Below are 57671 nucleotides of genomic sequence, written 5' to 3'. Positions count from 1 at the left end.
CTTATTACCTGTCTTTTCAAATGCCCAATTAGAAGAAAAAACATTTGTTACTCATTCAGGTCAGGTTATTCAAACTTCTGGTGAGATATTAGATCCAGTTTATTCTGTTTCAACAGTAGATTTTGATCCTGATGCGTTTTTGCGAAATTTTGAATATGGACGAGTATCAGAATCTGAAAGCGGTCAAACTATCAGAGAATATACGATAATTGCTGAAGATGATAAAATTCAAGAAATATCTCCCGGTGTGTTTTATAATGTTTGGACTTTTAATGGAACTGTTCCTGGTCCTACCATTCGTGCAACAGAAGGTGATCTGGTAAGAATCCATTTTGTTAATAATGGATCCAAATCACATACAATGCATTTTCACGGAATTCATCAGGCCGAAATGGATGGTGTGTTTGAGATTGTTGGAGGTAACGGTGGACAATTTACTTATGAGTTTGTTGCTGGTCCAGCAGGTGTGCATCCATATCATTGCCATGTGATGCCATTAGAAGAACATATTGTTCATGGATTGTATGGTGTTTTTATTGTTGATCCTAAAGAAGGGCGAGCACCAGCTGATGAGATGGTGATGGTTCTAAATGGTTTTGATACGGATTTTGATACAGAAAATAATTTTTATGCTGCAAACACTATTCCGTTCTATTATCAGCATCATCCAATTCAAATCAACACTGGCGAATTGATTAGAATCTATGTAGTGAATATGGTTGAGTTTGATCCGATAAACAATTTTCACCTACATGGAAATCTATACCAATACTATCCAACTGGCACTGATTTGGTGCCATCAACCTATACTGATATGATAACATTGTCTCAAACTGAGCGTGGAATCATGGAATTTCAATATGACTATCCAGGAAAATATCTCTTTCATGCCCACAAGGTAGAATTTTCTGAAAAAGGCTGGGTGGGATTGTTTATGGTAAAAGACTCTGTAAAATCACAGGGAGAACAATATGGAAACTAACAATACGACCTCAAGAGGCCGAGTTATTGCAAGTGGTGTGATTCCATTTGTTTTTGTAGTCTTGATGATTGCCTATATTTTTGGACCTGGTGCAGACTTGTTAGATCTTGGTATTCCTTTACCTGAAATAAATATGGAAAAAGTTGATTTTCAAAAATCTGAGATCCATGTAACTGTAAGAAACACTGGTCCCATTCCAGTACAAATTACTATGGCCGATGTCAATGACAGAATTCAACCTGCAGCAATAGAACCTGATGGATTTTTGGAACGATATGAAACTGCACTGGTGAGAATCCCTTTTGAATGGAATGAGGCAGAACCATATATTATTGGATTGACAATTGATGACGGTACAAGATTTGAAAAAGAGATAGAGGCAGCAGCTCCTGCATTAAAACCTGATTTAGAGTTTGTAGGATTTTTTGCAATTATTGGAACATATGTAGGGATTGTGCCTGTGATGATTGGTTTGCTTTGGTTGCCCTTTATCAAAAAAATCAGCAAAAACAAATATCATTTCTTTCTCGCATTGACGGCTGGCCTCTTGTTGTTTTTAGCAATAGATTCTGTTGAAGAAGCATTTGATATTACAGCAGAAAATTTAGGTGGTAGTTTTAACGGCGTTTTGCTTATTGCAACAACAACTGTGCTTTCTTTTTTGGGACTTTACTATGCTTCTGAAAAACTAACAAGTAAAGCTGATTCTCTAAAAATTTCCAAGCCTGTTGCAATTGGATTAATGATTGCAATTGGAATTGGATTGCATAATTTTGGTGAGGGTCTTGCAATAGGTGCTGCAGTCGGTTTGGGTTCCATTGCATTTAGCACATTTTTGATAGTTGGATTTGCATTGCACAATACTACTGAAGGATTAGCCATAGCAGCTCCGATGTCACGCGGTAAATTACAGGTAGGAAAACTAATTCTGTTGGGGTTGATTGCAGGTTCTCCTGCCATTTTTGGAGGCTGGATGGGAGGTTTTAGTTACTCTCCTTTATCTGCGGTCATTTTTCTGTCAATTGGCGCCGGGGCAATTTTTCAGGTCATTGTAGTTATTCTCAAATGGATACGTGAGGAAGGAGACGGGACTCTATCAAGTTCTGCAGCAGTCTCTGGATTTGCACTTGGAATGCTAATTATGTATTTGACAAGTATTTTGATCTAGTCATATGGGTTCGGGATGAATTGTAATTACTGCATTTTTTATTTCTGCTCTGATGATATGTTCTATCTTTGATGTTATGTCATGAACCTTCTCAATGGACAAGTCTCTATCAAAAGAACAATCAATATCGATTTTAAGAATATTCTCAAAATTTAACGAAACTATTCTCCCTATTTTTTTAATTTCTGGATATTTTTCTAGAATTCTACGAATCCTTGTTTCAGTTTCCTTGTCTTCTACGTTGAAATTTTTTGGTATAGTCAAAAATGGTTCTAAATGAATTGTAACATGTTCAACTTTGGGTATGCTTTTTTGAATGCTTTCTTCTACTGTCTCAGAAATTTTATGTGCTGAATACAGATTGATTTCTCTGTCTACCATTACATGCAAATTTGCAAATGTCTTTCCTTTTGACTTATGTGTGCTAACATTATGAACCCCTTTTACACCTGGTATGTTTTTTGCAATGTCGTGAATTTTTGCATCTAATGGTACATTTTTCCAATCTGGTTCAAAATGAATGGTTATTGATGCATTTGAAATTTTCTCTTTGATATTGGCTTCTACTTTGTCACTAATTTCATGAGCGTTTTCAAAACTTGCATCTCCTCTTAATGAAATTGTAATGTCTGCAAAAATCGTATCTCCTGATCTTCGCATTAGAATTGCATCTGCATCAATTACTCCTTCTGTACTTGTCACGATATCTCTAACCTTTTTGACAAGGTCTGGAGAAATTATGTCAGTAAGATCTTGTGCTGTCTTGTAAACGAGTTTTATGCTTAGAATTGCTAGGACAACTCCTAAAATTAATGCTGCAATAAAGTCACCACTGTAAAACCCGTACATTGCAAATACTATTCCTCCTATTGCCACTCCTGTAGACCCTAAATCCATGAAAGCATGGTAGAAATCTGCCTTGAGTGTACTTCCTCCGATTCTCTTAATTGATCTTCGCAGTAAAGCGATCCTAAAAATGTCAATCCCTATAGTGTATAATCCTCCAATTATCGCAAACATTCCAGGTAGTATGCTTGGCGGTGGACTTTGCAATCTCTGGATGGATTCGTAAATGAAAAATATTGCAATAAGAAAAATTGCTATTCCTCCAATTAACCCTCCGAGTGACTCTACTTTGCCATGTCCATAGGTATGTTCTTCATCTGGAGGTTTTATCGCCATTCTGGCAGCTAAAAGTAAAACTAATGTTACAACACTATCTAACAGTGCATGTATGCTGTCTGTGATTAGTCCTAAACTATTAGAGGTTATTCCAAACACAAATTCTACTATAAACGCAGAGAATATAGCTACAAGTGAAATCTGTAAAACCCGAGTTCTTTGAACAAACATTGCTCCTATGGGTTGTTTTAACATGTATTACAACTATTCTAAAGAGGAATCATACGACAAGATTATTTGTGATAATGCATGATTTTTATTGATTTGAAAATATTTCATGCTTTTTTGTTATTTTCACTATTTTCTTTAATTCCTGTCACCCATGCTGACGCAGCAAGCAATCCAAACCTCTTTGTTTCTGCTGAAAACCCGCAATTCAACAATCGCTTTTCTGGCTCTATGGTAGTTGAAGTTGTAATACGAGATTCAAATCTACAAGATACCGATGAGGGCAAAGGAGAACCTGATGTAACAATCAATGGAAAAACTCTCAGGATGGTTCAGGCAACTGATGGAAACTGGTATGCGTATTTTGCAAATGTCGACAAAGCCAAGATTGCTGATTCTACTGTGGGACTACCTGGCAAAGGTCTGGATTTTGGCGTTTTCTGTAGCAGAAACACTGCAACATCTGTTTTTGGAATATCTCTATCGGAAACTGATGGATTTTCCATTCCTCGTGATTCTGGAATTTCGGGATTCACAAATGGAAATACTGGATTTTCTCAATGTACTGGAAGTCTCTCAAGTGGAGCTAATCTAAACAATGTTGTCCGAAATGCAAAATCCATCAACACCAATCCAAACATTCCATCAGGACAAATTGGACTTGATTCTGATGCTTGGCCGTTAATCCAATTATTCTCCTTTGATGATGTTACAGTTCAATACAATCGTGGTGGAGGTATACAAAGTGTAGACTTGGAATATGATGAAAGTGACAATATCTCAATAAAAATTGATAGAGAACGATATCCTGAAAACTCTGAAGTGTTTCTTACTTTAACTGATTTTCAACTAAATCAAGATCCTACAGATGAGGATTCTTGGACATTTAACATCGATTCAAACTCTGCAACATTTTATCAAGCATTTGACAGCAACGGTGCAAATTCTGCAAATGGTGGAGCAGGCTTGGTAAACCTAAACTCCTTTTTGTCTAGTTTGGGATTTGAAGATAATGGAAAATTATTTCTGGATTTAGGTTCTATAATGAAATTAGATGTTAATTCTGAACAGCCAACAAATTCTATTACAAATGGTGTGAACTCTTTTTCACAAATAATTACACTCGTTGAAGATGGACCAAATTCCGGAATATTTGATTCTGCAGATGACAACGATGATTCAATTCTACAAATATTGGATAATGCCCCAAGAGGCCAAACAGGTAGAATAGAGTATGATAGAAAGTCTTTGTCTGTTCTAACCGGATTTTCTACTGCGTCAGTTTCAATAGGTGAACCACAATTGACAATTGTTTCTAGTACCCAACAGTTGAATCCTGGAACTAAATACAAATTGTCTCTGATTGATCCTGATCAAAACATCAATTCTGGCGCTAGGGATCATCTTGATGTTTTCCGTGATTCTGCGCTTCTTCCGAGCCTACAAATTGGAAATCCAATAACCTTACAAAATGCATTTGACTTCCAATTTTTTTCTCTTTCAGCAGATCCCTTGACCACAGGCGATGATGCAAATTCCTCATTACCTGATACCAATTCAGACATTTTGCATATTGACACTTCAAATGTTGCCAATGGTTCTTTTGAGAAAATATCCTTTAATCTTGGGCTTTCTGCCTCGGAATTAAACTCTGTTTTGATTGATCAATCCACTTCAGGAATTGATGGGACAAATTGGCTTAATTATGATTTTAGATCATTTGAGAAAGACTTTGGTCTGACTGATTTTTCAAATACTAGTATTCAACTCTCTTTTGGCTCATTAGGTTCGTCTCCTGTAACTCTTGTTGACGCTGGAGATTTGTCTTCGTCCCAAGGATTTTTTCAATTAGATGATGACGACATTCAGTCGATCTCAAGTAAAAGTGGAACTGTTTTTGTTGTCATTGATTTTGGTTCATCAGGAATTATTTCAAATGAGCCAAATAACCAACCGGTAGTTTTTGATTTCTTTTCTTTTGGAATAGAAGATGATGGTACAACTATCAATAATGCTATCTATAGATTTGAACTAGAAGAAACAAGTGACAACTCTTCAGAATTTACTGGTACAATTGAGTATGCAGTAACAAACCAATTAAACATTTTAGATTCTGATTTCATCCAAACAATTCGTCCAATTGATGATCAAGTAAAATTCATTGTAACTGATAGATTGATTGATGATGAAGGAATTTCAGTTTCATACTCTGATCTTGATCAAGTTGGCATTACAACTATAACATCAACAAAATCTGATATATTCACAAATTCTGGAACTGTATATGCAAGCTCATCTTCATTTAGATTTGGTCAACCAGTTACTCTGACCCTAAATGATCCTGATCTTAATTTGAAAAATGATGTAGTTGATATCTACTTTGTAATTGATGATCCGAACTCTCCATATGTTGATACTGTTGGAAAAGATGGAACTGTTCTACTTGAAGTGCTAATCAAAGACATACGATACAAAAGATGTACTGTAGATGGAGTAGAACATGGAGGTTTGGCCGATACTGGTTTTACCCTGGTTGAAACTTCTCCAAATTCTGGAGTTTTTACAGGCGTTTTCAAAATGCCATCTAAAATTTGTGACAAATCTGGAACAAAATTAATCTCAACTGCTGGAGGCAGTCTTGATGCAAAATATCATGACTCTCGTGACAGCTCTGGAAATTCTAACATCTTTAGCTTACTACGTAGCAAATCTACGACTTCTTTTTCATCAAATCCTGTTCTGAGTAGTACTAGTGTTCAAAAGCCTATCTCAGGAAATATTGAAGAGATCTTCTTGTCTGGAAGTTTGACAAATCATAAGAGAGGCGTTCCACTAACTATCACGCTTACAGGACCTGATGGAATAATTCAGGACTTTGCTGCAACACTTTCAAGCGGTGGGGGATACAGAACCGTTTTTTCAATAAATGAAAATTCGTTAACTGGAACTTACAAGATAATACTTTCTCATAGTGGTGTGAATGTTGGAACTGTTTCATTTGTTGTACATGACCCTCATATTCCAGATTGGGTAAAGAATAATGCAAGATGGTGGTCTTCTTCTACTGTGTCTGATAGTGAATTTGCTGAAAGTCTTGAACACTTGATTGATGAAGGAATAATTTCAATATCTCCTACTGAAAGAAACTCATCAACAGAAAGATCTATTCCAGATTGGGTAAAGAATAATGCAAGATGGTGGTCAGACAACAAAATCTCTGATAGTGATTTTATAAAATCAATTCAATACTTAGTCAAAAAAGGTATAATTCGAGTATAATCAGGTCAATTTTTCTTTCATTGAATACATAAATACTCTCAAACCAGATTCAAAATGAAAATGAGGCTCACGGGTTTTCTGGCATTATCTTTGTTAGCGATTTCTATATTCTCTTATGGATTTAGTGGAATGGCGTTTGCAGATTCTCATAACATTCCTCCAATTTCTGCTAAAACTGAACTTCCAAGCTATGAAAATGGTGATAGGGTCAAACTTACTGGAAGTATAAGAGATTATGATCCAGATTCTGGTACTGCATTAACATTTGTTATTAAATCACCCGACAACAACTTGGTTGCTGTTGGTCAATTAACTCCAAAATCTGACGGTACGTTTTCTAATTCGTTTGTAGCCGGTGGACCACTTTGGAAAATTAATGGTGATTATATCATTGAATTACATTATGGGCCTCAAGATGGTGAGGCAAAAATTGTTTATACTGGTGGAGAGTTTCAGGCACCTCCTCCTCAACCAGAACCAACCCCAAAACCAACACCTGAACCAAAACCAACACCTGAACCAGAACCAGAACCAGAACCAACACCTGAACCAGAACCAGAACCAGAACCAGAACCAGTTTGTGGCCCAGGAACCGAGTTAGTAAATGGAATGTGTCAAGTAATCAAGACTGAAGAACCAGAAGAAAAAGGTGGTGGGTGTTTGATTGCAACTGCAGCATTCGGTTCTGAATTGGCACCACAAATACAATTCCTAAGAGAAGTTAGGGATAACACGGTAATGAGTACTGCATCTGGTGCAGCATTCATGAGTGGATTCAACCAATTGTACTATTCATTTTCACCGACAATTGCTGATATGGAAAGAGAAAATCCAATGTTCCAAGAAGCAGTTAGAGCTTTCATCACTCCTATGATTTCAACCCTTTCAATAATGACTTTGGCAGATGATGGTTCTGAAGTTGAAGTACTTGGATTAGGATTATCTGTAATTGCATTGAACTTGGGAATGTATATTGCAGCACCTGCACTTATTGGATTCAAAGTACACAGACACTTTAAGACAAGAAACTAATCCTTTACATTCAAAACATTTAATGCCAAACAATCTTTTTTGATGTTTAATTGGTTTGCACGCCAACAACCTAGAAGGGATCATCAATTGATGTTCTCTCTAGAAAGTTGATTAGGTGTTTGCATGTTTGTTGAAAATCTCTTATTTGCAATAATTTCTTCTTTGTACTTGCTGACTTTTGAAATTGGAGAAATTGCTTTCTTTATTGTTGCTATGATTCTTGCTGTTGCAGTAATTGTCAAAGTCATAAAAAACAAAAAGTCAAAATCCAATAATCCGTGATAATTTTTGGTATTTTTTCACAAAAACCACTCTAACTTATTATACTGAAACAAATCACTATTTCTCATGCAAGTTGAATATGAGGAATTTGACACCATCGAAGACATCTTTCTATATATGGCCTCAGCTGCGCCTCCAATGAAAAATACTATGCCTATAAACTCCTACAAAGGATATGTCATGGCATTTATTCCCTTGAGTCCATCTACTGGCGATACATATCTGATGATTTATGCAAAAGGAACTCTTGAACCAGGAATTTATGAATTTGATGTGACCTCAAAATCATACAAAAAAGTTGAAGGAATTGAACGAGCAGATAAAAACTACTTTATTTCTTTGACTCCAAAAAGAAACACAATAGCTGACAAGGCTATTGAACATCTATAATTTCTTTGTTTGAATTTTTGGTGCAGACACTGATCTGCTTCTGGCATACTTGTCTATGATCTCATCGGGCGTTCTGCCGTTGAAAAGATCTTTGCATAATCCACGCAAGTATCTCATTATTGCCCAAGTACCTGCTTTCAAAATTCCATACATGAAAACTTTCATTGGTGGACCATATGTTTTGTTTCTCAGGATGATTGGGATGATATCGTTGATTACCCTGAGATTATTCTCCCAGCATTTCCAAAAGAGGGTAAACTGTGCCTCATTGAGATTTCCAAAATGCATTGAGTTTTTCTCACTAAAGTCTTGATACAATAATGGTGCAACTAAACCTCTAAAATTCATCTGTCTAAAGTCACTCATCATATCAATCGTATATTGAACATCATCTGGTGTTTCATCTGGCCAACCTATGATGATAGTTGCTGCAGGGAACCAATGATTTTCATTTAGAATTTTTGCACCTTCTCTTACAACACTGCCCCATTCTTCTGGTGCAAATGGTCTTGTCTTTACACCCAAATGTTTTTTGACCATCTTTGGTGCTACAGTTTCAATTCCTAAATTAGTTGCAAGCCATCTTCCAGTTTCATCTTGTTTGTTAATTTTTGAAATTTGTTGCATTAACACTGGATCAGCTGCTACTGCTGAAAATGTCATATGTGTTGTTCCAATAAAATTAGCTCCTAATCCTTTAAGGCTCTTCCAAAGGTCTGTAATTGCATCTCTGTTTGGTATGAAATCTCTGTTATCGCATCCGTAAAGTAGCATCTCATCTGAGTGCAACCAAACAGAATCGAATCCATAATCTAAGTTAATTTTTGCTTCTCTTTGAAGCCTGTCTACTGGTAAATCTTTCTTTGATCTTTTGTTGACATCGCAAAAGTCACATCCTCTACCACATCCTCTCATGGCCTCAATTAGTGAATTAATTGTAGGTCCTTCAATCTCTGGGATGTTTTGTATGTTTTTTACAAAACAATGCATTAATTCAGGGGCATCTCCTTTTTCTAAATCGTTAAACAAATCTAAAGCTAATTCATCTGCTTCGCCTACAACAACTGTGTCAATTCCATGAATCTTCATTCTGTCTGATTTTGCAAGCTCCCATGCCCCGTTGCCACCAACTACTACATGAAAATCATATTTTTTCTTTAACTGAATTATACTTGCACACATTTTTTTAAATTTCATAGCAACATAGGATAATTTTTCTGGTGACATTGTAGTTGTAACTGGGGCCATTCCTAGAGGATCCATAACATTAATTCCAACCACTTTGGTATCTGGACCAATTGATTTTTCTAACATTTCTGGATTTGCTACAAATACTTCATCTCGGTTGTATCCTTGTAATAGTGCACTTTCTACTCTTCTTAATCCAACTTGGGCTACTTTGACTTCTCCTGTAATTGGGTCTGTTTCTACTGCAGGACAAAACACTTTATCAAATACCCATTCTGGAAGAACCTCGTATGGCCCACAGGCAATAAATCCATAAAGAAAATTTCCTCTGTAATTTGTCATTAAACTACGATCTGCAGTCAATACAATACGTTTGCCCGACAATATTACCCATCTTCGTTTTACTATGGTATATATGATTTACGAGCACGAGTTGATTATTTTTCTTGTTATTGTAGCCACATTATGGTTTAGTTTTGTTAGATGCTCTATTTGCAATGTTTGCTGCCATTGCTCCAGCTCCTATACCGTTGTCTATGTTGACAACTGATAATCCCAATGCACAACTTTGTAGCATTGATGCAAGAGCACCAATTCCTTTTTCTCCATACCCATATCCTACTGATGCAGGTACGCCCACCACTGGGATATCTACTAAAGACGCAACCAAAGTAGGAAGAGCTGCTTCCATTCCTGCAACTACAACGATGCAGTCTACTTCTTCTTCTATCATTTTTTTCAAAATTGGAAAGACTCTTTGAATTCCTGCTACTCCTACATCAAAACTTGTAATGCATTTGCAATTCATTGCCTCGCACATTAAGCGAGCTTCCTCTGCCACGCCTATATCTGAGGTTCCTGCCGTAATTATTCCCACTTTACCGCCTTTGAATTTAATGGGTTTTTTGAACAACAACACCGTTGATGTCTTTTTTCCTGTCTTTAACTTGAATTTTGATTTTTTTACAAATGATACTACTTTTTGATAATCTTTTTTGTTAATCCTGGATATGACAACTGAATTTGTTTTGTCTATTGTTTTCTTTATGATCTTTTTTATTTCGTCTAATTCCTTATTTTCTGCAAAAATTACCTCTGGTATTCCTCTTCTGTTTTTTCTGTTAATGTCGATTTTTGCAATATCTCCAATCTCTTCAATTGAATAAAGTGATAATAGTTTTTTTGCATTTTTAGCTGTTATCTTTCCTGATTCTAGGGATTCAAGAATTTCATTAATTTCCATTAGATTGTAATCTGCTTAATGAATAAAAAAAGGCTTAGATTTCAATGCCTGATATTGCAGTCTTTACACTTTGAACTGCTGTATCAAACACTTTTTTCTCTTCATCGTTTAGATCCAGCTCTATGATTTTTTCAACACCGTTCTTTCCAATTACTGCTGGAACTCCTATTGTTACATCTGAATAGCCATACTCCCCGTCAAGATAAGTTGCAACTGGGATGACTTGCTTTCTGTCCCTTACTACTGATTCAATTATTGCAGATATTGCATTTCCTGGTGCATGAACTGTTGCACCTTTCAATTCAATAACTTTGGCTGCTACCTGCTTTGTATTTACTACAAGTTCGTCTAGTTTTTCTTTAGGCAAAAATGATGATAATGGAATTCCTGATACTGATGAAAATCTTGGTAATGGAAGCATATTTTCTCCATGCTCTCCAATCACAAGTGCTCTGATTGAATCACGAGAATGCCCTGTTGCTTCATGAATAAATTGTCTGAATCTTGATAAATCAAGCATTCCTCCCATTCCAAAAACCCTGCTTCTATCAAAACCTGATACTTTGTAGGTAATGTAGGCCATTGGGTCTAGAGGGTTTGTTACTGGTATAATCATGGAATCGTTTGCATATTTTTTGATATTTTCAACCACGCTTTTTACAATTGTTGCATTAATTTTCAAAAGGTCCATTCTTGTCATTCCTGGTTTTCTTCCAGATCCTGCAACAACAACAACAACGTCTGAGCCCTTCATATCTGCATAATCATTTGAGCCTTTTACTTCGACATCTATTCCTTGCTCTGATAACATGTGGTTGATATCCATTGCTTCTCCTTGTGGAAGCCCTTCTACAACATCTAATAGCAAAATTTGATCATCTAATCTCTTTAATGCAGAAAATAATGCTGCATCTCCGCCTACTTTTCCTGAGCCTATAATAGTAATCATGCTAATCGCTCTTAATTTTCAATAATTAAATCTAATGAAATTCATTTAATTTTAGACAGAATTTATATGCATTTTTGCTGATTTTCAGACTATGGTTATTGTCATAGATCCACAAATAGCTGGAATTTCTGGAGACATGATTCTCTCATCTTTGGTGGATATTGGCGCTGATAAAACAAAGATCATTAATGGAATAATGTCTTCTGAGAAATTTTTACCAAATTCAACTATATCTGAAATTGATTTTAAAAAAACTGAAAAACATGGAGTTCATTCCACCCAACTGGTTTTAAAAATTAATGAAAATGTACATGAAAGAAAGGGCGTTGAAATCAAAAAAGCAATATCTGACTCTGTAAATGATTTGGGCCTATCTGAACCTGCAAAAAAATTTGCAATATCTTGTATTGATACTCTGATAAATTCTGAATCTAAAATTCATGGCGTTTCAGCCGAATCAGTTCACTTTCATGAAGCCTCAAGTATGGATACTTTGATTGATATTGTTGGAACTGCAATTGCATCAGATGATTTAGGATTTTTTGATGAGACCATTGTATGTTTGCCTGTTTGCGTTGGTAGTGGTAGTGTTACGTTTTCTCATGGAACAATGTCAAATCCCGCTGGAGCTGTTCTTGAAATCTTAAAAAACTCTGGCTTGTTGATTCAGGGCGGGCAAGTAAAAGATGAACTCACAACCCCTACTGGTGCTTGCATATTGGCAAATCTCTCAAAAACCTGTATAGAGTATTATCCTCTCATGGAAATTCAATCAATTGGATATGGTGCAGGAACAAAGGATTTTGATTCCTTTTCAAACGTTTTAAAAATTGTTAGAGGGACTCAAAAAAACTCCACTGAAATGGACACAGTAAAAATTTTAGAAACTAATGTTGATGATGTTTCTGGAGAAATTTTAGGAAATCTGATTGAGACAATTATGAAAAAAGGAGCTAAAGACGTATCAATATATCATGGAATTACTAAAAAAGGAAGGCCAACTAACTTGGTATCTGTAATTTGTGATGATAATACGATGCATGATATTGTTGATACTTTAATTTCTGAAACTGGGACTCTGGGAATCCGTGTTTCTACTTCAAAACGATTTATCTTGCCTAGGGAGATAAACGAAACCCATGTTTCTCTTGAAGGTCAGTCCTTTTTGATAAAATACAAAACTGCATCATTTAAGGGAAAATCTGATTTTAAGATTGAATTTGAAGATTTGAAACATGTTTCCGAAAAATTAAACATGTCAATAAAGCAAGTAGAATCACTAATTAGAAAAGAAATTGAAAAGATTGAGGAATAAAATGTCTAAACTTGAGAATTTGATTAATTGGTTTAATGATAAAAACAAAGTCATTGTTGCACTGTCAGGCGGTGTTGACAGTGCATTAGTTGCTTATGCTGCTCATAAAAAATTAGGTGACTCTGCAATTGCTGTTACTGCTGATTACAAGACTCTGTCAAATGAAGAACTTGATTCTGCAAAACAGATTTGTTCTGAAATTGGAATATCTCATATTTTGATTGATTATGATGAATTAGAAAACCCAGAATTTATCAGAAATGATTCTAATCGTTGTTTCTACTGCAGGTTGGAATTGGGCTCACATTTGCTAGATGTTGCAAGAAATTATGGTGCTAATGTAATCGTTGATGGCACAAATATTGACGATTTGGGAGATTATAGGCCTGGACTGGAGGCATTGAAAAAAAATGGAATTAGAAATCCACTTGTAGAAACTGAATTTTCAAAAAAAGAAATCAGAGATTTTGCAAAATCAGTCGGACTGTCTGTTTTTGATAAGCCTTCTAACTCTTGCCTAGCATCTCGTATCCCTTGGGGTCAACAAATTACTGCAGAAAGACTTGCACGAATTGAATATGGTGAAAATGTTGTTAAACAAATGACCAAAGTTAGACAAGTTAGGGTTAGAGATATTGGTGGTTTGGCAAAAATTGAAGTAGAAAAAAATGATATTCCAATTTTCAATCCTGATATGATCAATCAAATTTTTGATAAACTTCGTCTTGTTGGTTTTTCAAGTATTGAAATTGACAAAGATGGATACAAACCTGGAAAAATAAACGTGATTGCAGATTGATCTATCTTGATAATGCCGCATCCACCCAACTTCATGACGAAGTTCTAACTTCTATGATGCCGTATCTGAAAGAACAGTATGGAAACCCTTCATCTATTCACCGATATGGTCGTTTGGCACGTAAAGCAATTGATAAGGCCAGAAAACAAATTGCAGAACTGATTAATGCTGAACCCTCAGAAATTTTTTTCACTTCTGGAGGTACGGAATCAAATAATACTGCATTACGTGGTATTGTTTTACAAAAACCTGGCTCTTCAATAGTTACTTCGTCTATTGAACATGATGCAATTTTAGAACCGTGTAAAAAATTAGAAGAAATAGGTTTTTCTGTAGAGTATTTGCCTGTCGACAAATACGGCCTGATTGATATTTTGGAATTAAAAAACAAAATTTCTGAAAACACCTCACTTGTATCTGTAATGTTTGGAAATAATGAAGTTGGAACAATTCAACCCATTCAAGAAATTGCATCTGTTTGTCATGAGAAAAACATTTTCTTTCACACTGATGCTGTCCAGGCAGTTGGAAAAATCCCCCTTGATGTCAAAAAACTAGGAATAGATTTACTGTCCATCTCATCTCACAAAATTAATGGTCCTAAGGGAATTGGTGCATTATTTGTCAAAAAAGGAATTGAAATAGATCCTGTGATTTTAGGTGGGGGTCAAGAACATGGCATGCGTTCTGGTACTGAAAATGTTGCAAACATTGTTGGGTTTGGTAAGGCATGCGAGATTGCAAAATCAAATCTTGAAGAAAATTTTTCCGTGATAACCAAACTCAGAGAACATTTGGTTTCAAAAGTTTTGAATGACATACCTCATTCTAGATTAAATGGTCATCCTGGACATAGATTGCCTGGTAATGCACATTTTACATTTTTTGGAGTTAATGGCGAAGATTTGATAATCAAATTAGACGAAAATGGAATTGCAGCCTCAACTGGCTCAGCTTGCTCTGTCCACACTCAAAAAGCATCACATGTTTTACAAGCAATGGGTTTTTCTCATGAAGAAATTACAGGTTCTTTGAGATTAACAATTGGTGTGTACAACACACAACATGAAATTGAACAAACCGTTGATGTGTTGAAAAATGTCGTTAAAGAATTGCGTTCTGTTTCTCCATTCAAGGAAAAATATTCTTTTAATTAGACTCTTACTTGAAACTTACTTCTAGAAATTGCAATTGTAGTTCCAATTCCTACCAAGAGAATCATCATCACAATTGTACCAAATTCCGGAACAACATATGTTCCAATAATTTCTATGTCTGAATCCAACTGCTCGAAATTAATTGTGATTATTCTGGAATCTGAGTTTGTAACTGATTCTTGGTATGGGACTTCGATTCCATCAATTAGTATTATGAAAAGGTCGTCTTTTCCATCTTGTTTTTCTGCACCGATAAATTCTCTGGGCAAGTCCAATGTTATCACTCCTTCATCTGCAGAATCTATTTGAACTATTAATGCAAAAATATCCGGATCAATTACCATGTTTTTAACAGAACCGCCTTTGATTGTATATTCTACATCAAATGTTCCTGAACTTCCTGCATCGACTTCGAAAATATTGGTCGTCTCAGGTACATCTGTTTTTGGAGCAAAATTAAATTCTGATTCTGCAATGTTTCCTTCCCCAAATGATGCTCTGATTAGATAGTCTCCTGCTTTGCTCCATAGAGGCCCTTCTGCAATAACTGTGTGGCTGTAAGTTCCATCCTGGGCTACTGTGATCTGAGCAATATCTATCATGTTTCCTTCAAAGAATATTTGTAATACAATGGGAGTTCCAGTTACTACTGTTTCTACTTGTCCTGATACTACTATTGTGTCTCCTTCATCATAGTTATTATCGTCTGTCTGAACTGTAATTGGATTAGTTTGACCAAAAACAGGTAAAAATGAAATTGAAAATAAAATTACTGCTATGTAAAAAATCTTATTCATACATCATCCTATCTTGGATGTTTGTATATTTCTTTTACTATCTAAAAATTGACTAATCTTCATTTACAACAATTTCAATACTTGCAGTTTGGAATCTATTTATCAAAACCGACAGTTCTCATACCTACACAAGGTTTGTTCCCTTTACTCCAACATTTGCAAGAACATGAAACAGCCTTTCCCGTTTCCAAGTCTTTAATGACTTTATGAAATACTCCTTCTCTGACTTTTGATTCAATTGTTACTGTTTCATACCTGTCATCTTGTTCCAATGTTTTCTGATAGTTTTTCTAATAGATTAAAGTTGATTTTTACGAGTTTGGAATCTTTTTAGACTGATTTTGACTAAATCTAAGGAAAACTTCCCTCATCTATCATTTCTTTGTACATTGTTTTTTCAAGTCGGGTTTCTGCTGCACTGCATTTGCTGCATAATCCCATATCTTCAGGATCTTCTTTCTTTTTCTTCTCACATTCTACACATTTGTGAATTCCTTTCTTGAATGCCATGATTAATTCAAGACTTGAATTCTGATATTTGAATCCTCTAGTTGGAGTGATAGAAAACACGTTAATGCTATTTCACTATGTGAAAATGAAAAAATGGAAAAAAGTTGTGAATTTAGTATCTTGGCATAATGCTAAGTCTTGATTTTGCAGATACTGCGATAATTGAGATGATCGCAACTGCTAAGATCATTACTGCTATTGTACCAAATTCTGGAACTACAAATGTACCAATTAACTCAATCTTTTCAGTGCCTGCTAGGAAACTTACTGTGACTTTGTTGCCATCAATAACTACATCATCCCATTCTTGGTCATCAACAAGTACCATAAAGACACCGTCGAGGACTTCTTTGGATGGAGATAATGTGATTGTTCCATCATTCATTGCACTAATTCTAACGATAATTGAATTATCGTCAGTGTTAACTTTTGCACCAGTGACCATTCCTCCAGTGATTGTGTAATTAACACATTTTCCATCTGCTACTGCAACGCTATTTGCACCACATTTTACAGATGTTGTTGGGGTAGTTGGTTTGTATGCTTGACCACCAGCTAATTCAACACGGACCTTGTCGCTTTTGTTTTCGCCGTATTGAGCTTTGATGGTATAGGTACCGTCGTATTTCCACATTGCACCAGCTGTGTTGAGTGTTGTTCCAAATGTTCCATCGCTACTTACTTGTAGTTGAGCAATTGTTACAACTGAATTTAATGGACTCACCACAGTAATTGTTACTGGGTAACCAGATGCTATATTTGCTACTTGGCCTGAAACTTCAATCATGCTATTGTGATCATATGATTCACTATCTGTCCAAATAGTGACTGGGAGCTCTTGACGCAAAACTTTGCTTGCTGTCATTGCAGATTCTCCCTCACAATCAGGACATGCTTGTGGTAAAGCATATGCTGATGACATGGTTAAAGTACCGACTGCAGTCAAAACGGCTAGTAGCACGAACGACGTACGGATGTTCATCTTGTTAGCGTTTTGAGCATGTCTCTATTTATGTATATTTAAAAAATGGGAAAAAAGTTGTGAATTTAGTATCTTGGCATAATGCTAAGTCTTGATTTTGCAGATACTGCGATAATTGAGATGATCGCAACTGCTAAGATCATTACTGCTATTGTACCAAATTCTGGAACTACGACTCCCTCTTTGATGTCAACTTGAATTGATTTTGTATAATCTTCTGATTCAAATTGTTTTGCTGTAACAGTATAGAATCCATCTTGTTTCCATAGCGGACCGCCTGTAACGATGGTCTTTGCAAAGTCACCATTAATGCTTGGTGATACTTGTGCAACAGAAACTTTGTTTCCGTTTGGTGCTGTTACTGTCAATGTGACATCTTGACTGACTCTGTCTGTGGTTCCAGTAATTACAATTTCTGTGGATCCGATCAATGCTTCTGCCTCGATTTCTAATCCTCTTTCTATTGTGTTGTTATTGACTGGTTTGAAAATTCCTGTCTCCATATTTGAATTGGTTACAGAAGTTTTTGCAGTCATTCCGTTTTTTACTTCAACATGAACAGACATTGTGTACAATGAGTTTGAACCAACACTTTGCATAGCTGTTATTTTGTAGAATCCATTTTCTGTCCATGTTGGACCTACTCTGAATTCTTTGGCAAAGTTACCATTTTCATCTGGTGAAACTTGGCCAATACCTACTACATTATTGCCACTTGGAGATGTTACTCTAAATGTTACATCTGTGACCTTTGATGCAGTTTGTCCACTTACTGATATTGTGTCTGAGCCTTTTGCTGCAGTGGCGGTAATTGTCATACCCATACTTTGAGCAAAAGCATCTTGCTGAATTGAAGTTACTGAAATTAATGACAGTGCCAAAAGGGCTAGTGCCATTGATGTTGTAGAACGTTTAAAATTCATCCTATCTCAACACCAGCTATCTTGGTATTTATGTATATTTAAAAAGAGAAAAAAGATGAAAATTTAGTATCTTGGCATAATGCTAAGTCTTGATTTTGCAGATACTGCAATTATTGATATAATTGCAACTGCTAAGATCATTACTGCGATTGTACCAAATTCTGGAACAACGAAGGTACCTATAATCTCGATCTCCTCAGCACCTGCTAGGAAGTTTATGGTTAATGTTCTGTCTTTTGAAGTTGTTTTTTCTTCAAAGTCTACTTCTTCCCCGTCAACTAAAACGAAGAATGTATCATCTTCACCATTAATTGTAGCATCCATAATAGATCTTGGGATTGTGAGGGTTAGCGTACCGTCATTTGTTGCTTCGATAGCGATGATGAGTGAATTTGCGTCTACATCAGGTGTTACACTAAGTAGTTTTCCACCTGTGATCTTGTATCCGATCATTTCATCAGAGCCCTCAATTGAAATCTGAGTTCCGGTAACTTTACCAGTACCAGTGCTTGGGATCATTGAAGAACCGCTAAAGCTAAATGTGGTTTCTGCTGTTCGAGATTGGTTTCCATACTGGACTGTAATCGTGTAGGTTCCTGCTGCTCTCATTAGTGAACCACCTGCAGTTAACTCAGTACTGAATTTTTTATCAGAACCAACTGTTAACTGATCAACAGTAACGATGTTACCGTTTGGTGCAGTTACAATGAGACTTAGAGCTTCACCACCAAGAAGTGCTTTGACTTCTCCTGTCACCAAGATTGTTTCACCCTCTTTGTAGGATGACTTGTCTGTGGCAACAACGATCGGGTCTTGTATTTGTCCAAATGCTGGTGCCATTCCAATACTTGCAATAATAATTGCAGATAAGGCAAACACCGATAGATGAGCTTTCATCAATTCTACGCCTAAATTTATACTATTTAAGGTTGTGAAAAAATTTGTTGACTAAAAAGAAAAAAACACAGATTTTTTGACGAATTTCAGATTAGATATATATTAACCTCACAGTGAATTTTTGACAGTTTGTGTGTATTCTATTCATCTACATCTTATGTTCTTCGAGGTGATCTCTAGATGGCAACCAAAAAGAATCAAGTTTTAGTTCCCGATCATGTTTACGTCCCAAAACATGAAATCATTTCAAAACAAGAAGCTGAGGAAGTTTTAAAAAAATATAATTGCAAACCAACTGAATTACCATTAATTTTCGTAAACGATCCTGCAATTCTGGGGCTTGGTGTAAAACCAGGTGATATGATAAAAATTACCAGAAAAAGCCCAACTGCCGGTGAGAGCTTTTACTATAGATACGTGGTGGAAGTCTAGATGGCAGATCCTTCAGTAAAGAGATGGCCTGTAATTCAGGATATTTTAAAACGTGAAGGAGTTGCAAGACAACATCTAAACTCTTTTGATGAATTTTTAGAAAGAGGACTACAAAGCATCATCAACGAAGTAGGACAAATTGAAATTGAAAATGCTGAATATCCGTACAAGATTCAACTAGGTAAAGTAAAACTACAACAACCAAGAATGATGGAACTTGACGGCTCCATTACTCACATCACTCCAGCAGAAGCTAGATTGAGAAATGTTTCATACTCTGCCCCAGTTATGATGGAGGCAAGTGTTGTAGAAGATGGAAAAATTTTGGAATCAAGATTTGTTCACATTGGTGATGTACCGGTCATGGCAAAATCAAATGCATGTATCTTACACAACTTTTCAACTCAAAAATTAGTTGAACATGGTGAGGATCCAAATGATCCTGGCGGTTACTTTATCATAAATGGTTCTGAAAGAGTAATTGTAGGACTAGAAGATCTTTCTTACAATAAAATTATTGTCGATAGAGAAACAGTTGGAGGAAATATTGTCTTTAAGGCAAAGGTGTATTCTTCAATTGTTGGTTACAGAGCAAAACTAGAACTTGTGATGAAAAACGATGGATTGATTGTTGCAAGGATTCCTGGTTCTCCAGTTGATATCCCAGTTGTGACTTTGATGAGAGCACTTGGATTAGAATCTGACAGAGAGATTGCAGCTGCAGTTTCGCTTGTTGATGAAATCCAAGATGAGCTTGAAGGCTCTTTTGAAAAAGCAGGTGATGTTCCAACATCTAAAGACGCAATTGTTTACATCAGTAAAAGAATTGCACCTGGAATGTTAGAGGAGTTCCAAATCAAACGTGCTGAGACGCTATTGGATTGGGGTCTATTGCCACACTTGGGCAAACACCCTGAAAACAGAAAAGAAAAGGCACAATTCCTTGGTGAGGCAGCATGTAAATTATTAGAATTAAAGCTTGGATGGATTGCACCTGATGACAAAGACCACTATGGAAACAAAGTCATCAAATTTGCAGGACAGATGCTTGCAGACTTGTTTAGAACTGCATTTAGAAATCTTGTAAGGGACATGAAATACCAGCTGGAAAGATCTGGTCAAAAAAGAGGAATAAATGCAGTAGCTGCTGCAATAAGGCCTGGTATTATTACTGATAAACTAAACAACGCAATTGCTACAGGAAACTGGGGCAGAGGAAGAGTTGGCGTTACCCAATTACTTGATAGAACAAACTATCTTTCAACAATCAGCCACCTTAGAAGAATACAATCTCCCCTTAGTAGAACTCAGCCAAACTTTGAGGCAAGAGATCTTCACGCAACTCACTTTGGTAGAATTTGCCCAAGCGAAACACCTGAAGGATCTAACTGTGGTCTTGTAAAGAACTTGGCATTATCTGGAATTATCTCTGTGAATGTTCCTTCTGAAGAAATTGTAGAAAAACTATACGACTTGGGAACTGTTCATTTCTTTGATGCAAAAGAAGATGTCAAAAAAGACGGAACCAGAATTTTCGTTGATGGAAAACTAATTGGGTATTACAAAGATGGTGAACAACTAGCCGAATCCCTAAGAGAGTTGAGAAGAAACTCAAAGATTCATCCGCATGTTGGAATCTCTTTCCACAAATCCGAAATTGAAGGTGCAACAAAGAGACTCTATGTCAACTGTAATGCAGGACGTGTATTAAGACCATTAATTATTATCAAAGATAACAAGCCATTACTTACACAAGATCTTTTAGATAAAATTTCAAAGAAACTGCTTTCCTGGAGCGACTTGCTTAGAATGGGAGTATTAGAAATGATTGATGCAAACGAAGAAGAAAACTGCTACATCACACTAGATGAGAAAGATGCAAAGAAACACACACACCTTGAAGTTTTCCCACCTGCAATCTTGGGTGCAGGAGCATCAATAATTCCGTATCCTGAACACAACCAGTCTCCAAGAAACACTTACGAATCTGCAATGGCAAAACAGAGCCTGGGATTCTCAACACCGATGATGAATACCAGTACCTATGTCAGACAGCACTTTATGCTATACCCTCAAACTCCAATCGTAAACACAAAGGCAATGAAACTGCTTGGACTAGAAGACAGGCCAGCAGGTCAGAACTGTGTTGTTGCAGTATTGCCTTTTGATGGTTATAACATTGAAGATGCAATTGTTCTAAGCAAGGCATCAGTTGACAGAGGCCTTGGAAGAACGTTCTTCTTTAGAATCTATGACGCAGAAGCAAAACAATACCCAGGCGGAATGAGAGACAACTTTGAGATTCCAAACGCTGAAGACAACATCAGAGGCTACAAGGGTGAAAAGTCATACCGATTACTAGAAGAAGACGGTGTAGTTGCATCTGAAGCTCAAGTACATGGAGGAGACATCCTGATTGGAAAAACTAGTCCTCCAAGATTCATGGAAGAATATAGAGAGTTTGAATCATCTGGTCCTTATAGAAGAGATACATCAATTGGTGTAAGGCCTTCTGAAACTGGTGTTGTTGACACTGTAGTTATGACGCAATCAAATGAAGGTGGAAAGATGTACAAGATTAGAGTTAGAGATATGAGAATTCCAGAGATTGGTGACAAGTTTGCATCAAGACACGGACAGAAAGGTGTACTTGGAATTTTAGCAAAGAATGAAGACTTGCCATACACTGCAGATGGAATTTCTCCAGACGTTTTGATTAATCCACATGCTTTCCCATCTAGAATGACAGTTGGAATGATGATGGAATCAATCTGTGGCAAAGCTGCTTCATTTCGTGGAAGTCAGTTTGATGGCTCTGCATTTGTTGGAGAGAAGATGGAAGAAGTTAGGGCAGTAATGGATGCTGCAGGTTTCAAATATTCAGGTAAAGAAAAGATGTATGATGGACGAACTGGAAAATCATTCCCAGTCGAAGTCTTCATCGGAGTTGTATATTATCAAAAACTACACCACATGGTTGCTGACAAGATACACGCAAGAGCACGTGGTCAAGTTCAGATGTTGACAAAGCAACCAACGGAAGGAAGAGCAAGAGGTGGTGGTTTGAGATTCGGAGAAATGGAGAGAGACTGTTTGATTGCATACGGTGCATCTATGATCCTCAAAGACAGACTGCTAGATGAATCAGACAAATCAGATATCTTTGTCTGTGAGAGATGTGGTCTTGTAGCTTATCATGATGTTAAACAAAGAAAATATGTCTGCAGAGTATGTGGTGACAAGGCCAAAGTATCATCAGTATCTGTTGCATATGCATTCAAACTATTACTGCAAGAGATGCAAAGCCTCAACGTCGCACCTAGACTGTTAATCAAGGAGAAAGTATAATGTCGATTCAAGCTATCAAATCAATTGACGGAATCAGATTCTCTGTTTGGTCTCCAACTGAAATCAGAAAATATTCTGTTGCTGAAATCACAGCACCTGAGACATATGACGAGGACGGAATGCCAGTACAAGGAGGTCTTATGGATGGACGCCTTGGAACACTAGAGCCTGGACAAAAATGTCTCACTTGTGGAAACACAGCAGCCAGATGTCCTGGACACTTTGGCCACATTGAACTTGCAGAACCAGTGTTGCACATTGCATTTATTGATAATATCTACAAATTATTACAATCAACATGCCGCTCTTGTGCTAGACTCAAAGTTCCCCAAGAGGACCTTGATGAGTTTAGAAAAATCAAAGAAAAACATGCAGCATACACTGTAATTTCTCAAAAGAGAATTCCAGAGCAAATCATTGAAAAAGCAAAAAAGGCAAAAGAATGCCCACACTGTGGAAAGACCCAATACGAACTAATCTTTACAAAACCAACAATCTTTGTAGAAAAAACTGAAATCGGTGAACACAGATTATTACCAATTACAATTAGGGAAAGATTCTCACAAATCATTGATGATGATCTAAACTTGTTATCTTATGATCCTGTAACTGCAAGACCAGAGTGGTTTATTCTGCAGGCCCTGCCAGTACCACCAGTAACTGTTAGACCATCAATTATCTTAGAGACTGGAATCCGTTCAGAAGATGATCTTACACACAAAATGGTAGATATCATTAGGGTTAATCAAAGACTAAAGGAAAGCAAAGAAGCCGGAACTCCGCCTCTTATTGTACAGGACCTCGTTGACTTGCTACAATATCACACCACCACATACTTTGATAATGAAGTGTCTGGAATTCCACAAGCTCATCACCGTTCAGGACGTCCTCTCAAAACCTTAACTCAAAGACTCAAAGGAAAAGAAGGAAGATTCAGAGGTTCTTTATCTGGAAAGAGAGTTGACTTTTCAAGCAGAACTGTAATCTCGCCTGATCCAAACTTGGACCTATCTGAAGTAGGTGTCCCTGAAGCAGTTGCAATGAAACTAACAATTCCTGAAATCGTAACTGAATGGAACATTGAAAGAATGAGAAAACTTGTAATCAACGGCCCAAACCAATTCCCAGGTGTCAACTATATCGTCAGACCTGATGGCGTAAAAATTAGACTAGACTTTGTAGAGGACCGTTCTCTTATTGCTGAAACTTTGGAGATTGGTTATCTTGTTGAAAGACACTTGGCAGATGGTGATATTGTAATGTTCAACAGACAGCCATCACTGCACCAAATGTCTATTATGGCACATTATGTTCGCGTACTTCCAGGCAAAACCTTCAGACTGCACCCATCTGTATGTCCTCCATACAACGCAGACTTTGATGGTGATGAGATGAACTTACATGTCCCACAAAGCGAAGAAGCACGAGCCGAAGCAATCTTGTTGATGAGAGTTCAAGACCAATTGATCTCTCCAAGATATGGTGGCCCAATCATCGGTGCACTAAGAGACTTTGTAACTGGAGCATATCTTCTAACTAAAGATGATACTGTACTTTCTGTACAAGAATTCTCAAACCTTGCAATGCTTGGTGGTTATGCAGGAGAACTTCCAAAACCAGGAACCAAAACAAAAGACGGTCCTGCATACACTGGAAAACAACTATTCTCATTATTCTTACCAAAAGACTTCAACTATGTCATTACATCAAAATGGTCCAAGGGAACCCATGGACAACCAAAAGATGTTGTAATCAAAAACGGTGAGCTCATCAGCGGCGTAATTGACAAATCATCAATTGGTGCAGAAGAGCCAGAAAGCGTGTTGCACAGAATTGCAAAAGACTATGGCAACGCAGTTGGAAAGAACTTCCTAAACTCTATTCTCATTATGGTAAAACAATTCATCACTCACTACGGATTCAGCTATGGATATGCAGACCTTGAAGTTCCTGAAAAGGACAAACAAAAGATCCTAGATGACATTCAAGAGACATATGATGTGATCTCAGACCTTACTTCTCAATATGAAAAGGGAACCCTAAAACTCACAAGGGGTATGAAACCCGAAGAGGCTCTGGAGGCATACATTGTAAATGAACTGGGTAAAGCAAGAGACAAGGCAGGCTCTACTGCAGACCAATCCCTTGATCAAGCAAACGCCGGAAGAATCATGGCAACAACTGGAGCAAGAGGTTCGGCACTTAACATCGGTCAGATGGCAGGAGCACTAGGACAACAATCACGTCGTGGAAACAGATTGCATGCAGGTTACAATAATCGTGCATTGCCACACTTTCAGGAACACGACAGCAATCCTGATGCACATGGATTTGTAAAATCAAACTATAGGGAGGGACTCTCAGCACTTGAATTCTTCTTCCACGCAATGGGAGGTAGAGAGGGACTGGTAGACACTGCAGTTAGGACACAACAAAGTGGTTACATGCAGCGTAGACTCATCAATGCACTTGAACACATCAGACTGGAATATGATGGAACAGTAAGAGACCCACACGGTCACATCGTCCAATTCCTGTATGGTGAGGACGGAATAGATGTTGCAAAATCTGACCACGGTGAGGCATTTAACGTAGACAGACTAATCGAATCTCAAACAATTGTCGATTCTGGAAAGAAGGCAACAAAAGATGAGATTACTGACTTGGCAAAGAAGTACACAAAGACCTTCAATCCAAGACTCAAAGAGATTGTAACTGATGCACTACTTGACTCAAAACTAAGCAAGGATGGAGTAGAGGCAGTCTGTAAGAAGGGACTAACACTTTACAACAAGGCAAAGGTAGAGCCAGGACAAGCAGTTGGAATTATCACTGCACAGTCAATTGGTGAGCCAGGTACTCAGATGACACTAAGAACATTCCACTTTGCAGGAATCAAAGAAAGAAACGTAACCTTGGGTCTTCCAAGACTCATTGAGCTTGTAGATGCAAGAAAGAAACCAGTTACACCCACTATGGATATCTATCTTGATGAAGACTCTAAGAAATCAAGAGAAAAGGCAATTGAGGTTGCAAGAAATGTTTTGCAGACCAAAGTTAGCGCATTAATCTCAGACAGCGAGACTGATTACAATTCTGAAATTAAACTAATCCTGAGTCCAAACAGACTCAGAGAAAGAGGATGCACTATTGGAGAAGTAGAAGCAGCACTATCCTCTAACAAGAAATTCAAGATGGAAACCACTGGCGAGTTAATCACACTGAAACTAGTTGAGGAATCTGATGCCCCAACTGTAATTGCAATTAGAAACAAAGTGCTAAACACAACCGTAAAGGGCGTTCCAGAAATTGAACGTGTAACCCTGGTACAAAAAGACGATGAATGGGTTATTCAGACCACTGGTTCAAACATTGCAAAAGTTTTGGAAGTCCAGGGAATTGACAAGAAGAACGTCAGAACAAACAACGTCTTTGAGCTTGCAGGAACCCTTGGAATTGAGGCTGCAAGAAACGCATTGATTAATGAACTAAACAGCACACTAGAAGACCAAGGCCTTGAAGTTGACAATCGTTACATTATGTTAGTAGCTGACTTGATGTGCTCACGCGGATACATGCAACAAATCGGAAGACACGGTATTGCCGGAACCAAAGACAGTGTTCTTGCAAGAGCAGCATTTGAAATTACAGTCCCAACAATTGCACATGCTGCATTAGGTGGTGAAGTTGAACAACTAAAGGGTATCACTGAAAACGTTATTGTTGGAAGCAACATTCCAATTGGAAGTGGTACTGTTGACCTTTACATGCAAGTATCAAAGAAAAAAGCAGGAAGTTAGCTGAGTAAAAAATGGCCGATGAAATTTCCACACTTATGAGCAATAGCAAAGACAAGGTAATCTTGCTTCGATTAAGAAACAACAAAACAATACAAGGAAGCTTGCAAGACTTTGACATTCACATGAACCTTACACTAAAAGACGCTGAAGACGTTTCTGAAGAAAAACATGTCCCACTTGGAACCGTCTTGTTACGTGGGGACAATATCCTGGCAGTATCTCTACCAGACGAAGAATCTTAGATACAAGTTATTCTCAAACATTAAATCATAACAGCATCTATTTTCTTTGTGATAGAATATTTTCTGATTTTTTCATTGTTTCTTTTTCCTGCATATGCTGAGCCAATACCTGACTATGACAAGCCATACTCTCCAATCTTTACTGACAAGCCAGTGTACACATGGACTGACAAAATAAAGATGAAGATCATTGCCCCAAGCTGGAACACTGACAATCACTTGATTGACTCTATTGGAGGTGATAATGACAACCCAATCAAGGTCTCAACAAGGGAGCACTCCCTTAAGCCATATCGATTTACAGAAACTGATGTAAACTCTGGAATATTTTCTGCCGAAGTAATTCTTACTGGGTTTTTGCATGATGCAGACGGTGATGGTACCGTTGACACAAATCCAAGAACCAGTGGAAACGGGCCTACCAGTGGATTTTTGGAAGTTGGTAGGGATTCGGCAGTAACGATATCCTTTGAGTTTGCCGATGGCGTTATTGTAACAGAGTCTGTGCCTGTAAGATGGAATGTGGGGACAATAGAGTTTGCAGAAGACCATTTTTTGACAGACCAGACAGCACAAATCCGCATCATTGACCAGGACATGAACCTCAATCCTGAATCACTTGATCATTTGCCTCTCTTGGTATCATCTGATGCTGATGTTGCAGGACTAGAAGTTGATGCAATCGAAACATCTGAAAGCTCCGGTGTCTTTGCTGCAAATATTTTCTTTACACAAAACACTCCGTCTAGTGGAAACAGGTTGTTTGCAACTCCTGGTAATAACATTTATGCAAAATACAATGATCATACATTGCCAAAACCATACACAACATCAGATCATCAGGAAATTACTGATGTAGCAAAACTGGATTCTGCAGTTCCTGCCACTGAGAGAATAAACAATTCACAAATATTGTTCTCAGACTCTTTTGGAAACCAAATAAGTGAATTTTCAATAAACAAGCAGATGCAAATTGTTGGCTCTATCTCAAATGCGCAAGACTTTGCACAGGAATTTGTCTATATCTTTCAGGTAAGGGATTCGACAAACACTGTAGTTTCTGTGTCTTGGATACAGGGACAGGTATCGCCAAACCAAAGTCTTGATGTATCACAATCTTGGATTCCAAAGACAACAGGCGAGCATACTGTTGAGACATTTGTATGGTCTTCACTTTCAGAACCAACTGCACTGTCTCCAGTAAATGCAGCTGAGATCTTTGTGCAATAGTACAAATTCTCAGTGAGTATTAAATACAAAATTACGATTTTTTATTTGTGCTTGGATACAAAGTGGTAACACTGCTAGTGTTAACCGTAGTTTTTGCAACAACTGCCTCTGATGCATTTGCCGAATCTATCTTTGTCAAATTTGACAAAGGTGAATACCAGACAGGAGATGCGCTCAAAGTCACAGGACAGATATCTGATGTTGGAATGCCTGTCATTGCAATGAGCATCTATGATCCAAACGGAACAATTCTTTCAGCAAACAGTGTCGAAGTTGAACCTGATGGTCTCTTTACAAAGACCATATTCTTAGATTCTCCCTTTTATGAGGAATCAGGAGAGTACAAAATCAAGCTTGCCTATGGGCAAATCACGCAAAACGAGTACTTTGTAATAACAAACTCTGATGGAGTGCAAGTCATTGAGGAACCAGCGACTCCTGAAATTATCACGCTGACCACTGATAAACCGCAGTATACTGATGGTGATACCATCACAATTTTAGGTACAGTGTCTGTCATGGATTCGCCAACTGTGTTGATTGGCATCTATGACACATTTGGTTCTCCTGCCGGATTTTATTTTGGAAATGTAAACTCTGATTTGAGCTTCTCTACAAACTTTCTTGCAGTTGCAGGTGTGAACTTTAAGGTAGATGGGACTTATTCAATCAAGGCACACTATGCTGAATCATCAAAAGATGTTTCATTTGATTTTTTTAAAATTATTGAAGATCCCATTGAAGAAGAAATAATTTTTGATGAACCAGAAGTTCAAACAGACGAACCACAAAACGAACCAATTACTGAATCAGACACAACAAAATCAGACACAACAAAATCAGACACAACTACAACAGAACCAAAAACAACAGAACCAAAAACAACAGAACCAAAAACAACAGAACCAAAAACAACAGAACCAAAAACAACAAAGACAAATCTGATTGAAGATGATAAATTAATAGAATCACCAACAACAGAAACGCCAAAACAATCTACGCCAGAAAAAAAATCGATAATTCAAACTACGCCGCAAGAAAAACCAACTAAACAGAAAGAATCAAAAAATGAACAAATCAAAAAAGAAACTCCAATAAAGAAAACTGCAGAAAAAAAATCTAAAGAAAATGAAAACGAAGATAATCTGAGCGTTGAAGACATTGCACTTGGAATAATGTTAAACCAAATCAATCTAAAATGTGACACTAGCAAGTATGTTGACTCTATTTCATACTATGATGGAATGGGACCCGCATTGTATAGACTATGCAAATTTGATCAATCACTAGAATTCTTTAATCAATCTCTTATGGAAGACCCAGAAAACGTAGAGATTCTAGTAAACAAGGGTTCTGCCTTGAGAAAACTTGGATTTTATTCTGAGGCAATACTGTATTATGATCAAGCACTTGCTATTTCTCCAGATTATGTACCTGCAATTAACAACAAGGCAAATGCACTTGCAAACATGGGCAACCTGCAAGATGCAAAATCTCTCTATGGATTAGCACTTGAGAAAAATCAAAACTATGTTACTGCAAGAACAAATCTTTTACTAGTAAATGAGCAATTAAACCAAATTCAATCTGATACTGTTGATGAAATTCTAAGCGCTCAAAACATTGATCTTGAAGAAAAACCTTTGGCATTTGAAAAACCAATAACACCAAAAAAATCTCAAGTGGAAATAAAAAAAGAAACTCCAAACTTTTTTGATGAACTAACTATGGCATTTTCCTCTTTGTTTGGATTCAAATAGCATTCATATTTTTACGCACAAATTTTCCATAAACCTATAAAGCCCTGATGGAAAATTGACAGTAGGTAAAACATGAGTAAGATACTTGAAAAGCAATTGAAGGATGCCCATAAAGAGGGCGCTGTTACAATTGGCACTAAACAAGTATTGAGTTCTGTAAAAAACTCCAAACTAATTGTATTATCTCAATCTGTAAGTAAAGAAATGTTTGAGAAAATTGAATCAGATGCAAAAAAAGAAAAGATACCATTAGTCAACTTTCAAGGGACATCTATCGCACTTGGCAAGTTATGCGGTTTACAGTTCAGAATTTCCAGTATATCATTTACATCAATATCTGATGCAAACATCAAATCAATTCTCAAAGATACAGAAACTGAGGTAAAAGAATGATAATGTGTAAGACATCTAATGAAAGTTTAAATGAGACAAATTTTTTCGGAGATAAAAAGGAATTCTAATGACACAATCAATCAAACTAACTACTGATCAAATGCGAATGATGTCGCTTTTCCAAAATGTTACAGGGGCAACTGCTCGTGATTGTGTTGAAGATGAAAAACAAAACCGTGTAATCTTTGTTGTTAATACAGGTAAGATGGGTCTTGCAATTGGCAAGGGCGGTGCTCATATCAAATCATTACAAAACATTGTAAAGAAAAATGTCGAGCTGGTAGAGTTTGATGAGGATCCAGCAAAATTCTTGACAAATCTGCTAAATTCTAAACTAATTTCTGAAGTAAAAATAAATAATCGTGCAGACGGTTCAAAACAGGCAATAGTTATGGTCGATCCAAGAAAGAAAGGAATCGTAGTAGGACGTGAAGGAAGAAACGCTGAGAAAGCAAGAATGCTTGCAAAGCGATATTTTGATATTACCAGCGTACTGATTAACAGTCCTGAAAAACAAACAATGGAGTTGTAAGATATGACAAAATCACCACTTGGATTATTTGCAGGCAGAGTTTTAATCGCTAAAAGAAAGCGCCAAAGATGGGCAATCTCTACATACAAGCGAAGAGAACTCGGTATTGATAAAAAGGCAGATCCTCTTGGAGGAGCTCCCCAAGGCAGAGGCATTGTTTTAGAAAAAGTTGGTATTGCAGCAAAGCAGCCAAACTCTGCAGTTAGAAAATGTGTTCGTGTACAATTAATCAAAAACGGTAAAACAGTTACAGCATTCTTGCCAAGAGACGGTGCAATGAACTTTATTGATGAACACGACGAAGTTCACATTCAAGGTATGGGTGCAACTCAAGGTGGTGCAATGGGAGATATTCCTGGTGTACGATTCAAAGTATTCAAAGTAAACGGAACATCACTTCATGAACTAGTAATAGGAAAGAAAGAGAAACCAAGGAGATAGAAAAATGGCACAAACAAAGAACTTGTTATTATTTAGAAAATGGGACATGTCTGACATTGAAGTCAAAGACCCAGGACTCAAGACAGCGATTTCTTTGAGAAAACAAATTCTGCCTTACACTTTTGGTCGCTCTGCACTAAAGAGATTCAACAAAGCAGATGTTAACATTGTAGAGAGATTGGTAAACAAGACAATGCACTTTGGTAAAAAATATGCAAAGAACACCGGTAGAATGACTGGAAAGAAAGCCAGAGTTTTAAACAACGTAAAACTTGCATTTGATATTATTTCACTAAAGACTGGACAAAACCCAGTAGAGATTTTGGTTAGGGCAGTAGAAAACTCTGCACCAAATGAAGACACTACAAGAATTGTTTACGGTGGTACAGTTTACCACGTATCAGTTGACGTTGCCCCAATCCGAAGAGTTGACTTGGCCCTTAGATTCATCGCCGATGCAATCAAGGAGGCGACATTTTCCAATCCAAAACCAATTGAGGAACACATGGCCGAACAGCTAATCATGGCTGCCTCAAACGATCCAAACGCTCCTTCTGTTAAGAAGAAAAACGAGCTAGAAAGAATCGCACAAGCATCCAGATAGTCGTTTTAGAAATTTTAACCAGTAGCCCGAGGCAGATTCGAACTGCCGTCTCCGCCTATCCACTCTTGAGATCCAGAGGGCAGAATCCTTGATCTAAAATTATTATTTGACCGCTAGACTATCGGGCTACCAAGAAAAATTCTACAACCAAAGAATATAATCATTTGCTGAAAAATTATTTTATTCTGACTTCGTGAATTGCAGTAGCGTAATCGCATTCTGCTTTTAGTCTCATGTATGGAATAAGTCTAAAATGAATTGAGTAGATTTTGTCTTCTTTTAGTATGATTCCTTTTTGCAGCAGTGATGCCAAACCTCTTGATGTTTGAGTGATTGTTACGTTTTTTTCCTTGCATATTTGGTCTCTTTTTTTCTGGTATTGTTCTAGTGAGAATGCAACATCGTTTAATTCTAAAATCAGTGGCCATACAATCTCTTTCCAGACAAATCTTCTGTTTTGTGTAGCTGATGCATACTTGCCTTTTTCACTCAACATTAATAACATCTGCAAAATATGTTATAACTTAATAGTTGTCTCAGAAAGAAATTCAAGAATCATTAGACTTGTTGCAAAAGGATTGGGATATTGATCCTATTCTCAAAGACTTTATGCTTGGAAAAATTTCTGCAGTATCTGACTATCCACTAAAAGTAAAAGATGTGATATTTCATTTGCCGTATCTTACATCTGAGAAAAAATACGTCTTGTGGAAATGCTACTGGCCTGACTGCCACAACTGCTGTGACAGACAAGGAAGGCTTCCGTTAACATCTGATGATCTAATTACAATTGGCAAGGGGTTGAAATACCAAAAGCCATCTGATTTTGTAAAAAATGAAACACTAACTGTGACCTATCAGGAACCTGGACCGTCTGGACAAATGACCACAATGACTACGATTAATCTCAAAAGAAAAAAAGACGAGACAGAAGCCGATGACGGGACCCACATATCTTGCAGATTCTTAGATGAAGAGGGAGGCTGCTCCATGCACCCAGACAGGCCTGGCGTGTGCTATTTGTACCCGTTTTCTACGTGGCTTGAAAACAACGACGGCATTGCACGAGTCCATGCGACATACCAGTTTACAGGGGATTGCCCTGGATTTTATCTGGCCGATGACATTTCCCCAATGAAGCAGGAACTAAGGGACTATTCTAAAATCATCTACGAGTACAACATGGCATCAAGTAGAACAAACAGGGAGAACTTTAGCTCTACTAGTTTTGGATAGAAACATTCTGCCAAATTCTTAATTTCTAGTGATTTTGTAATGGAATAATGGAATATGAAATCGTAAAAAACCCAATGGGGCTAATTGAATTTACGCTAAACAAGGGCGAGTCTGTAACTGCCGAAGCTGCTGCAATGGTTTTCATCAAAGGCGATGTTGAGACAAACACTAGAATGAGAAAGAGCGGATTTCTAAAATCCCTCAAGGCAGCTGCCTTTGGAGGGGAATCATTTTTTGTAAATGAGTTTATCGCACATGAGGACAACTGCAAGCTAGGACTGACAGGAAACATGCTTGGTGACATTGAGGTGATTCACGTCGATGAGGAGTTTATCGTACAGTCTGGTTCCTTTGTTGGATCCTCTGGCGGACTGACACTTGATACAAAATGGCAGGGATTCACAAAAGGAATCTTTGGAAGCAACCTGTTCATGCTAAAGACGATGGGCACTGGTGATATGTTTGTCAACGCGTGGGGCGGTATCTTGCAAAAAAAACTAGAGGCAGGAGAAAAGATGATTCTTGATAACTATCAGCTAGTTGCCCTAAGCTCCACTGCTCAATACCGCGTGGCAAAACATGGCAGCTTCAAGACAACATTGTTTGGCGGGGAGGCGCTGGTAATTGAGATAACTGGACCTGGAACCGTATTTCTGCAGACAAAGAACTTCATGGAATTTGTTCGTGCAATAATTCCATACCTGCCAAAAAGAAACGGCTAGCTATGCCTTGGCTACTTTCATCAGGTCTGCCATCTTGATATCCATGCCAAACCTTGCCTCGTGTTTTTTCATGTAGCGAAATATTGCAATAAAGTCAGGCAGTGACTTGAAAAAACTGAAATCTTTTTTGATTTTTGCTCGAACAAAATTGAAAACCTTTGCATAGACCTTGTAGTGCTCTTCTACAGCCTTTTCATATGCCTTAAAGTCGTTCATGTTCTCAAGGAATATCTCAACGCACTGCATTGATGGGATGATTCCCTCTCCAAGCAATGCATAAACTGTGCCAATTGACTCGCCAACACCTACAACCTTTCCTGAATAGTACGGCTTGCACCTGTCTGGCGTTGCAAGTCTTATGGGGCGTCCCTTTGTCTGCAGCACCTTGCCTCCGTGTTTTTTTAAGAAATCATCAGTTGCCTTGATGTGGTTCTTGTTATAGTCTCCTGCTCCGATGTGGGCCCACTTTTCACCCAGCGGGAAATACCAAAAGTATCCTGACATTCCGGGAAACGGCTCTATGTAAAAGTCATCATATGGCAATCCGTTTTCATACTCTACCTTGTACTCGTATGTTGGCAGGTAGAAATCCTCCTTTAGTTTTGGCAAGTATGATCTGGAAAAACCTGTACAGTCAACTATCATGTCGTACTCTTTTTCCAGCTCCTCAAGTGGAGGGGCTTGACCATAGATTATTTTTGAGTCCTTGATGAAATCCTTGATTAGAGCTAGCTTGTCATATGTGCAAAGCCCGTGCAGTCCGATGTCAAACTTTACGTCATTGTTCATCTTGACATGCATTTGCTTTCCGTCATGAATTAGAAAATCATTAAAATCCCTGCCAGTCTTTTTGCAAAACTCTGTTAGTATTGGCTTTATTGTTCCCCATGCGCAGATAGAGTCGTGTCTTTCCTGTGGGTTTCTCTCATATCCTACAACTTCGTGTTCAGAATCCTTGAGTCTTGCCATAAGATAGGAACCTGCTACTCCCATTCCCATTACTGCTATCTTCAAGATGTTCTCTGGTTCCTAGAGGCGTAATAAATACACTATCTGGTGGTGCGGTATCTTTTTTGGCACTAGTAGAATTGTGTAGTTTTGGTTAAATACCAAATTGCCATAGTCAATATGAAAAGGTCAGTCTGTCGTCTGATTGCAAAACGCTTCAGGCCTTAAGACAATCGCTGTCACCAAGCAACAGTTGCGTTGTTGGTCTTAAGCGAGAGAACTGTCACCAAACATTCCACATGGAAGTTGGTCTTAAGTTCGAATCCTTTCTTTTTTTATTGGATTAAATTTGGTTGTTTGTCCTGTTTTTCCATGGATGTCTTTGAGGCAATTGAGACAAGACGCGCAATCAAAAAGTTTGATCCTACATACAAGATGAGTCCTGAAGACGTTACAAAACTCATGGAACATGTCATACTTGCACCGACAAGCTACAACCAGCAGAACTGGAGGTTTGTTACAGTAACTGATCAGAAAGTAAAAGAGAAGATCAGCGTTGCAGCACGCGGGCAGGCCCAGCCAAAGGACGGCTCGCTAGTTGTGATACTGTGTGGTGACATGGATGCATGGAAGACTGAGCCGTTGCGATACTGGAAGAACCATCCAGCCGAAAAGCAAGAGTATGTCAAGGCAGCACTTGAGAGAAAGTATGCAGACGACCCGCAGGCCCGACGCGATGAGGCAATCCGCTCTTGTGGCATGGCAGCCCAGACAATAATGCTGTCTGCCAGAGAAATGGGACTTGACTCTTGTCCGATGGTTGGATTTGAGTACGATGAGCTTGCTGAGATAATCAAGCTGCCAGAGAATCACCTGATTGTAATGATGGTAGTTGTCGGAAAAAAGGCAGAACCTGCACTAGAACGTGGCGGACAGCTGCCGCTATCTGAGGTTGTCTTTGAGAACTCGTTTTAGATTTGAAAAATCACTTGATAGTTTAATTATGATCTGTTTGTTTTGTACTTTGTGTACGATAGAATTCTAGTGCCGCATGCAGGTACTGCTGGAGGAGATGAGGCACTACGACATGCAATAGAGATTGCAAAAAGGTTCTCGTCTCAAATTTACATTTTGCACATAATTGAGCAAGTACACAGCCCCCCTACATGGAGCCTGGCCGAGTCAGAAAGAAATGTGTTGCTTGAGAGGATAAAAAATGTCAATGATTCCATAAAAGAAGAAGCTGAAAAAATGATAGAAAAAAAGGCATTACAGTGCAAGGAAAACAACATCGAGACTGCAATCAAAGTCGACATTGGCGATGCAGCTGAGATGATCTTGGATATGATAGAAAACGAAAAGATTGATCTTGTGATCATGGCAAAACGAAGAAAGCTAAAAGGGGTCAAAAAACTACTCAGTCTTGGAAGCGTGTCACGAAAAATCGTTGAAAATGTCACATGTCCTGTAGTCTTGCTTGACATCGAAAACCTGTAGACGTAGATTCCTGAATCAATAATCAATGTATTAATACAGATGCAGACCTCTCAAATCAGAAATGTTTGAAAACCAAGTTTTCTACTGTGAACTATCAAACAAGAAAAGAAAAGAGATGTTTGGTATTGACACTGCAAAGCAAAAGTCTGAGTAATCCCTTTTGTGACTGATTTTTCCTATTTGTTTTCATTTAAGCGATCAATTGTCATATTTTTGAATTAGAAGTTTTAATATCACAAAAAATCTGCATATCTGTATGGGCATAGATGATGCGATAAGGAAACTGGAGACCTCAAATGAGGGCCTCAAGGTAATCATTGAGCACATCGACGATAATCTGGCTGACTTGAAGCTAGACCCAAAGCTAAAGGACTTGGTAGATGACCTGGAGAATCTGTTTTACTCTTATCTTAAAACCTGGATTAAAAGCAACAATGATGTCTTGGAGATTCTGAAAAACTCTAACCACAAGGCCTAGACGCCAAATGACATTTTGTTATTTTTGCACTTTGGACACTCTGCTCCGTCAATTATAGTTCCGCACCTGTTGCATTTTCTGTCCATGCCAAGCACTGCCCTTGGGTTTGTCTTTGTGTACTTTACAATCAGTACTGTCACAATGATGATGCCAACTGCAATTGCAACAAGCAATAGTACCATGTATCATAATGTTCGCTCTATACATAAAAAGTAAGGCAATTCTAGTTTAGAATCGAAGATGCTGCATCTCTGATTCTGTCAACTAGCAAGTCCCCTAGTGCATAAAGCTGAGGCGATAGCGCCTCGTTGATTCCTGATGCCATGTCTGGAAATGCACTTGAAAACAATATTCCTACAATCACTCCAGCTGGCAAAACTATCATCCAGCTCATCAGCATAATTATTGGGATGATGGGATATAATAGATGCTACTCTTTGATACTATCCGTACTCTATCTTTTTTATCCTGACGTTGCTTCCTTTTTCTTCTAGGTAATGTCCGATAAAATTAGTCATCTGCTCTCCTATTCTAAACCCAAGTGCACCTTCCATCATTCCTGTCGTCTCTATTATGTGGGCCATCTCTTCGCTTATCTGGATGTTAAAAAAAGTCCATCCAAACTTTTCAAAGGGCTCTTCTATCTTGTATCCGTCAGTTACGTTGCAGTCTTTTTGCAGCTGCTCTAGTGCATCTCTTACAATTTGTATCTCCTTGTCGTACTTTCTTGTGCTTAGCTGAAATAATGGGTTCAAGGATCTTTAGTTGGGCATTTCCATCTAAAATACATTTTATTGACTGGTAATTTTTTTAACGTGCAGTAATCACTTGAATTCAAAATGAACCTTGCAGTAATTGGTGGAATAATTGGAGTCTGCGTGATTGCAGCAGTTGCAATATTTGCAACAGTTCCTCAAGACACATGGAAAGACAAGAGAACTGATTTTGCAGGAGTCGCACCACCTGATGAAAACAAGAAAAGAACTGACTGCCTTTCAAGGGGAGGGACATGGGAGTATGCCAGCTGTTCTATTGTACTAGATACTGAACCCCAAGTGCAAAGACACCAGTGCTCCGGTGCTGCAATGTGTCTGACTCAAAAGGTCACAAGAATAGTTGATGGTGATACCCTCTACACTGAAAATGCAAAGATTCGACTGTCCTTGGTTGATGCTCCTGAGGTTGATGAGGCTGGGTACTATCAGGCAAAGTCATTTACTGCAATGTCTTGTCCTGTTGGGAGCTTGGTTACAATAGACCAAGATGACTTGCAGCCAATTGATGTCTATGACAGGATGGTGGGCAAGGTGTACTGTGAGACTGGCATGATAAATGAGATGCTGCTGCAAAATGGACATGCAGAAATTTCCATGCAATACTGCCAGACAAGTGAGTTTTCTGGCGAGTCTTGGGCCCAAAACTATGGATGTACAAAACCTAGAACACCTGTGTCTGAACCTATCGCAAATACAATGCGAAATGATTGTGACCCGTCATATCCGGATGTATGCATTGCATCTTATCCGCCAGACTTGGATTGTGGGGAGATTCCACAAAGAAACTTTAAGGTTACAGGCTCTGATCCTCATCGGTTTGACGGTGATGGTGACGGGATTGGATGCGAGAAATAACTATGTATGGTAAATCATCACACTTGTTATTGTGATTGAAAGAATATTTCTTGCAAAAGATTTTGAGATTTGCAGAATACTAAACGGGATGTGGCAGGTATCTGGCACACATGGGCAGATTGACACAGAGACTGCAATCAATGAGATGGTAAACTATCACAATGCGGGATTCACTACATGGGACTTGGCTGACATTTACGGGCCAGCCGAATCTTTTATCGGGGAGTTTAGCAAGAGAGTCGACTCTTCTTTTGAGGCATTGACAAAGTTTGTCCCAAACCCCGGACCAATGAGCAGCTCCATTGTGACTCACTACATCGAGCAGTCACTGCAAAAGATGAACACTGACTGCCTTGACATGGTCCAGTTTCACTGGTGGGACTATAACGACCTGAGTTACCTTGATGCAATGCACCATCTCTCAAAACTGCAGCAAGAAAACAAGATCAAACACATTGGGCTGACAAACTTTGACACTGAGCGAGTACGGAACATGGTTGAGAGCGGATTTGAGATAACATCAAACCAAGTGCAGTACTCTATTTTGGATACACGTCCTGAAAAGTTGATGGCCCCGTATTTTGAAAAGCACGGGATGAAACTGCTGACATATGGCACGTTGCTTGGGGGATTTTTCTCTGAAAAGTACCTGGGTGCAGATGAGCCAACTAGGATGGACTTGGTTACTGCAAGCCTTCAGAAATACAAGAACATGATCGATGCATGGGGAGGATGGGGCCTGTTTCAGGAACTGCTGTCAGTATTGGATGGAATTGCAAAAAAGCATCACTGCAGCATTGCAAACATTGCGACTCGCTACATACTAGACAGGCCGCAAGTAGCAGGTGTGATAATTGGCGCAAGACTTGGAATCTCACAACACAGAGAAGATAACCTCAAGACCTTTGAGCTAAACCTGGATTCAGATGATGTTTCTGCAATCAATGCAGTAACTGCAAAAGCAAATGACCTCTTTGAGATAATTGGCGACTGCGGCGATGAATACCGATAGCCTCCCGGTGGTTTTATAACGGGTGGTATGATATCGTTTATCCACATGGAAGAGCTAGAGATAAAAAAGGATTTTTCAAACATTTACACCCGAGAATTTCCTACTGCGTACCTTGAGGAGATGAAGAGACTCCAGTATCGCATACCTGACAAGACAAAGCCCCTTTATCTTGCAATTGCAGACAAGCTTTGCGAAGACCTGCAAAGGCCGATTAACATACTTGACATTGGCAGCTCTTACGGGATAAACTCTGCACTGATGAAGTATGGCCTTGAGATGTACGAGCTTGATGACTTTTTCTTGAGAAAAAACCCTCCAACAAAAGATGACACAAAAGAGTTTTTTTCAAACCTTCCAATAAACGAAAACCTGGATTTTTACCAGATAGACATCTCAGAGCCTGCACTGAAATTCTCCGAAGATGTGGGCCTGTGCAAAAAGGGAATTTGCGTAAACCTTGATTCTACAGAACTTCCAATCAAAGAAGTGCCGCCATTTGACATGGTAATAGCAACTGGCTGCATTGGCTACATTGGCCACCATGCGTTTTCCAATCTGTTTGAGATGCTAAAGAAACAGGAATCAAACTCCGAGCCGTACTTTGCATTCTCTGTACTGAGAATATTTGACATGGAAAAGATTCAGAAAAACTTTGACTATTATGGATACTCTTTGGTCAAAAGCGACATAGAGCCAATCCGCCAGAGGAGATTCTCTGATGATAAAGAAAAGCAAAACACCCTGTCTTTGCTGCACGAGCGGGGAGTTGACACTGGCCTGTACGAAGACGACGGGTACTTTTATGCCGACTTTTATGTTGCCAGCCCAAAAAAGCTTGAATCGCAGCTGATCAATGTATCGAAGAGCTTGAAAAACCACGCAATACCTTGAATCTTTATTTTGCATGATCTCTTGTTTCTAGTTTGATGGACAGGGAAACTGAAGAGAAGATACAGTCAATTATTTTGGAGACGTTTCAGGACACAGAGTCTGAGTGGGTAAGTTATTTTCAGCACAAGGCAGACCAGATGCACTTGGACAAAAAGTCGTTTTTTGTAGGAATGATGTATCCCAAGATTGTGTCGCAGCTGGAATCGCACGGCATCCACATCAGGATAAAGTCAGACTCTTGGGGGGACCATGAAAACGAGAAGATAAACTCTATGCTTGGTGAGCTGTATGAGAAGTTTGTCTAGCCTGAATTTATGAAGACCTTGGAGTTTGATGTCGTTATCATTTCGGCCATGTGAATCGGAATGTCTTGTTTTTCAGCAATCTCTTTGATTTGATCTTTGTGTGATTCTCTTAGATGATCAACAAAGTCTTTCTCTTCTATATTATTTTGTTTAAAGCTACAATCTGGAAATACACAGTTGAAGTTCACTGGGTTTTGTTTTGTTGTTGGAGTAAAAAAATCTACTTTGGAATTAAATGGGAAAAAATGGTACAGGAATTTTTTCTCCAAAATTTTATAGTTCTATAATTTTTCATTATAGTTCTATAATTTTTCATTATAGTTCTATAATTTTTTCTCCAAAATTTTATAGTTCTATAACGATTTTCTTATATTTTTCCAAAAAAATACAACTTTGTGAGAAAAGGAAGACCTGAAATTCAAAAACAAAAAGAAATTAAAAAAAATATTGTTACATTATTTACTTTAGGCTATTCACCATCATACATTATTGATAAAACCAAGTATGACAAAAAGACCGTTTACAAATACATTCATGAGGCAATAGATGGTATTTCAAATGATAAAGATGCACTAGAAAAAACAAAACTTGCAATACACCAAACTGTTCTATCTTTTGATAAATTAATTGAAATGAATTTGGATTTACTTGCCCAAACAGATAAAGCAATTAAAACTGAAAATTCAAAGTCAAAAGTTAATTGAAAGAGCATTATGGGCTCAGGGAATTAGAAAACCTCTAGAAAATGGAGAAAAAAGACATGAGTTTAAGGCAGATCATGGATTTAGAAAATATTTCAAAACAATGACAGAAAAGCACATGAAATCACTTCATGTTGAGATGTTAATGGGTCATGCCACAGGGTTAGCAGACAATTATTACAGAATATCGGAAGATGAGATGTTATCAGAATATCTTAAAGCTGTTCCTGCATTGAGTGTATATAATATCCCTCCAGAATTTGAAAATGAACAGATTGAAAATATTCGAAATGAAATGATGAGATTAAAATTTGACATAGTAGGGTTGGTTGAGATTTTAAAAGATAAAAAACTGATTACAAATGAGATAATTAAAGAAAAATTCCCCGAAATGCAAAATCATGTAAAATTGGAAGATGGTTTTGTTATTGTTAAAAATACAAAATTTGGCGATGTGAAGTTTTAGAAGAAATGGTTCACAAAGTACTCATCGATGAACAGGCTTTAGGATGGATTAAAGACAATCAATCAAAAGTTGAAGAAGATTATGAGATAATTTACAAAGTTGGAACAGAACCAGCACCAAAACAAGGAAGTGGAGATAAGACAATAGGGAGATTTTGTGAAGAAAAGTGTTGTAATCTAATTACAGGAGATTATACGGCATACTTAGACATTTTAGAAAATTCAAGAATTCATGCAATACAGATTGAGAAATATTCTGCGGATAAGGCTGAAAGGAGAATGTATTTAAGACACTGTTCAGTCTTGGGTAGATTTACCTGACTTTTTCTGACTGTTCATTTAGGGACATTTGGTGTTAACTTAGGGAGATGGAATTATTCTATAATTTGATCCCATTTGTAACGTTTATGCCCAGTCTCTTTTTCATGTGGAAAAAACTTTGAATCTAAATCTTCTTTGGTTTTTCCTCTAAATTGAAAACTACATTGTACACATATTGCTTTATACATAAAATAATAAAAAAAGAAATGGTATTTAGGATTATTCTAGTAGTTTCATCCAGCAACTATCCTTACCATTGGATAGCCAACTGAACTCACTCAGTTTTAGAATGTCATTTATCTCTCGCCAGACTGATTTGTCAATCCATCCGTTAGGAATCACCTTGATACAGTCGCCCTCATTTGAGATTGAGACTTTCTTGATTCGTTTTCCTAACTGGGTTGCAAAGTTTTTCTGTTCTGTGCTTTGTGAGATTAGTTCCCTGATTTTGTCCTCTCCCAAGTCAAGGTCAATACCTGAGGCTTGTGCAGGAGTGATGTTGTCTGGCAGTCCTGTATGTGGTCTTACAAAGTTGTGATAGACTCTATATGCCTCGCAAAACTCTTCTGCTGACTTGTCATTTCCCAGTCCACGTCTAGCCTTTAGTTTCTCTCTTATCTCGTTATGATATCTCTCAATTGGTCTGTTTTGGAATCCGTCAGAAAGTGATTTTGTCTTGATGTGGGCTGTGACCCTTGCATCAAGTTCATGTCTGATTGCCTTCTCATAGGAATGAAGGGAGTCTGTGATTACATAGTTTGGTTTTACTGATGTGGTTTTCTTTCCCTTTCTGATGATGTTTTTTGCATCAATGATTTCTCGCTTTTTTGAGACTTCTGTTGCAAGGACAAATCTAGTATGTGGATCAATTATAGTCCATAACCAGTCATAGAATCCCTTGCCATGCTTTTCAGTATTTTTGACATTTAGCATCATCTCATCTAATGACCAAACATCGCTAGTTTGTGGCATGATGGAATCAACATGTTCTCGGATTATTCCCATGTATTTTTTGAACCAGTTGTAGATTGCAGTATGACTAATCACTTGATCGTGTGTCATTTGGATATGTCTTGAAATATTTCTAAAAGACATTCCAGACATGTAGAGGTTTATTGATTCAGTAATGATTTTTGGATCAGAACTTACTTTGGAAAATCCATTTTCACCTAAGACAAACTTGTAGGAACATTGCTTGCATGCATATCTTTGTCTCTTTATTCCATTATTCACTTTTCGTAATCCATTTTTGACTATGGAAGTTGAATAGCATTTGGGGCATATCTTTGGTCTTTCTATTCTCTCAATCTTGTTTTCATCATTTATGGAATTCTGTAGTATCTGTACACTGATTATGTGCTTACAATGTTTGTCATCTTTTCGGGTTAATCTATATGTGAAGTCAGGACATTCGCATGTCCAAATATCTGCATTAGATAGTTTTCTAACAATGTATTCTCTGTTACTGGATTGTGACATAACCACATAGTTATTTTTTGTAATTTTTCTAACTGATTGAGTAGAGAAGATTTGAATTGCTTTCTCTTTTCGTAATTCTGTCATAATTACTATATAGGTAATTTAGGTAATAAACATTACTTTTACTATTCTTACTATTTATTCTAATTAGGTAATGTTTAATAGATCGACTACATAGTAATATAGGTAATTATGATGAAATCAGTAATGCCTTCACTTTCTAAAGTTGCTAGAGCATCAACAAATTCTAAATCAGTTAGGGCTACAATACCAGAAGATATTGCAGAACAATTGGAAGTAGATGTAGGTGATTTACTAGTGTGGAAAATTGAAGAACAAAAAGGGAAAAAACGAGCAATCATAGAAAAGTGGGAAAGTTAGTATGCTAACCAATCTATCCGTAAGGAAAGATCGCTGTATTTTAAAAGGGACATCTCAACATGATATTGGTAATGTATCTGTGAGTGAAGAACTAAATACAAAATATCCTGATGGACATGGATTACGCATAGGTAATTATGAATACTATCTATTAGGAAACACCACTCTAAAACAATTAAAAAAAAATAAAATCATTCCAAATAAAGATTACAAAAAATATGAAACCCGTAAACCTGATGGTTTATTGGTTGATAGGAGAAACAAAAAGAAAATCAAAACTATTTGCATATTGGAACACAAGGACGATGGTAAATTTAAGACGGAAGCAGATAAAAAAAATGCTATCGAAGAATGTAATGATGTATGTCAGATACTAAATGCTGAAATAGGCATTGCAACGGATAATAATTCTTACATCTGGTTTAACCCCAAACAAAAAAACAAAATAACCGAATATGAGGATAGAACAACCAAAGCAAAAAGAAGTTATTCCATAATCATAGATACAACAGACAAACCATTCACAAACAAATTTGCTATTAATCAAAAGACAGATGAATTAGATGTCAAAAAATTAACATCCAATACAAAACAAACTTTGGAAGATGTAGAAAAAATTAGAAATATACTTTCACCAAAAAATTCAAAAATTGTAGATGATATTCAAATAGACCCTACAAAACTAGCAAAACAAATTTGGCAAGATGTATGGTCGGTAAGTGGTGCAACGCCTGAAAAATGTCTTTATACATTCGTTGAGTTATTCATATTCAAATATCTAAGTGATCTCAATATTTTAACAGAAGATAATAGTGGAAATAAAGTTAATTTCAAAGATATTTTTGCGTTAGATCCTGCTAAAGCATTCATGAATTACACAAAAAATGTAAGACCATATCTTAAAGAAATGTTTCCACCATCCACGATTGATAACACCACAATCATAAATGGAACTGTTCTTAATCCTACAGTTCCAGAGCACAGTGACGCTTTTTACAAAATCTTAAAACGATTTAACACATTTGGAGAAATGAAGAATATCAATCCCGATTTCAAATCTAAGGTTTTTGAACAATTTATGAAAGAAAGCATTAGTAAAAAAAATTGGGGGCAATATTTCACTCCTAGAAATATTGTAGATGCAATGATAAAGATGTCAGATATTGAAAAATTAGATAAAGACTCCAAAGTTTGCGATCCAGCATGTGGAGTTGGCGGTTTTATTCTTGAACCAATGAAAACTTTGGATGACGGGGTCAATTTTTACTACAAAATAACAGGAAACAAGATCATACCTAGACTTGAGTTTTCTGGTTTCGATAAAGGTTTTGAGAAAGAAGAACAACTCACCATAATTCTAGCCAAAGCCAACATGTTGATTTTTCTGTCTGAATTATTGAAGAAAAATGATGCAATGGCAAAAGAATTCTCGAATTTATTTAACTCTACAATGAATCTCATAACAAATACTATTCTTGGAACATTGGCACAAACAGAGTATGACAAGTATGATCTGATTCTTACTAATCCACCCTATGTAACGAGTGGTAGCAGTAATTACAAAACTGCAATAAAAAATAATGCAACACTCAAAAAATTTTATAAAATTAACGCTTTAGGAGTGGAAAGCCTATTTTTGGAATGGATAATCAATAGTTTGAAGCCAGACAAAAAAGCATTTGTGATTATTCCTGATGGAATTCTCAACAGAAATGAAAGTAAGTTACGTGCATTTGTAAGAGATGAATGTATTATAGACGGAATAATTTCACTCCCGATTAATGCATTTTACACTACTCCTAAAAAGACATACATTTTATGCATAACCAAAAAACCAAACGAGTCACATGATGAAAGACACAAAAATGAACAGACAACACCTGTGTTTACTTATTTGGTCAGTGATATAGGAGAAACGTTGGATGTTAATAGGTTCCAAATTGATGAAAATGACTTAGAAACTATGGTGCCTCTTTTCAATCAATTTAAGGGTATAAGAAGTACATTCCCCACTGATGATAAAAGATGCAAAATTCAACCAATAGAGAAATTTGATCCTGAGCAACATTGGGCTGTAGATAGATGGTGGTCAAAAGATGAAAAAATTGAATTAGGCATTGAAGAAGAAGAGACTGTTTTAACTCTAGAGGAATTTGTAGAGAAAACACAAGAAGTTGCAACAAAAATCAATGAATTAACTAAAGAGTTAGGTCAATTCCAATGAAAGAAGTTTCCCTAAATGATGAATCCCTGTTCAAACTAAGTATAGGTAAACGAGTGCTTCTAAGCGAAGTCTTTCAAAGCACAGGAAAAATTCCAATTTACAGTGCTAATGTCTTTGTTCCTATGGGATACAAGGATACCTCAAATATCAAGAATTTCAATAATGATTATGTCTTATGGGGGATAGATGGAAATTTTGAATTTAATGTAAAGCATAAAGGGGAAAAATTTGGAAATACCGATCATTGTGGTGTGATTGAAATCCTTGATTCCAATATACTTCCAGAATATCTTGTACATCAACTAGAAATCAAGAAATACGAATTGGGATTTGATCGCACTTTACGTTCATCATTATCAAACATGACTGTGATTAATGTAGAAATCCCAGTTAAAGCAACTGGTGAATTTGATGAGGACGAGCAATTACGACTTGTAAAAAAATACAACTCACTAAAAAAACTGAAAGAGCAATTAAGACAACAGCGAGATGAATTTGAAAATGCACTCTTGGAAATAAATGACAATTATAAGAAAAAATCTGTCGAAGTTTCAACTCTTTTTGATTTCCCTGAAACTAACTCAGGAATGACAAAAAGATTGTGTAATGACAATAAAGGAAAAATCCCAGTTTATGGATGTTCCAAATCAGGAAGTATGGTGTTAGGACATATCAAAAAACTTCCAAACATAAAATATTATAGTGATTGTTTGACATGGAATCGAAACGGTTCCGTAGGTAAATTCTTTTTCAGAGAAGGTGTTTTCTCCACCAATGAAGATCATAGAGTATTAAAAATCAAAAAATCATTAGTTGGAAAAATTGATCCAATTTACATGAAATATGTATTGGAGAAGGAAGTAAGAAAACTGGGTTATAGTTTTACCAAAAAATTAGGAAAAATCAATTTACAAAGTGTGGTTGTAGATATCCCAATTAATAATACAGGGGATTATGATATTGATAAGCAAGAAGAAATTGCAGAGAAATATGAAAAATTGTACCAGATGAAAAGCAAGGTCGCACAAGAACTTCATAAGTTGATTGATACTGTTGTCAAACTCTGAACTTGAGTTTATCACCCTAACTTAACACCAAATGTCCCTAAATGAACAGTCAGAAAAAGTCAGGTAAATCTACCCAAGACTGAACAGTGTCGTCAAATTTGATAAAAAAACGTCTGGGAACATACTACAAGATCTAAATAATAAATTTGAACAAAGATGGAATGCATCTTCTACAATATAGACATCAAAATCTGGTTTTTGAACCGATGTTAGCACGGAAACCATCCGATTGGAACTCAGAAACAAGATAGTACTTTTTCCGGTCGAATTCAAACCTATTCAATCAAAATTGCAGGCTTGAAAGGTCTTGCATGTCTTGCCTTTCCTTTTGGATCGTAAATATCAGAATCAGTCTCTGAATGTATCGTAACATCAACTCCAAACTCTTTCTTACCGATACTTGCCAACTCTGATTTTAGGAATTCCTTTTCATCAAATGAATCAGATTCCAACTTCATCTTTTTGATGTTTTCAGACTCTGAATGCAAGTCCTTGATTACTTTTTGTACAAAGTCTGGCATCTTTTTTGCATCAGCAGTTTCAGGATTTGCAAGCAACTCTTTCATCACAACTCCCATGTTGTTTTGACCTCCAACCATAATCTCCAGTATCTTACGATAAACTTTGGATTTTGTATCATCTGAATTTACATACAGTACGATCTTCTTTGGAGTGATTTTTGTAACCTTGAGAATATTTGCAATATCTTCTATGGTGCTTTTCAGCAATTCTTCAGCTTGAATTGCAGTAGCATCAACATCATCCTTGGAATATTTTGGCCATGAACTCTTTGATACCAAATCAGAGTATCCTAGTTTTTGCCACATCTCTTCAGCTATATGTGGTGCAAATGGAGATAGCATTGCAACTCGTGCAGAGTTTATCTGATGCAAAATTCCTGAAACATCACTTCGTTCTTTAGCGCCTATTCTTTTTGTATACCAGCTCAAATCAGACTCGAATGTAAACAAAATATCATGTAATGCTTCTCGCAGTCTCATCTTTTCTACTGCTTCAGTGACTTGACTGATCATACTCTGAGTTTTGGAGAGAATCCACCTGTCTTCAGCCTCCAAATTGCCAATATCTGATGCTTGATGCTTGCCGCATTCTTCTAGCATTGATTCTAATTTACTCTGTATTCCTGAAACTGACTCCATGTTAAAGTCAGCATCTTGTAACAGCTCAGCTGATGAAATTATTGCCAATCTGATTGGGTCTGCACCGTGATCTCTAATTGCAGTTCTCAATGGAATGATATTTCCCATACTCTTTGACATTTTTGCACCATCCATCATTACTGAACCGTTGACAACAATTTCTTGTGGCCAGTGTTTCTTTGGAAATATTGCAACATGATTTAGTACAAAAAATGACAAGTGGTTCTGTACCAAGTCTCGACCCGAGTGTCTTGAATCAACTGGATAAAAATACTGGAACTCTTTTTTGAGCACATTGATTGTGTCTTCAGAAAGTTTGGAAGTACTTGCAGCTAGTGACACATCACCCTTGTCTAGCAAAACATAATCAAACAATTCCTTTGTTAAATTCTCAGGAGTAACGGTTCCATCATTTACAAATCGTGAAATGGTATAGTATGCCATGTAAATCACAGAGTCAGACAGACTCTCTACAATCCAGTCATTGTCCCATGGAAGTTTTGTCCCCAAACCCTGCTGTCTTGCACATGCTCTTTCATGCAGCCAGTCAATTACCTCTACAAACTCTGTCTTGATGTTGTTTGGTAGAATGTTCATCTCATCAAAGCAGTTACGAGCTAGTTTCTTCCATTCCTCATCTCCATAATTCAAAAACCACTGGTTGTTCAGTACCTTGACAACACATTCAGCTCCACAACGACATCTTACAGGAGCATTCTCTAAAACTGGGAATTTTTCCAAGTAATTGTTTTCTTGTAGCCATGCTCTAATCTTGTCTCGTCCAAACTGGACCTTTTCGTTGTTGAACTGTCCGCACTTGTCATTGAGCTTTCCATCAGTAAACTCTTTGAGGTACAGCTCCTTTGTTGCCTCTTCTAGCTTTTCATCAGATTGGTCTGATACTCCCATCTTTTCGCAAATGTCTTTTGCAGGAATGGTGCCATACCCTTCAGTTACTATGATTGGAATAGGCTCGATTTTTGAGGCTAATTCGTGCCCTTTTGCCTTCAAATCCATCAGTGCCTGGTAGTCCTTTGGGGCATGCGCAGGAACTGACATTACAAGGCCCGTGCCCATGCCAGGCTCTACAAAGTCAGCTGGCAAAATTGGGATATCTCGTCCGTCATGATTCTTTGCATATTTCCCAATAACATCACTTCCTGGAATCTCGCCAATTACCTTGACTTGCTTTTCAAAGAATTCAATTTTCTTTGCACACTCTTCTGAAACTATCCATGTCTCACCATCCACTGTAACTTTTTTGTATACAGTATTTGGGTTGACCCAGAGATTTGTAATTCCAAATATTGTCTCAGGTCGAAGAGTCGTAATTGGAAAAATATAATCGTCTAGCTTGAATTTTATCAAAAAGTTCTTGTCATCAATCTTTGGCTCAACATCGCCCATTGTGTCATGCTGTGATACTGGGTTTTGATCAACTGGACACCACCCGACTGGATGAGAACCCTGAATGATTCTGCCTTTTTCTTTGAGTGTCGTGATTTGCCACTCGATAAATTTCTGATAGCCTGGAACTATTGTTGTGAATTCCCGTCTCCAGTCAATGGAGTATCCCATCTCGATCATTCCAGACTTTATCTCTTCATGAAAATAGTCTGCAATCTTTACAGGTTCTACAAATGACTTTATCGCATCTTCAGGAACATGGTAGATGTTTCTTAATCCATCAAGGATCTCTTTTTCTCCAGCTTCGATTCTTTTTGCCATTCCAAGTACAGGTGTTCCCGTATAATGAAATCCCATTGGAAACAAGACGTTGTATCCTTTCATTCGATAGAATCTTGCATGAACATCAGCTAGTGTGTATGTTCTTCCGTGTCCGATGTGCTGCGGTGAGTTTGGATACGGATATGCAACTGTGATAAACTTTTTTGGCATATCGTTTGGATTTGTCTCAAAATCCTTGCTTTCTTGCCATTTGGCTCTCCACTTTGTCTCTATCTCGTTCCAGTTTATTGCCATCGTATCATCCTAAAATCATTGATTTTGCTTTGGCTATTGCCTGGTCTTTTTTAGATGTGTCTTTTCCTCCGCCCTGTGCAAACTTGGCATCCCCGCCACCAGAGCCGCCCAAAATACCGGCAATCTCCTTGGCAATTGAGCCTGCATTTACGCCTGATTCTGCGCCTGCATACACCATGACACGCACAGTCGGACCTGACTCAAATATTCCACATACTGCAGCCTTTGCATCCTGTGCAACTAGTTTCTTGCCAAAGTTAAGATGGAAATACTCATCATAATTTTCACTTGCAGTAAAGCACAACTTGTCTTTGACAGTTACATCTTCAATTTCGCCAGATTCACCTGCCAGAACTTTTTCTAGAATTTTTGGAATCTTTTCTCTTGCCTTTTGCTTGTTTTCTTCTCTTTGCTTTTCAAGCTCTGCTTTTGCAGCTTCTTCGGCTGCCTTTCTTTTTTCTTCTTGTTCTTGTAGTTTGACATACTCAAATGCGTTAGGTCCTGAAACATATTCCAGTCTTACAACGCCGTCTTGGATTCTCTTTGTCTTTGTAATTTTGATTAGCTCAATGTCGCCTGTCTTCTTTACATGCGTTCCACCACAAGCCTCAATGTCCCTGTCTGCAATTGACACGATCCTTACAGACTTTACTGGAACAACACCTCCCTGGTAAATTCTAAATCCGTACTTTTGCTCTGCAGTTCCCCTGTCAAAATATTCAATGTTTACTGGAAGGTTCTCTTTTACCAAATCATTTGCAGCTTTTTCAATTTGTTTTACTTGCTCATCAGTTAGTGAAGAGTGGTGTGTGATGTCCAGTCTTGCATGATCGTCTTCTTTGAATGCCGAGTGCTGCCAAATCCATGACCCCAAGACCTTGCGCGATGATGCATTAATGATGTGAGTGCTTGTGTGATTCTTTGTAATGTTGTTACGTCTTGTCTCATCTACTTTGCACAGTACAGTTTCTCCCTCCTTTGGAGTTCCGCCTTGTAACTTGTGAACTATAATGTCAGCATGCTTGTCTACATCTACAACTTCAAATCCTGCAATGCTTCCGTGGTCTGGCTCTTGCCCACCACCTCTTGCATAAAACGAAGTCCTGTCTAGTACGACATAGTCATCAAAGACTCGCAAGACTTTGGCATCAAACTCCATTGGATCATGTTTGTAAAATAGTGTCTCGGTTTCAGGCAGTCCGTCAAGTGGCAGCTCTGCAATTGCCTTTTTCTTTTCAGACTTGTGCAGGTCAGAGAGCTTGGAGTAAAATGATGATGGGATTTCGTCAATTGCGTTTACTTCCTTGAGGTATTCAGGCGTGATTCCGTCTGATTCGTACAATGTAATTAGCTCATCAACTGTAGGGACTCCCTTTTCTCGGATCTTGTCTGCCTTTTTCTTCATGTGAACCTTTGATTCCTCATATCTTGCTGATTCCAGTCTTAGTATTGCCTTGACGTCTTCTCTTTTCTCATCAAGTTCTGGATACGTATCCTTGAGATAATCAATGTGAGTATCAATCAAGTCATCAATGTCAAGTTTCAGATTCAGTCTAGCTATTGTTCCGTTGATTCGGCGCAGCATCATTCTAAGATTGTATCCGCCACCAACGTTTGATGGCAGTGCGCCGTCTGTAATTGCAAAGATTAGAGTCCTCAAATGATCTGCAATCAGATAAATCCCTTCAAGTGGTGTGATCATTTTGCTTAGGTTGTCTTCAGTAATTCCTGCTGCCTTTATTGCATGACGTCTGACATCGTTTAGATCATCAAAACTATCAATTGCCTTTGCAATCTCTGTAAAGTATTTTTTCAATATTTCTGAATCTGAATCAATTCCAATTGTGTTGAATAATTTTTCATTTATTGGACCAAAGCAACAGTCATACGCAGTTGGCGTTCCCATGGTAATCCATGCAAATCTCTCAAGGCCTGCACCCATGTCGATGATTCTCTGATCAAGTGTGGTGTGCTTTCCAAGTTCTCCTTGAAACTCTGTAAAGACTGCATTTCCTAATTCTAATCCTCTGACAAAATATTCTAGTGATGGACCAAATGAACCACCACCTGCCCAAACATCTTCAACAAAGACAACCTCGTCTTTGTTTATTCCAAACTGGTCAGTCAATAACCTGTAATCCAAATCAACACACTCGTCTTTCCAGTATCCGCTATTCTCTGGAATGCTGTGCTGTCCTATCATGCAAAAGCTAGAAAAGTGCCTGCCAGTAACTCCGACGTTTTCCAGGTCCTTGAATCTCAGACAGGTCTGCGGAACAACTAACGGGTTTGCAGGAAACTCAAAGACTACCTTTGAGCCCATGATTCTCTGAAAGTCCACAACTGATGCAATTGTAAAAAACAAGTCATCACGCCATCTGCACACAACAGGATACCTGCTCACAGACGTGTGGCCGTTTTTTACAAAAAACGACTCTACTTCTTTCCATGACTGGGTATAGTCAAATCTCTTTTTTGTTGGAGGATCGCCGATGAATGAATAAGTGTCATCTGCATCATCAGGACACAATGTCCTTCCAGAGTTTAGTGTCCAAAAGAATCTGCCACACTTTTGGCATGACTTGCGCTCAAATCCTTGCTCAGAAAATAGTTTGACATTGTAATATCTCTCAGGATCTGATGAAAACTCCTTTAGGATCTCTCTTTTGTCCAACGAAGAGCCTGCCTTGTACCGATATTAAGAATTGTCGATTTTTGGGAATTGCATTTAGGAATTTGTTGCAATTATTCCTCTTGTTGCAAGATTTGAAAATGCGTTTAGCAATTCTTGCTCTGATACTAGTTTCTGGTTGTACCATTTTATGATGTTTTGAATCCATGCAGGACCATTCTCAGTGTCATAGTATGGTGTTATTTTGAGAATCTTGTCATCTCCAAGCTTTGGGTTGCCTCGTCCGTCCTGGTTGCTAGTCATTATGTACAGTCCATCTGGACCGTTTACTGCATCGCGCAGTCTGCCAAACTCTCCGGGAAATAATTTCTCATGATGTATCACGTTATAGTTTTCATCAAACTCTATTTGGTGCAGGTGCTCCCCTCGAAGCGTTGCTGCAAAAAACTTTCCATTCCAGTGTATGATGTTGCCGTAGTAAAATGCAGCACCTGATGGGGCCCATGTGTCATCGCCTGAATGAATTGCAGGACTTGTTGCACCTTCCAATGTTTCATCTCCTATTACATCAGGCCACCCGTAGTTTGCACCAGAATGTATTATGTTGATTTCATCATGTGCTACTCCACGCCACCCTGATGGCCCATGCTCTGTTGCAACCAACACCCCTGATCTGTCCCAGTCAATTCCCTGTGGGTTGCGATGCCCCATAGAATAAACTGCATTTCCAAATGGATTGTCCTCTGGAATCATACCGTCTGGATTTATTCGAAGAATTTTTCCTGCAACTGAATCTGAATCTTGTGACAAGTCTGGCAGTGTTGCATCACCTGTTGTAATGTACAACTTGCCATCTGGTCCAAACTTTATCCTGCCACCGTCATGGTATGGTGCCCCTGGGATTTCATCGATGAGTACCTTGTCTTCAACCAGTGTGTCATTCCATTCCACATATCTGACAAGCTTGTTTTTTGTTGAGAGAAAATCATTGTATGTGTAATAGATGTAGATGTAGTGGTTTTGCTCAAAGTCAGGATCCAGTGCAACTCCGAGCATCCCTCCTTCTCCTCCGCCAACATCAAGTGACATTACCTGCTTTATGATGCCGTCCTCAATTACGTTGAGTTGGCCTGTTCTTTCTGAAAAAAATATCCTGCCATCTGCTGCAAAATCAATACTCCATGGAACTGAAAGATTCTCAGCTACTGTCTTGACATTTACTCCGTATTCTGGATATGGCACTGCATATGCACTTGATACTCCAAGTGATATTATGATAGAAAGTATGATTGCAATCTTCATTTCTTGTATGTGGTCTGTTTCGTAAAGTAATAAATAAAATCAAATGACAGTTTATGGATGGTCACAACGCCACTTGGCAAAAAACCGCTAATTGGAATTGCAGCTGCTGCAATCATATCAATTGCCGTCTTGCTTGCATTTTCATCAAATGATGCAACTCCTTTAGCTCAGACAGATGAAAATCCTATAGTGGCAGAAGTAAATGGCCAGAAAATTCTCCTTGATGAGGTTGCCGAATCAATCAGGTTGGCAAGCATGCAAGGACAGCAACTAAACAACTCTACTGCACTTGATCAGATAATTACAAAGACACTGCTGCTAGAAGAGGCACAAGAACGTGGAATTACAGTTGCCCTAGATGATGCAGCAGCAAAACTAGAGGAGAATTATTTGCAAAACGGACTAACAAAACAACAGTTTGAGCAGAGACTTGACCAGCTTGGCTCTACATATGATGACACGCTAGAGATGTACAGAGAGCAGATGGTAATCAACCAGATGCTAATCGATGAAATCTCTGATGTTGAAATTCAGATTAGTGAACGAGAAGCAATGTCTTTCTTTAATGAAAACATTGATACCATCAAATCTCAAATTGGCGAAAACACTGTCTATGAGGATGTGTCTTCGCAACTAAAAGAAACTCTAAGACTGCAAAAACAGCGACAGATGGTATCAGATTTGGTATCTGAGCTAAGAGATGATGCAACCATTCTAACATTTGAAGATAGAATGTAGGGTTTTTGCAAAGTTTTGTTATAATGACAAGTTTGATGATTTGGAAGCTGTATTGTCTTCTTTGATAGCAATAAATACAATGTATATGCCACTCTATCCATGTTTGGAAAGAAACCCCAGCCAAAAGAAGGCGTTCATGTGTTTTCTACAAGAAAAAATGGGGAATACAATGATTTTATCTTTGGAATTATCACTGGCGTTGACGGACGAAAGGTTGGAATCAATGGCGTAATTGTAAATCCTGTTGGTCTGAAAAACAAGATTGCTCAGGGAAAAGCAGGAGAGCGCTCACATGAGATACTTGAGAATCCAACACCTGACAACATTGTACTTGCACTAGTGTATAGAGTAGAGCATGACAACTTTGCAGATGTACTGGATCTGGACAAAGACAAGTGTGACTTGCTTCCACCAAAAATCTACAACATGCTAGATGGATGGATTCGAGAATCATTGCCTGAACTAATCAACAACGTGTTGTCATTGCCACCAGGCGCAGAGCGCGATGAGGCAAAACGAATCCTAAAACACAAAATGGATACGCTAGTTGACAAGAATCTCAAAAGAAGACTGTACTCTGTTTGCCGCAGTCTGAAAATTCTGAACTGATTTCAGGCGTGGATTCGCCATAGTTTTATATTATGCCCTAAGAAATTCTCGATACAATGGAATATGTTTATGCTGCTTTACTTCTTCACAAGCTACAAAAAGACGTCAATGAAGAAAACATCAGCTCAGTTGTAAAAGCATCTGGCGCTGAGGTCAATGACGCTCAAGTAAAAGCACTAGTAGCCGCTTTAGCCGATGTAAACATCGAGGATGCTATCAAGGCTGCACCAGTTGCAGTAGCCGCAGCAGCACCAGCAGCAGGAGGCGCAGATGCCGCAGCCGGTGGTGAAGCAAAGAAAGAAGAAGCACCTAAAGAAGAAGGCAAGACCGAAGAAGCAGCCATGGAAGGATTATCTTCTCTATTTGGCTAGTCAACTTTTCTTTTTTCAATATAATTTTGATCTTTATTTTCATCAATGTTAATTAGCAATCTTGTTGTTGTTTTGTTATCTTGGTAGATTTTTCCTTTGAGATTGACGGATTTATTAGCATACTTGACTATTTGGGAACAGTTGCGTTTGCAGTAACTGGAGCATCAAAAGCAATTGCACACAATGCTGACATCTTTGGAATTATTGTTTTGGCATCAGTAGTTGGAGTAGCTGGCGGAATAACGCGCGATGTTGTGTTTGGAAGATTCCCTACAGCATTTTCTGATCCTATCTACATCTCTCTGACCGTTTCAGCTGGTGTGGTGATGTTCTTTTTGTATTCCAAGCTAAAAAAACAGATGGGAACATGGCTTGTCTTTGATGCTGTAGGTCTTGGTGTGTTCTCAATTATTGGCGCATCAATTGCATACCAGATAGTTGGATTGAACTTTCTTCCGATGCTGTTTGCAGGAGTGTTGACTGCAATTGGCGGTGGAATATTGCGTGACGTGTTTGTTCGGGAAATACCAATTGTATTTGTCAAAGAAGTGTATGCAGTTGCAAGTGTTGTAGGAATTGTTGTGTTTTATGCAATACTGTCCTCCGGTGTAGACCCTCAAATTTCTTCTGTGATTGGAATTGCAGTGGTTACTGGAATCAGACTGTTGGCAATGAAGTTCAACTGGAATCTTCCAAAGGTTAGAGAGTCTTGATTTTATTCTAGTTTTAGATTTTGGCCTTTTGAGTTTGTTGTAGGCATTCTTGATTCAGAACTCTTGTCGCATTCGCATACTGCGTAAAACTGCACTGACTCAAAGAATCCATCTCCTGCCTTTGTGTTGCTTCCCTTAAAGTGACTCAAAGTTGGACCACCTGTACCTGAGCTTGAAAAATCTACGACCTTTCCATCAAATGTTGCTGAATGTGAGTAATTGTAATCCTGAAAATTGATGGTATTTCCGCTAATGGAGTTGATATCAACCCAGTGGCCATATGATGGAATGTCATAGATTAGCATCTTGATATTACAAACATCGCTCCATGCCTCTAGGTTTGCAGGAGTGGTGTCTTCGATTTCAGCTGCGCAATAGTTTTTCCTATCTCCTGTGATTACCCTGTCTCCAAAGTTCTTGTTTACGTTATCGACAAACTTTCCTCCTCTCTCACCAAATGTGTTAGAGTGGTCAAGGTTGTCACCTAGCCTGTCCCATTGTGCCTTGCTTGTTCTAATGTCATGTGATAATGCACCTGGAAATGTTGTCTCCATGGAGTGGACAAATGCACTGATTCCACAATAGTTGTCGTTATGTCTTGCACCGTCTGGGGGTGCTGGGCCGCTAGTTGTGCTACCTGCTGGTGGCAACATACATTCTGAGAAAAACAACTGCTCGTCTTTTAGATAGTCCATAAATGACATTTCTGAATCAAAATCAAACTCTTCTGATGCAAAATCTACAAACGAATCATAGTTGAATCCTTCTGGCACTTCAAAC

At 37.9% G+C, this 57671-nt stretch carries 59 protein-coding genes and 1 tRNA gene (2 of these 60 only partly in view); 37 read left to right on the top strand and 23 right to left on the bottom strand.

Features of this window, described 5'->3' with window-relative positions; all coding sequences use genetic code 11:
* Positions 1 to 982, top strand: the 3' portion of a protein-coding gene (locus NsoK4_RS07130; RefSeq protein WP_371816029.1) for a multicopper oxidase domain-containing protein. It extends 44 nt beyond the left edge of the window; only the last 982 of its 1026 coding nucleotides appear in the window; the start codon falls outside the window, past its left edge; it ends in the stop codon at positions 980 to 982.
* Positions 972 to 2150: a ZIP family metal transporter gene (locus NsoK4_RS07125; protein ID WP_211686528.1), complete on the top strand. Its 1179-nt coding sequence runs from the start codon at positions 972 to 974 to the stop codon at positions 2148 to 2150. Before NsoK4_RS07130 ends, NsoK4_RS07125 begins: the two co-directional genes overlap by 11 nt.
* Here the strand turns inward: NsoK4_RS07125 and NsoK4_RS07120 are convergent, their stop codons facing one another.
* Positions 2151 to 3503, bottom strand: a complete 1353-nt coding sequence (locus NsoK4_RS07120; RefSeq protein ID WP_211688999.1) for a cation-efflux pump — start codon at positions 3501 to 3503, stop codon at positions 2151 to 2153.
* 78 nt (positions 3504 to 3581) lie between these two features.
* Between NsoK4_RS07120 and NsoK4_RS07115 the strand changes: the two genes are divergently transcribed.
* Positions 3582 to 6779: a peptidase gene (locus NsoK4_RS07115; RefSeq protein WP_211686526.1), complete on the top strand. Its 3198-nt coding sequence runs from the start codon at positions 3582 to 3584 to the stop codon at positions 6777 to 6779.
* Positions 6780 to 6833: 54 nt separating this feature from the next.
* Complete coding sequence (locus NsoK4_RS07110) at positions 6834 to 7811, top strand: CFI-box-CTERM domain-containing protein (protein ID WP_211686524.1); 978 nt, start codon at positions 6834 to 6836, stop codon at positions 7809 to 7811.
* Between the two features lie 83 nt (positions 7812 to 7894).
* Here NsoK4_RS07110 and NsoK4_RS07105 read toward each other — a convergent pair whose 3' ends face one another.
* A complete protein-coding gene (locus NsoK4_RS07105) occupies positions 7895 to 8059 on the bottom strand; it encodes a hypothetical protein (protein ID WP_211686522.1) in 165 nt (54 codons plus the stop codon).
* Positions 8060 to 8159: 100 nt separating this feature from the next.
* On the opposite strand from NsoK4_RS07105, the gene NsoK4_RS07100 reads away from it, so the two are divergent.
* Complete coding sequence (locus NsoK4_RS07100) at positions 8160 to 8483, top strand: hypothetical protein (RefSeq protein ID WP_211686520.1); 324 nt, start codon at positions 8160 to 8162, stop codon at positions 8481 to 8483.
* Here the strand turns inward: NsoK4_RS07100 and NsoK4_RS07095 are convergent.
* The 3 genes from NsoK4_RS07095 to NsoK4_RS07085 all read right to left on the bottom strand — a co-directional run bounded on the left by NsoK4_RS07095 (position 8478) and on the right by NsoK4_RS07085 (position 11863).
* Positions 8478 to 10055 carry a radical SAM protein gene (locus NsoK4_RS07095; RefSeq protein WP_211686518.1) on the bottom strand — a complete coding sequence of 526 codons (1578 nt, stop codon included), beginning with the start codon at positions 10053 to 10055 and terminating at the stop codon, positions 8478 to 8480. The genes NsoK4_RS07100 and NsoK4_RS07095 overlap by 6 nt on opposite strands.
* Before the next feature lie 79 nt (positions 10056 to 10134).
* On the bottom strand, positions 10135 to 10914 hold the full coding sequence (gene larB, locus NsoK4_RS07090) for a nickel pincer cofactor biosynthesis protein LarB (RefSeq protein WP_211686516.1): 780 nt from the start codon (positions 10912 to 10914) through the stop codon (positions 10135 to 10137).
* Between the two features lie 34 nt (positions 10915 to 10948).
* The gene (locus tag NsoK4_RS07085; RefSeq protein WP_211686514.1) at positions 10949 to 11863 is read right to left on the bottom strand and encodes a malate dehydrogenase; all 915 of its coding nucleotides are present in this window, start codon (positions 11861 to 11863) and stop codon (positions 10949 to 10951) included.
* Positions 11864 to 11954: 91 nt separating this feature from the next.
* Between NsoK4_RS07085 and larC the strand changes: the two genes are divergently transcribed.
* The 3 genes from larC to NsoK4_RS07070 are packed head-to-tail and all read left to right on the top strand — an operon-like array spanning position 11955 to position 15134.
* A complete protein-coding gene (larC, locus tag NsoK4_RS07080; RefSeq protein WP_211686512.1) occupies positions 11955 to 13178 on the top strand; it encodes a nickel pincer cofactor biosynthesis protein LarC in 1224 nt (407 codons plus the stop codon).
* A gap of 1 nt (position 13179) precedes the next feature.
* Positions 13180 to 13977, top strand: coding sequence for an ATP-dependent sacrificial sulfur transferase LarE (larE, locus tag NsoK4_RS07075; protein WP_211686510.1), 798 nt, complete (start codon positions 13180 to 13182; stop codon positions 13975 to 13977).
* Positions 13974 to 15134: a cysteine desulfurase family protein gene (locus NsoK4_RS07070; RefSeq protein ID WP_211686507.1), complete on the top strand. Its 1161-nt coding sequence runs from the start codon at positions 13974 to 13976 to the stop codon at positions 15132 to 15134. Before larE ends, NsoK4_RS07070 begins: the two co-directional genes overlap by 4 nt.
* Here the strand turns inward: NsoK4_RS07070 and NsoK4_RS07065 are convergent.
* From NsoK4_RS07065 to NsoK4_RS07040, 6 genes are all read right to left on the bottom strand, one after another.
* Positions 15131 to 15931 carry a PEFG-CTERM sorting domain-containing protein gene (locus NsoK4_RS07065; RefSeq protein WP_211686505.1) on the bottom strand — a complete coding sequence of 267 codons (801 nt, stop codon included), beginning with the start codon at positions 15929 to 15931 and terminating at the stop codon, positions 15131 to 15133. The genes NsoK4_RS07070 and NsoK4_RS07065 overlap by 4 nt on opposite strands.
* Positions 15932 to 16026: 95 nt before the next feature.
* Positions 16027 to 16203, bottom strand: a complete 177-nt coding sequence (locus tag NsoK4_RS07060) for a hypothetical protein (protein WP_211686502.1) — start codon at positions 16201 to 16203, stop codon at positions 16027 to 16029.
* 79 nt (positions 16204 to 16282) lie between these two features.
* A complete protein-coding gene (locus tag NsoK4_RS07055) occupies positions 16283 to 16501 on the bottom strand; it encodes a hypothetical protein (RefSeq protein ID WP_211686500.1) in 219 nt (72 codons plus the stop codon).
* 52 nt (positions 16502 to 16553) lie between these two features.
* Entirely contained in the window at positions 16554 to 17363 is an 810-nt protein-coding gene (locus NsoK4_RS07050) for a PEFG-CTERM sorting domain-containing protein (protein WP_211688997.1), read from the bottom strand.
* A gap of 125 nt (positions 17364 to 17488) precedes the next feature.
* Entirely contained in the window at positions 17489 to 18346 is an 858-nt protein-coding gene (locus NsoK4_RS07045; protein ID WP_211686498.1) for a PEFG-CTERM sorting domain-containing protein, read from the bottom strand.
* Positions 18347 to 18409: 63 nt separating this feature from the next.
* Positions 18410 to 19243 (bottom strand): PEFG-CTERM sorting domain-containing protein, encoded by an 834-nt coding sequence (locus NsoK4_RS07040; RefSeq protein ID WP_211686496.1) that lies wholly within the window; start codon positions 19241 to 19243, stop codon positions 18410 to 18412.
* Between the two features lie 180 nt (positions 19244 to 19423).
* Here NsoK4_RS07040 and NsoK4_RS07035 point away from each other — a divergent pair, with 180 nt between their 5' ends.
* The 10 genes from NsoK4_RS07035 to NsoK4_RS06990 all read left to right on the top strand — a co-directional run bounded on the left by NsoK4_RS07035 (position 19424) and on the right by NsoK4_RS06990 (position 32025).
* The gene (locus tag NsoK4_RS07035; RefSeq protein ID WP_211686494.1) at positions 19424 to 19675 is read left to right on the top strand and encodes a DNA-directed RNA polymerase subunit H; all 252 of its coding nucleotides are present in this window, start codon (positions 19424 to 19426) and stop codon (positions 19673 to 19675) included.
* Positions 19676 to 23023 carry a DNA-directed RNA polymerase subunit B gene (locus tag NsoK4_RS07030; RefSeq protein ID WP_211686492.1) on the top strand — a complete coding sequence of 1116 codons (3348 nt, stop codon included), beginning with the start codon at positions 19676 to 19678 and terminating at the stop codon, positions 23021 to 23023.
* A complete protein-coding gene (locus tag NsoK4_RS07025) occupies positions 23023 to 26823 on the top strand; it encodes a DNA-directed RNA polymerase subunit A' (protein WP_211686490.1) in 3801 nt (1266 codons plus the stop codon). The genes NsoK4_RS07030 and NsoK4_RS07025 overlap by 1 nt, the downstream gene beginning before the upstream one ends.
* A gap of 11 nt (positions 26824 to 26834) precedes the next feature.
* Entirely contained in the window at positions 26835 to 27065 is a 231-nt protein-coding gene (locus NsoK4_RS07020) for an LSM domain-containing protein (protein WP_211686488.1), read from the top strand.
* A gap of 48 nt (positions 27066 to 27113) precedes the next feature.
* Positions 27114 to 28295: a hypothetical protein gene (locus NsoK4_RS07015; protein ID WP_211686486.1), complete on the top strand. Its 1182-nt coding sequence runs from the start codon at positions 27114 to 27116 to the stop codon at positions 28293 to 28295.
* Between the two features lie 47 nt (positions 28296 to 28342).
* Complete coding sequence (locus NsoK4_RS07010; RefSeq protein ID WP_211686484.1) at positions 28343 to 30055, top strand: tetratricopeptide repeat protein; 1713 nt, start codon at positions 28343 to 28345, stop codon at positions 30053 to 30055.
* A 72-nt stretch (positions 30056 to 30127) separates the two neighbouring features.
* On the top strand, positions 30128 to 30448 hold the full coding sequence (locus NsoK4_RS07005; protein ID WP_211686482.1) for a ribosomal L7Ae/L30e/S12e/Gadd45 family protein: 321 nt from the start codon (positions 30128 to 30130) through the stop codon (positions 30446 to 30448).
* 67 nt (positions 30449 to 30515) lie between these two features.
* Entirely contained in the window at positions 30516 to 30980 is a 465-nt protein-coding gene (locus NsoK4_RS07000; protein ID WP_211686480.1) for a NusA-like transcription termination signal-binding factor, read from the top strand.
* A 3-nt stretch (positions 30981 to 30983) separates the two neighbouring features.
* On the top strand, positions 30984 to 31421 hold the full coding sequence (locus NsoK4_RS06995; RefSeq protein WP_211686478.1) for a 30S ribosomal protein S12: 438 nt from the start codon (positions 30984 to 30986) through the stop codon (positions 31419 to 31421).
* 4 nt (positions 31422 to 31425) lie between these two features.
* Positions 31426 to 32025, top strand: coding sequence for a 30S ribosomal protein S7 (locus NsoK4_RS06990; RefSeq protein WP_211686477.1), 600 nt, complete (start codon positions 31426 to 31428; stop codon positions 32023 to 32025).
* Positions 32026 to 32047: 22 nt separating this feature from the next.
* Here NsoK4_RS06990 and NsoK4_RS06985 read toward each other — a convergent pair.
* Together NsoK4_RS06985 and NsoK4_RS06980 are read right to left on the bottom strand one after the other, a co-directional pair.
* A tRNA-Gln gene (locus NsoK4_RS06985) sits at positions 32048 to 32153 on the bottom strand.
* Between the two features lie 47 nt (positions 32154 to 32200).
* Positions 32201 to 32521: a hypothetical protein gene (locus NsoK4_RS06980; protein WP_211686475.1), complete on the bottom strand. Its 321-nt coding sequence runs from the start codon at positions 32519 to 32521 to the stop codon at positions 32201 to 32203.
* A gap of 35 nt (positions 32522 to 32556) precedes the next feature.
* On the opposite strand from NsoK4_RS06980, the gene NsoK4_RS06975 reads away from it, so the two are divergent.
* On the top strand, positions 32557 to 33261 hold the full coding sequence (locus NsoK4_RS06975; protein WP_211686473.1) for a YkgJ family cysteine cluster protein: 705 nt from the start codon (positions 32557 to 32559) through the stop codon (positions 33259 to 33261).
* Between the two features lie 47 nt (positions 33262 to 33308).
* Positions 33309 to 33983 (top strand): TIGR00266 family protein, encoded by a 675-nt coding sequence (locus NsoK4_RS06970; RefSeq protein WP_211686471.1) that lies wholly within the window; start codon positions 33309 to 33311, stop codon positions 33981 to 33983.
* Here NsoK4_RS06970 and NsoK4_RS06965 read toward each other — a convergent pair whose 3' ends face one another.
* Positions 33984 to 34997 (bottom strand): NAD(P)/FAD-dependent oxidoreductase, encoded by a 1014-nt coding sequence (locus tag NsoK4_RS06965; RefSeq protein ID WP_211686469.1) that lies wholly within the window; start codon positions 34995 to 34997, stop codon positions 33984 to 33986.
* 291 nt (positions 34998 to 35288) lie between these two features.
* Between NsoK4_RS06965 and NsoK4_RS06960 the strand changes: the two genes are divergently transcribed.
* From NsoK4_RS06960 to NsoK4_RS06950, 3 genes are all read left to right on the top strand, one after another.
* On the top strand, positions 35289 to 35906 hold the full coding sequence (locus tag NsoK4_RS06960) for a nitroreductase family protein (RefSeq protein WP_249111035.1): 618 nt from the start codon (positions 35289 to 35291) through the stop codon (positions 35904 to 35906).
* A 51-nt stretch (positions 35907 to 35957) separates the two neighbouring features.
* Positions 35958 to 36428: a universal stress protein gene (locus NsoK4_RS06955; protein ID WP_211686467.1), complete on the top strand. Its 471-nt coding sequence runs from the start codon at positions 35958 to 35960 to the stop codon at positions 36426 to 36428.
* Between the two features lie 256 nt (positions 36429 to 36684).
* Positions 36685 to 36906: a hypothetical protein gene (locus NsoK4_RS06950; protein WP_211686465.1), complete on the top strand. Its 222-nt coding sequence runs from the start codon at positions 36685 to 36687 to the stop codon at positions 36904 to 36906.
* Here the strand turns inward: NsoK4_RS06950 and NsoK4_RS06945 are convergent.
* The 3 genes from NsoK4_RS06945 to NsoK4_RS06935 are packed head-to-tail and all read right to left on the bottom strand — an operon-like array spanning position 36903 to position 37661.
* A complete protein-coding gene (locus NsoK4_RS06945) occupies positions 36903 to 37088 on the bottom strand; it encodes a hypothetical protein (RefSeq protein WP_211686463.1) in 186 nt (61 codons plus the stop codon). The genes NsoK4_RS06950 and NsoK4_RS06945 overlap by 4 nt on opposite strands.
* Positions 37089 to 37129: 41 nt before the next feature.
* On the bottom strand, positions 37130 to 37300 hold the full coding sequence (locus NsoK4_RS06940) for a hypothetical protein (RefSeq protein WP_211686461.1): 171 nt from the start codon (positions 37298 to 37300) through the stop codon (positions 37130 to 37132).
* A 49-nt stretch (positions 37301 to 37349) separates the two neighbouring features.
* Positions 37350 to 37661, bottom strand: coding sequence for a hypothetical protein (locus tag NsoK4_RS06935; protein WP_211686459.1), 312 nt, complete (start codon positions 37659 to 37661; stop codon positions 37350 to 37352).
* Positions 37662 to 37745: 84 nt separating this feature from the next.
* Here NsoK4_RS06935 and NsoK4_RS06930 point away from each other — a divergent pair, with 84 nt between their 5' ends.
* The 4 genes from NsoK4_RS06930 to NsoK4_RS06915 are packed head-to-tail and all read left to right on the top strand — an operon-like array spanning position 37746 to position 40745.
* Positions 37746 to 38537, top strand: coding sequence for a thermonuclease family protein (locus NsoK4_RS06930; protein ID WP_211686457.1), 792 nt, complete (start codon positions 37746 to 37748; stop codon positions 38535 to 38537).
* A gap of 31 nt (positions 38538 to 38568) precedes the next feature.
* Positions 38569 to 39549, top strand: a complete 981-nt coding sequence (locus NsoK4_RS06925; RefSeq protein WP_249111034.1) for an aldo/keto reductase — start codon at positions 38569 to 38571, stop codon at positions 39547 to 39549.
* A gap of 45 nt (positions 39550 to 39594) precedes the next feature.
* Entirely contained in the window at positions 39595 to 40440 is an 846-nt protein-coding gene (locus NsoK4_RS06920; protein WP_211686455.1) for a class I SAM-dependent methyltransferase, read from the top strand.
* A 35-nt stretch (positions 40441 to 40475) separates the two neighbouring features.
* Positions 40476 to 40745: a hypothetical protein gene (locus NsoK4_RS06915; RefSeq protein ID WP_211686453.1), complete on the top strand. Its 270-nt coding sequence runs from the start codon at positions 40476 to 40478 to the stop codon at positions 40743 to 40745.
* Here the strand turns inward: NsoK4_RS06915 and NsoK4_RS06910 are convergent.
* Positions 40742 to 40933, bottom strand: a complete 192-nt coding sequence (locus tag NsoK4_RS06910; RefSeq protein ID WP_211686451.1) for a hypothetical protein — start codon at positions 40931 to 40933, stop codon at positions 40742 to 40744. The genes NsoK4_RS06915 and NsoK4_RS06910 overlap by 4 nt on opposite strands.
* A 207-nt stretch (positions 40934 to 41140) precedes the next feature.
* Between NsoK4_RS06910 and NsoK4_RS06905 the strand changes: the two genes are divergently transcribed.
* The 3 genes from NsoK4_RS06905 to NsoK4_RS06895 are packed head-to-tail and all read left to right on the top strand — an operon-like array spanning position 41141 to position 42232.
* Positions 41141 to 41449, top strand: coding sequence for a hypothetical protein (locus tag NsoK4_RS06905; RefSeq protein ID WP_211686449.1), 309 nt, complete (start codon positions 41141 to 41143; stop codon positions 41447 to 41449).
* Positions 41394 to 41912, top strand: coding sequence for a hypothetical protein (locus NsoK4_RS06900; protein ID WP_211686447.1), 519 nt, complete (start codon positions 41394 to 41396; stop codon positions 41910 to 41912). The genes NsoK4_RS06905 and NsoK4_RS06900 overlap by 56 nt, the downstream gene beginning before the upstream one ends.
* 5 nt (positions 41913 to 41917) lie before the next feature.
* Positions 41918 to 42232 (top strand): hypothetical protein, encoded by a 315-nt coding sequence (locus tag NsoK4_RS06895; RefSeq protein WP_211686445.1) that lies wholly within the window; start codon positions 41918 to 41920, stop codon positions 42230 to 42232.
* Positions 42233 to 42451: 219 nt separating this feature from the next.
* On the opposite strand, the gene NsoK4_RS06890 is transcribed toward NsoK4_RS06895, so the two are convergent.
* Positions 42452 to 43795 carry a DDE-type integrase/transposase/recombinase gene (locus NsoK4_RS06890; RefSeq protein WP_211686443.1) on the bottom strand — a complete coding sequence of 448 codons (1344 nt, stop codon included), beginning with the start codon at positions 43793 to 43795 and terminating at the stop codon, positions 42452 to 42454.
* A 108-nt stretch (positions 43796 to 43903) separates the two neighbouring features.
* Between NsoK4_RS06890 and NsoK4_RS06885 the strand changes: the two genes are divergently transcribed.
* From NsoK4_RS06885 to NsoK4_RS06875, 3 genes are all read left to right on the top strand, one after another.
* Positions 43904 to 44092, top strand: a complete 189-nt coding sequence (locus NsoK4_RS06885; RefSeq protein ID WP_211686436.1) for a hypothetical protein — start codon at positions 43904 to 43906, stop codon at positions 44090 to 44092.
* Positions 44093 to 44171: 79 nt separating this feature from the next.
* The gene (locus tag NsoK4_RS06880) at positions 44172 to 46316 is read left to right on the top strand and encodes a class I SAM-dependent DNA methyltransferase (protein ID WP_211686434.1); all 2145 of its coding nucleotides are present in this window, start codon (positions 44172 to 44174) and stop codon (positions 46314 to 46316) included.
* Positions 46313 to 47383, top strand: coding sequence for a restriction endonuclease subunit S (locus NsoK4_RS06875; RefSeq protein ID WP_211686432.1), 1071 nt, complete (start codon positions 46313 to 46315; stop codon positions 47381 to 47383). Before NsoK4_RS06880 ends, NsoK4_RS06875 begins: the two co-directional genes overlap by 4 nt.
* 275 nt (positions 47384 to 47658) lie before the next feature.
* Here NsoK4_RS06875 and leuS read toward each other — a convergent pair whose 3' ends face one another.
* From leuS to NsoK4_RS06860, 3 genes are read right to left on the bottom strand one after another with little or no spacing between them, the layout of a single operon-like run.
* Complete coding sequence (leuS, locus tag NsoK4_RS06870) at positions 47659 to 50526, bottom strand: leucine--tRNA ligase (RefSeq protein WP_211686430.1); 2868 nt, start codon at positions 50524 to 50526, stop codon at positions 47659 to 47661.
* 4 nt (positions 50527 to 50530) lie between these two features.
* The gene (gene alaS / locus NsoK4_RS06865) at positions 50531 to 53200 is read right to left on the bottom strand and encodes an alanine--tRNA ligase (protein WP_211686428.1); all 2670 of its coding nucleotides are present in this window, start codon (positions 53198 to 53200) and stop codon (positions 50531 to 50533) included.
* A 54-nt stretch (positions 53201 to 53254) separates the two neighbouring features.
* A complete protein-coding gene (locus NsoK4_RS06860; protein WP_211686426.1) occupies positions 53255 to 54460 on the bottom strand; it encodes a PQQ-dependent sugar dehydrogenase in 1206 nt (401 codons plus the stop codon).
* A 57-nt stretch (positions 54461 to 54517) separates the two neighbouring features.
* Here NsoK4_RS06860 and NsoK4_RS06855 point away from each other — a divergent pair, with 57 nt between their 5' ends.
* The 4 genes from NsoK4_RS06855 (at position 54518) to NsoK4_RS06840 (ending at position 56891) form a co-directional block, all read left to right on the top strand.
* Positions 54518 to 55198: a SurA N-terminal domain-containing protein gene (locus NsoK4_RS06855; RefSeq protein WP_211686424.1), complete on the top strand. Its 681-nt coding sequence runs from the start codon at positions 54518 to 54520 to the stop codon at positions 55196 to 55198.
* A 99-nt stretch (positions 55199 to 55297) separates the two neighbouring features.
* Positions 55298 to 55807, top strand: a complete 510-nt coding sequence (locus tag NsoK4_RS06850) for a hypothetical protein (RefSeq protein WP_211686421.1) — start codon at positions 55298 to 55300, stop codon at positions 55805 to 55807.
* Positions 55808 to 55863: 56 nt separating this feature from the next.
* Positions 55864 to 56178: a 50S ribosomal protein P1 gene (gene rpl12p / locus NsoK4_RS06845; protein ID WP_211686420.1), complete on the top strand. Its 315-nt coding sequence runs from the start codon at positions 55864 to 55866 to the stop codon at positions 56176 to 56178.
* A gap of 80 nt (positions 56179 to 56258) precedes the next feature.
* On the top strand, positions 56259 to 56891 hold the full coding sequence (locus NsoK4_RS06840; RefSeq protein ID WP_211686418.1) for a trimeric intracellular cation channel family protein: 633 nt from the start codon (positions 56259 to 56261) through the stop codon (positions 56889 to 56891).
* A 2-nt stretch (positions 56892 to 56893) separates the two neighbouring features.
* Here NsoK4_RS06840 and NsoK4_RS06835 read toward each other — a convergent pair whose 3' ends face one another.
* On the bottom strand, positions 56894 to 57671 hold the end of the coding sequence (locus tag NsoK4_RS06835; protein ID WP_211686415.1) for a phage tail protein. Its footprint extends 2180 nt past the window's final position; 778 of the gene's 2958 nt are visible here — the last part of the coding sequence; its start codon lies beyond the right edge, outside the window — the gene reads right to left on this strand; its stop codon occupies positions 56894 to 56896.

The sequence above is a fragment of the Nitrosopumilus sp. K4 genome, from assembly GCF_018128925.1.
GTDB lineage: Archaea > Thermoproteota > Nitrososphaeria > Nitrososphaerales > Nitrosopumilaceae > HKST03.
Note: the sequence above shows the minus strand (reverse complement) of the source record. Positions and strands in the feature narration are given on the sequence as shown.

Bases quoted from the DNA above. Each gene is read 5' to 3' on its own strand.
- NsoK4_RS07125 (WP_211686528.1), top strand. From the start codon at position 972: ATGGAAACTAACAATACGACCTCAAGAGGCCGAGTTATTGCAAGTGGT.
- NsoK4_RS07120 (WP_211688999.1), bottom strand. From the start codon at position 3,503: ATGTTTGTTCAAAGAACTCGGGTTTTACAGATTTCACTTGTAGCTATA.
- NsoK4_RS07115 (WP_211686526.1), top strand. From the start codon at position 3,582: ATGATTTTTATTGATTTGAAAATATTTCATGCTTTTTTGTTATTTTCA.
- NsoK4_RS07110 (WP_211686524.1), top strand. From the start codon at position 6,834: ATGAAAATGAGGCTCACGGGTTTTCTGGCATTATCTTTGTTAGCGATT.
- NsoK4_RS07105 (WP_211686522.1), bottom strand. From the start codon at position 8,059: ATGACTTTGACAATTACTGCAACAGCAAGAATCATAGCAACAATAAAG.
- NsoK4_RS07100 (WP_211686520.1), top strand. From the start codon at position 8,160: ATGCAAGTTGAATATGAGGAATTTGACACCATCGAAGACATCTTTCTA.
- larB (WP_211686516.1), bottom strand. From the start codon at position 10,914: ATGGAAATTAATGAAATTCTTGAATCCCTAGAATCAGGAAAGATAACA.
- NsoK4_RS07085 (WP_211686514.1), bottom strand. From the start codon at position 11,863: ATGATTACTATTATAGGCTCAGGAAAAGTAGGCGGAGATGCAGCATTA.
- larC (WP_211686512.1), top strand. From the start codon at position 11,955: ATGGTTATTGTCATAGATCCACAAATAGCTGGAATTTCTGGAGACATG.
- larE (WP_211686510.1), top strand. From the start codon at position 13,180: ATGTCTAAACTTGAGAATTTGATTAATTGGTTTAATGATAAAAACAAA.
- NsoK4_RS07065 (WP_211686505.1), bottom strand. From the start codon at position 15,931: ATGAATAAGATTTTTTACATAGCAGTAATTTTATTTTCAATTTCATTT.
- NsoK4_RS07050 (WP_211688997.1), bottom strand. From the start codon at position 17,363: ATGTCATCAGCATATGCTTTACCACAAGCATGTCCTGATTGTGAGGGA.
- NsoK4_RS07045 (WP_211686498.1), bottom strand. From the start codon at position 18,346: ATGAATTTTAAACGTTCTACAACATCAATGGCACTAGCCCTTTTGGCA.
- NsoK4_RS07040 (WP_211686496.1), bottom strand. From the start codon at position 19,243: ATGAAAGCTCATCTATCGGTGTTTGCCTTATCTGCAATTATTATTGCA.
- NsoK4_RS07035 (WP_211686494.1), top strand. From the start codon at position 19,424: ATGGCAACCAAAAAGAATCAAGTTTTAGTTCCCGATCATGTTTACGTC.
- NsoK4_RS07030 (WP_211686492.1), top strand. From the start codon at position 19,676: ATGGCAGATCCTTCAGTAAAGAGATGGCCTGTAATTCAGGATATTTTA.
- NsoK4_RS07025 (WP_211686490.1), top strand. From the start codon at position 23,023: ATGTCGATTCAAGCTATCAAATCAATTGACGGAATCAGATTCTCTGTT.
- NsoK4_RS07020 (WP_211686488.1), top strand. From the start codon at position 26,835: ATGGCCGATGAAATTTCCACACTTATGAGCAATAGCAAAGACAAGGTA.
- NsoK4_RS07005 (WP_211686482.1), top strand. From the start codon at position 30,128: ATGAGTAAGATACTTGAAAAGCAATTGAAGGATGCCCATAAAGAGGGC.
- NsoK4_RS07000 (WP_211686480.1), top strand. From the start codon at position 30,516: ATGACACAATCAATCAAACTAACTACTGATCAAATGCGAATGATGTCG.
- NsoK4_RS06995 (WP_211686478.1), top strand. From the start codon at position 30,984: ATGACAAAATCACCACTTGGATTATTTGCAGGCAGAGTTTTAATCGCT.
- NsoK4_RS06990 (WP_211686477.1), top strand. From the start codon at position 31,426: ATGGCACAAACAAAGAACTTGTTATTATTTAGAAAATGGGACATGTCT.
- NsoK4_RS06980 (WP_211686475.1), bottom strand. From the start codon at position 32,521: ATGTTGAGTGAAAAAGGCAAGTATGCATCAGCTACACAAAACAGAAGA.
- NsoK4_RS06970 (WP_211686471.1), top strand. From the start codon at position 33,309: ATGGAATATGAAATCGTAAAAAACCCAATGGGGCTAATTGAATTTACG.
- NsoK4_RS06950 (WP_211686465.1), top strand. From the start codon at position 36,685: ATGGGCATAGATGATGCGATAAGGAAACTGGAGACCTCAAATGAGGGC.
- NsoK4_RS06945 (WP_211686463.1), bottom strand. From the start codon at position 37,088: ATGGTACTATTGCTTGTTGCAATTGCAGTTGGCATCATCATTGTGACA.
- NsoK4_RS06940 (WP_211686461.1), bottom strand. From the start codon at position 37,300: ATGAGCTGGATGATAGTTTTGCCAGCTGGAGTGATTGTAGGAATATTG.
- NsoK4_RS06930 (WP_211686457.1), top strand. From the start codon at position 37,746: ATGAACCTTGCAGTAATTGGTGGAATAATTGGAGTCTGCGTGATTGCA.
- NsoK4_RS06920 (WP_211686455.1), top strand. From the start codon at position 39,595: ATGGAAGAGCTAGAGATAAAAAAGGATTTTTCAAACATTTACACCCGA.
- NsoK4_RS06915 (WP_211686453.1), top strand. From the start codon at position 40,476: ATGGACAGGGAAACTGAAGAGAAGATACAGTCAATTATTTTGGAGACG.
- NsoK4_RS06895 (WP_211686445.1), top strand. From the start codon at position 41,918: ATGGTTCACAAAGTACTCATCGATGAACAGGCTTTAGGATGGATTAAA.
- NsoK4_RS06890 (WP_211686443.1), bottom strand. From the start codon at position 43,795: ATGACAGAATTACGAAAAGAGAAAGCAATTCAAATCTTCTCTACTCAA.
- NsoK4_RS06885 (WP_211686436.1), top strand. From the start codon at position 43,904: ATGATGAAATCAGTAATGCCTTCACTTTCTAAAGTTGCTAGAGCATCA.
- NsoK4_RS06875 (WP_211686432.1), top strand. From the start codon at position 46,313: ATGAAAGAAGTTTCCCTAAATGATGAATCCCTGTTCAAACTAAGTATA.
- leuS (WP_211686430.1), bottom strand. From the start codon at position 50,526: ATGGCAATAAACTGGAACGAGATAGAGACAAAGTGGAGAGCCAAATGG.
- NsoK4_RS06860 (WP_211686426.1), bottom strand. From the start codon at position 54,460: ATGAAGATTGCAATCATACTTTCTATCATAATATCACTTGGAGTATCA.
- NsoK4_RS06855 (WP_211686424.1), top strand. From the start codon at position 54,518: ATGGTCACAACGCCACTTGGCAAAAAACCGCTAATTGGAATTGCAGCT.
- NsoK4_RS06850 (WP_211686421.1), top strand. From the start codon at position 55,298: ATGTTTGGAAAGAAACCCCAGCCAAAAGAAGGCGTTCATGTGTTTTCT.
- rpl12p (WP_211686420.1), top strand. From the start codon at position 55,864: ATGGAATATGTTTATGCTGCTTTACTTCTTCACAAGCTACAAAAAGAC.